Annotated in this window: 53 protein-coding genes and 1 tRNA gene (1 of these 54 running past the window's edge); 22 read left to right on the top strand and 32 right to left on the bottom strand. The window is 61.5% G+C overall.

Going from position 1 to position 56,423, the window contains the following annotated elements; translation table 11 throughout:
- The 7 genes from ABXR19_RS16320 to ABXR19_RS16290 form a co-directional block, all read right to left on the bottom strand.
- Positions 1 to 298 carry the 5' portion of a MotA/TolQ/ExbB proton channel family protein gene (locus ABXR19_RS16320; RefSeq protein ID WP_354602210.1) on the bottom strand. It extends 197 nt beyond the left edge of the window, so the window shows 298 of its 495 coding nt (coding positions 1-298); it begins with the start codon at positions 296 to 298; its stop codon lies beyond the left edge, outside the window.
- Entirely contained in the window at positions 295 to 4,278 is a 3,984-nt protein-coding gene (gene cobN / locus ABXR19_RS16315; RefSeq protein WP_354602209.1) for a cobaltochelatase subunit CobN, read from the bottom strand. Before cobN ends, ABXR19_RS16320 begins: the two co-directional genes overlap by 4 nt.
- Position 4,279: 1 nt before the next feature.
- On the bottom strand, positions 4,280 to 6,601 hold the full coding sequence (locus ABXR19_RS16310) for a TonB-dependent hemoglobin/transferrin/lactoferrin family receptor (RefSeq protein WP_354602208.1): 2,322 nt from the start codon (positions 6,599 to 6,601) through the stop codon (positions 4,280 to 4,282).
- Between the two features lie 490 nt (positions 6,602 to 7,091).
- On the bottom strand, positions 7,092 to 7,517 hold the full coding sequence (locus ABXR19_RS16305) for an energy transducer TonB family protein (protein WP_354602207.1): 426 nt from the start codon (positions 7,515 to 7,517) through the stop codon (positions 7,092 to 7,094).
- A gap of 2 nt (positions 7,518 to 7,519) precedes the next feature.
- The gene (locus tag ABXR19_RS16300) at positions 7,520 to 8,653 is read right to left on the bottom strand and encodes a DUF1513 domain-containing protein (RefSeq protein ID WP_354602206.1); all 1,134 of its coding nucleotides are present in this window, start codon (positions 8,651 to 8,653) and stop codon (positions 7,520 to 7,522) included.
- A 54-nt stretch (positions 8,654 to 8,707) separates the two neighbouring features.
- On the bottom strand, positions 8,708 to 10,975 hold the full coding sequence (locus ABXR19_RS16295; protein ID WP_354602205.1) for a TonB-dependent receptor: 2,268 nt from the start codon (positions 10,973 to 10,975) through the stop codon (positions 8,708 to 8,710).
- 590 nt (positions 10,976 to 11,565) lie between these two features.
- Entirely contained in the window at positions 11,566 to 12,621 is a 1,056-nt protein-coding gene (locus ABXR19_RS16290; RefSeq protein WP_354602204.1) for an ABC transporter ATP-binding protein, read from the bottom strand.
- A gap of 219 nt (positions 12,622 to 12,840) precedes the next feature.
- Here ABXR19_RS16290 and ABXR19_RS16285 point away from each other — a divergent pair, with 219 nt between their 5' ends.
- On the top strand, positions 12,841 to 14,502 hold the full coding sequence (locus tag ABXR19_RS16285) for an ABC transporter permease (protein ID WP_354602203.1): 1,662 nt from the start codon (positions 12,841 to 12,843) through the stop codon (positions 14,500 to 14,502).
- A 482-nt stretch (positions 14,503 to 14,984) separates the two neighbouring features.
- Positions 14,985 to 15,395: a GFA family protein gene (locus tag ABXR19_RS16280; RefSeq protein ID WP_354602202.1), complete on the top strand. Its 411-nt coding sequence runs from the start codon at positions 14,985 to 14,987 to the stop codon at positions 15,393 to 15,395.
- A gap of 93 nt (positions 15,396 to 15,488) precedes the next feature.
- On the opposite strand, the gene ABXR19_RS16275 is transcribed toward ABXR19_RS16280, so the two are convergent.
- Positions 15,489 to 16,514 (bottom strand): extracellular solute-binding protein, encoded by a 1,026-nt coding sequence (locus tag ABXR19_RS16275; RefSeq protein WP_354602201.1) that lies wholly within the window; start codon positions 16,512 to 16,514, stop codon positions 15,489 to 15,491.
- Between the two features lie 234 nt (positions 16,515 to 16,748).
- Between ABXR19_RS16275 and ABXR19_RS16270 the strand changes: the two genes are divergently transcribed.
- Positions 16,749 to 17,633: a DMT family transporter gene (locus ABXR19_RS16270; RefSeq protein ID WP_354602200.1), complete on the top strand. Its 885-nt coding sequence runs from the start codon at positions 16,749 to 16,751 to the stop codon at positions 17,631 to 17,633.
- On the opposite strand, the gene ugpQ is transcribed toward ABXR19_RS16270, so the two are convergent.
- Complete coding sequence (gene ugpQ, locus ABXR19_RS16265; RefSeq protein WP_354602199.1) at positions 17,602 to 18,333, bottom strand: glycerophosphodiester phosphodiesterase; 732 nt, start codon at positions 18,331 to 18,333, stop codon at positions 17,602 to 17,604. The two genes, ABXR19_RS16270 and ugpQ, sit on opposite strands and share 32 nt — an antisense overlap.
- Complete coding sequence (locus ABXR19_RS16260; protein WP_354602198.1) at positions 18,330 to 19,628, bottom strand: extracellular solute-binding protein; 1,299 nt, start codon at positions 19,626 to 19,628, stop codon at positions 18,330 to 18,332. Before ABXR19_RS16260 ends, ugpQ begins: the two co-directional genes overlap by 4 nt.
- A gap of 172 nt (positions 19,629 to 19,800) precedes the next feature.
- Here ABXR19_RS16260 and ABXR19_RS16255 point away from each other — a divergent pair, with 172 nt between their 5' ends.
- Complete coding sequence (locus tag ABXR19_RS16255; protein ID WP_354602197.1) at positions 19,801 to 20,184, top strand: hypothetical protein; 384 nt, start codon at positions 19,801 to 19,803, stop codon at positions 20,182 to 20,184.
- On the opposite strand, the gene ABXR19_RS16250 is transcribed toward ABXR19_RS16255, so the two are convergent.
- Both ABXR19_RS16250 and ABXR19_RS16245 read right to left on the bottom strand, forming a co-directional pair.
- Entirely contained in the window at positions 20,170 to 21,663 is a 1,494-nt protein-coding gene (locus ABXR19_RS16250) for an EAL domain-containing protein (RefSeq protein WP_354602196.1), read from the bottom strand. The genes ABXR19_RS16255 and ABXR19_RS16250 overlap by 15 nt on opposite strands.
- 143 nt (positions 21,664 to 21,806) lie before the next feature.
- Positions 21,807 to 23,144: an HD-GYP domain-containing protein gene (locus ABXR19_RS16245; protein WP_354602195.1), complete on the bottom strand. Its 1,338-nt coding sequence runs from the start codon at positions 23,142 to 23,144 to the stop codon at positions 21,807 to 21,809.
- 253 nt (positions 23,145 to 23,397) lie between these two features.
- On the opposite strand from ABXR19_RS16245, the gene ABXR19_RS16240 reads away from it, so the two are divergent.
- The 3 genes from ABXR19_RS16240 (at position 23,398) to ABXR19_RS16230 (ending at position 26,868) form a co-directional block, all read left to right on the top strand.
- The gene (locus tag ABXR19_RS16240) at positions 23,398 to 24,099 is read left to right on the top strand and encodes a ParA family partition ATPase (protein WP_354602194.1); all 702 of its coding nucleotides are present in this window, start codon (positions 23,398 to 23,400) and stop codon (positions 24,097 to 24,099) included.
- Between the two features lie 95 nt (positions 24,100 to 24,194).
- Positions 24,195 to 25,307, top strand: coding sequence for a 23S rRNA (cytidine(2498)-2'-O)-methyltransferase RlmM (gene rlmM, locus ABXR19_RS16235; protein ID WP_354602193.1), 1,113 nt, complete (start codon positions 24,195 to 24,197; stop codon positions 25,305 to 25,307).
- 79 nt (positions 25,308 to 25,386) lie between these two features.
- Positions 25,387 to 26,868, top strand: coding sequence for a DEAD/DEAH box helicase (locus ABXR19_RS16230; protein WP_354602192.1), 1,482 nt, complete (start codon positions 25,387 to 25,389; stop codon positions 26,866 to 26,868).
- 69 nt (positions 26,869 to 26,937) lie between these two features.
- Here the strand turns inward: ABXR19_RS16230 and ABXR19_RS16225 are convergent, their stop codons facing one another.
- The 3 genes from ABXR19_RS16225 to ABXR19_RS16215 form a co-directional block, all read right to left on the bottom strand.
- A complete protein-coding gene (locus ABXR19_RS16225; protein WP_354602191.1) occupies positions 26,938 to 27,372 on the bottom strand; it encodes a DUF192 domain-containing protein in 435 nt (144 codons plus the stop codon).
- 79 nt (positions 27,373 to 27,451) lie between these two features.
- Positions 27,452 to 27,988: a pseudouridine synthase gene (locus ABXR19_RS16220; protein ID WP_354602190.1), complete on the bottom strand. Its 537-nt coding sequence runs from the start codon at positions 27,986 to 27,988 to the stop codon at positions 27,452 to 27,454.
- Positions 27,989 to 28,064: 76 nt separating this feature from the next.
- Positions 28,065 to 28,268: a cold-shock protein gene (locus tag ABXR19_RS16215; protein ID WP_354602228.1), complete on the bottom strand. Its 204-nt coding sequence runs from the start codon at positions 28,266 to 28,268 to the stop codon at positions 28,065 to 28,067.
- Between the two features lie 376 nt (positions 28,269 to 28,644).
- Here ABXR19_RS16215 and clpS point away from each other — a divergent pair, with 376 nt between their 5' ends.
- Together clpS and clpA are read left to right on the top strand one after the other, a co-directional pair.
- Positions 28,645 to 28,953, top strand: coding sequence for an ATP-dependent Clp protease adapter ClpS (gene clpS, locus ABXR19_RS16210; RefSeq protein ID WP_354602227.1), 309 nt, complete (start codon positions 28,645 to 28,647; stop codon positions 28,951 to 28,953).
- Positions 28,953 to 31,232, top strand: coding sequence for an ATP-dependent Clp protease ATP-binding subunit ClpA (gene clpA / locus ABXR19_RS16205; protein ID WP_354602189.1), 2,280 nt, complete (start codon positions 28,953 to 28,955; stop codon positions 31,230 to 31,232). The genes clpS and clpA overlap by 1 nt, the downstream gene beginning before the upstream one ends.
- 142 nt (positions 31,233 to 31,374) lie before the next feature.
- Here the strand turns inward: clpA and ABXR19_RS16200 are convergent, their stop codons facing one another.
- Positions 31,375 to 31,776 carry a dihydroneopterin aldolase gene (locus tag ABXR19_RS16200; protein WP_354602188.1) on the bottom strand — a complete coding sequence of 134 codons (402 nt, stop codon included), beginning with the start codon at positions 31,774 to 31,776 and terminating at the stop codon, positions 31,375 to 31,377.
- Positions 31,777 to 31,809: 33 nt separating this feature from the next.
- Here ABXR19_RS16200 and plsY point away from each other — a divergent pair, with 33 nt between their 5' ends.
- A complete protein-coding gene (plsY, locus tag ABXR19_RS16195; RefSeq protein WP_354602187.1) occupies positions 31,810 to 32,442 on the top strand; it encodes a glycerol-3-phosphate 1-O-acyltransferase PlsY in 633 nt (210 codons plus the stop codon).
- Positions 32,443 to 32,673: 231 nt separating this feature from the next.
- Here plsY and tsaD read toward each other — a convergent pair whose 3' ends face one another.
- Entirely contained in the window at positions 32,674 to 33,705 is a 1,032-nt protein-coding gene (tsaD, locus tag ABXR19_RS16190) for a tRNA (adenosine(37)-N6)-threonylcarbamoyltransferase complex transferase subunit TsaD (protein ID WP_354602186.1), read from the bottom strand.
- 114 nt (positions 33,706 to 33,819) lie between these two features.
- Between tsaD and rpsU the strand changes: the two genes are divergently transcribed.
- The 5 genes from rpsU (at position 33,820) to ABXR19_RS16165 (ending at position 38,616) form a co-directional block, all read left to right on the top strand.
- Complete coding sequence (rpsU, locus tag ABXR19_RS16185) at positions 33,820 to 34,032, top strand: 30S ribosomal protein S21 (protein ID WP_354602185.1); 213 nt, start codon at positions 33,820 to 33,822, stop codon at positions 34,030 to 34,032.
- 104 nt (positions 34,033 to 34,136) lie between these two features.
- Positions 34,137 to 34,583, top strand: a complete 447-nt coding sequence (locus ABXR19_RS16180) for a GatB/YqeY domain-containing protein (protein WP_354602184.1) — start codon at positions 34,137 to 34,139, stop codon at positions 34,581 to 34,583.
- 67 nt (positions 34,584 to 34,650) lie between these two features.
- Positions 34,651 to 36,459: a DNA primase gene (gene dnaG, locus ABXR19_RS16175; RefSeq protein ID WP_354602183.1), complete on the top strand. Its 1,809-nt coding sequence runs from the start codon at positions 34,651 to 34,653 to the stop codon at positions 36,457 to 36,459.
- A 55-nt stretch (positions 36,460 to 36,514) separates the two neighbouring features.
- The gene (gene rpoD, locus ABXR19_RS16170; protein ID WP_354602182.1) at positions 36,515 to 38,488 is read left to right on the top strand and encodes an RNA polymerase sigma factor RpoD; all 1,974 of its coding nucleotides are present in this window, start codon (positions 36,515 to 36,517) and stop codon (positions 38,486 to 38,488) included.
- Between the two features lie 49 nt (positions 38,489 to 38,537).
- A tRNA-Ile gene (locus ABXR19_RS16165) sits at positions 38,538 to 38,616 on the top strand.
- Between the two features lie 61 nt (positions 38,617 to 38,677).
- Here the strand turns inward: ABXR19_RS16165 and rsmI are convergent.
- Positions 38,678 to 39,544 carry a 16S rRNA (cytidine(1402)-2'-O)-methyltransferase gene (gene rsmI / locus ABXR19_RS16160; protein WP_354602181.1) on the bottom strand — a complete coding sequence of 289 codons (867 nt, stop codon included), beginning with the start codon at positions 39,542 to 39,544 and terminating at the stop codon, positions 38,678 to 38,680.
- 28 nt (positions 39,545 to 39,572) lie between these two features.
- Here rsmI and ABXR19_RS16155 point away from each other — a divergent pair, with 28 nt between their 5' ends.
- From ABXR19_RS16155 to ABXR19_RS16130, 6 genes are all read left to right on the top strand, one after another.
- Entirely contained in the window at positions 39,573 to 39,983 is a 411-nt protein-coding gene (locus ABXR19_RS16155; RefSeq protein WP_354602180.1) for a YraN family protein, read from the top strand.
- A gap of 1 nt (position 39,984) precedes the next feature.
- Positions 39,985 to 40,371 carry an HIRAN domain-containing protein gene (locus ABXR19_RS16150; RefSeq protein WP_354602179.1) on the top strand — a complete coding sequence of 129 codons (387 nt, stop codon included), beginning with the start codon at positions 39,985 to 39,987 and terminating at the stop codon, positions 40,369 to 40,371.
- A 220-nt stretch (positions 40,372 to 40,591) separates the two neighbouring features.
- Entirely contained in the window at positions 40,592 to 41,365 is a 774-nt protein-coding gene (locus ABXR19_RS16145; RefSeq protein ID WP_354602178.1) for an SDR family oxidoreductase, read from the top strand.
- 140 nt (positions 41,366 to 41,505) lie between these two features.
- Entirely contained in the window at positions 41,506 to 42,459 is a 954-nt protein-coding gene (gene argC, locus ABXR19_RS16140) for an N-acetyl-gamma-glutamyl-phosphate reductase (RefSeq protein WP_354602177.1), read from the top strand.
- Between the two features lie 4 nt (positions 42,460 to 42,463).
- Complete coding sequence (locus tag ABXR19_RS16135; protein WP_354602176.1) at positions 42,464 to 43,057, top strand: phosphoheptose isomerase; 594 nt, start codon at positions 42,464 to 42,466, stop codon at positions 43,055 to 43,057.
- Entirely contained in the window at positions 43,054 to 43,701 is a 648-nt protein-coding gene (locus ABXR19_RS16130) for a BON domain-containing protein (RefSeq protein ID WP_354602175.1), read from the top strand. The genes ABXR19_RS16135 and ABXR19_RS16130 overlap by 4 nt, the downstream gene beginning before the upstream one ends.
- On the opposite strand, the gene ABXR19_RS16125 is transcribed toward ABXR19_RS16130, so the two are convergent.
- The 10 genes from ABXR19_RS16125 to ABXR19_RS16080 all read right to left on the bottom strand — a co-directional run bounded on the left by ABXR19_RS16125 (position 43,702) and on the right by ABXR19_RS16080 (position 52,389).
- Positions 43,702 to 44,613, bottom strand: coding sequence for a sensor histidine kinase (locus ABXR19_RS16125; RefSeq protein ID WP_354602174.1), 912 nt, complete (start codon positions 44,611 to 44,613; stop codon positions 43,702 to 43,704).
- A complete protein-coding gene (locus tag ABXR19_RS16120; RefSeq protein WP_354602173.1) occupies positions 44,606 to 45,259 on the bottom strand; it encodes a response regulator in 654 nt (217 codons plus the stop codon). Before ABXR19_RS16120 ends, ABXR19_RS16125 begins: the two co-directional genes overlap by 8 nt.
- Before the next feature lie 96 nt (positions 45,260 to 45,355).
- Positions 45,356 to 45,778 carry a nuclear transport factor 2 family protein gene (locus ABXR19_RS16115; protein ID WP_354602172.1) on the bottom strand — a complete coding sequence of 141 codons (423 nt, stop codon included), beginning with the start codon at positions 45,776 to 45,778 and terminating at the stop codon, positions 45,356 to 45,358.
- A complete protein-coding gene (locus ABXR19_RS16110; RefSeq protein ID WP_354602171.1) occupies positions 45,775 to 46,548 on the bottom strand; it encodes an SDR family NAD(P)-dependent oxidoreductase in 774 nt (257 codons plus the stop codon). Before ABXR19_RS16110 ends, ABXR19_RS16115 begins: the two co-directional genes overlap by 4 nt.
- Positions 46,549 to 46,606: 58 nt before the next feature.
- Positions 46,607 to 47,137 carry a DUF3833 domain-containing protein gene (locus tag ABXR19_RS16105; protein ID WP_354602170.1) on the bottom strand — a complete coding sequence of 177 codons (531 nt, stop codon included), beginning with the start codon at positions 47,135 to 47,137 and terminating at the stop codon, positions 46,607 to 46,609.
- A complete protein-coding gene (locus ABXR19_RS16100; protein ID WP_354602169.1) occupies positions 47,134 to 48,411 on the bottom strand; it encodes an MFS transporter in 1,278 nt (425 codons plus the stop codon). The genes ABXR19_RS16105 and ABXR19_RS16100 overlap by 4 nt, the downstream gene beginning before the upstream one ends.
- Before the next feature lie 138 nt (positions 48,412 to 48,549).
- Positions 48,550 to 49,074, bottom strand: coding sequence for a chalcone isomerase family protein (locus tag ABXR19_RS16095; RefSeq protein WP_354602168.1), 525 nt, complete (start codon positions 49,072 to 49,074; stop codon positions 48,550 to 48,552).
- Positions 49,071 to 50,291 (bottom strand): class I SAM-dependent methyltransferase, encoded by a 1,221-nt coding sequence (locus ABXR19_RS16090; RefSeq protein ID WP_354602167.1) that lies wholly within the window; start codon positions 50,289 to 50,291, stop codon positions 49,071 to 49,073. Before ABXR19_RS16090 ends, ABXR19_RS16095 begins: the two co-directional genes overlap by 4 nt.
- The gene (locus ABXR19_RS16085; protein WP_354602166.1) at positions 50,288 to 51,046 is read right to left on the bottom strand and encodes a DUF1365 domain-containing protein; all 759 of its coding nucleotides are present in this window, start codon (positions 51,044 to 51,046) and stop codon (positions 50,288 to 50,290) included. Before ABXR19_RS16085 ends, ABXR19_RS16090 begins: the two co-directional genes overlap by 4 nt.
- Entirely contained in the window at positions 51,043 to 52,389 is a 1,347-nt protein-coding gene (locus ABXR19_RS16080) for an NAD(P)/FAD-dependent oxidoreductase (RefSeq protein ID WP_354602165.1), read from the bottom strand. Before ABXR19_RS16080 ends, ABXR19_RS16085 begins: the two co-directional genes overlap by 4 nt.
- Before the next feature lie 105 nt (positions 52,390 to 52,494).
- Between ABXR19_RS16080 and ABXR19_RS16075 the strand changes: the two genes are divergently transcribed.
- Positions 52,495 to 53,403, top strand: a complete 909-nt coding sequence (locus ABXR19_RS16075; RefSeq protein ID WP_354602164.1) for a MerR family transcriptional regulator — start codon at positions 52,495 to 52,497, stop codon at positions 53,401 to 53,403.
- 129 nt (positions 53,404 to 53,532) lie between these two features.
- On the opposite strand, the gene rfbD is transcribed toward ABXR19_RS16075, so the two are convergent.
- The 4 genes from rfbD to ABXR19_RS16055 all read right to left on the bottom strand — a co-directional run bounded on the left by rfbD (position 53,533) and on the right by ABXR19_RS16055 (position 56,255).
- Positions 53,533 to 54,438 carry a dTDP-4-dehydrorhamnose reductase gene (gene rfbD, locus ABXR19_RS16070; RefSeq protein ID WP_435594337.1) on the bottom strand — a complete coding sequence of 302 codons (906 nt, stop codon included), beginning with the start codon at positions 54,436 to 54,438 and terminating at the stop codon, positions 53,533 to 53,535.
- 83 nt (positions 54,439 to 54,521) lie between these two features.
- A complete protein-coding gene (locus ABXR19_RS16065) occupies positions 54,522 to 54,884 on the bottom strand; it encodes a four helix bundle protein (RefSeq protein ID WP_354602163.1) in 363 nt (120 codons plus the stop codon).
- Positions 54,885 to 54,972: 88 nt separating this feature from the next.
- Positions 54,973 to 55,887 carry a glucose-1-phosphate thymidylyltransferase RfbA gene (gene rfbA, locus ABXR19_RS16060; RefSeq protein ID WP_354602162.1) on the bottom strand — a complete coding sequence of 305 codons (915 nt, stop codon included), beginning with the start codon at positions 55,885 to 55,887 and terminating at the stop codon, positions 54,973 to 54,975.
- Entirely contained in the window at positions 55,884 to 56,255 is a 372-nt protein-coding gene (locus tag ABXR19_RS16055) for a four helix bundle protein (protein WP_354602225.1), read from the bottom strand. Before ABXR19_RS16055 ends, rfbA begins: the two co-directional genes overlap by 4 nt.
- Positions 56,256 to 56,423: the final 168 nt, after the last annotated feature.

Below are 56,423 nucleotides of genomic sequence, written 5' to 3'. Positions count from 1 at the left end.
TGGCGACCAGCCCCAGCATCGGCGCCACGCGGGTGGCAATGCGCGCTTTTTCGAGCAGTTTGTGAGCGGCCACGTCGAGCGCTTCCGGATCATGCAGGTGATGCTTGCGAGCGTGAGCGATCAGCGCATAGCCACGCCCGCTGGCAGGCTGATGGCGCGTGCGCAGATACGCCTGGATGCAGAATTCACCCAGTGCCCAGAAAGCGTAGAGAAAAAGAATGGCGATCAGGGCCAGCACCGGCAGCAGGAAGAGCTGGCCGATGTCATACATCATGGTTTCAAGCGGATTCGGGGTCATGCGGTTTCCTTGCGAAGATCTGTGTTGAAAGAGAGAGATAAAAAGCTGCGCAGCACACCGCCGCCAAAAGACAAGAGCATCAGCGCGCCACCCAGCAGCCATGCCAGCGAGGGCGGCGGCACCGGCGGCTCGACTTTTTCGAGCTTCATGCCCTGCACCGGCGGCGGGCTGGATAGCAGCTCCGGGCGGACTTCTTCAGGCTGCTTGCTCGAAGACGAAGGCGCAGTGCGGCCCGCCAGCACAGCTGCCTGCAGACCGAAGCCGAGAGCGGATGTCAGGGCATTGGCTTTTACGAATTCGCGAAAGGCCGCGTTGCTGCTTTGAATGTCGAAGCGTTTGGCGAGGTTCTCGTAGCGCTGGGCGAGCTGCTTGAGCGTGGCCGCATCGGTCTGCCAGTAGTCCTTGCGCGCGGCCTCCAGCATGCGTTCGATCATCTGCGCCTGGGCCTGTGGCGCGTGCTGCTCGAACCATCTGTCCATGCCGAGTTTGTACTTGTCGCGCACATAGACCTCGGCAAACTCCTGCCACTGATCATTGCGCACGATCTCCGGCGCCACCGCCGTCCAGCCCCAGAAGTTGTTCATCGAATCCAGCATGTTCAGCGCACCGGAGTAACCCTCAGCCTGCATGCCCTTGATCCAGCCCGGGTGGAAGTTGCGCGTGCGTAGTTCGCTCGCCAGAAAGCCCGCCGCCGTCTCGGTGCGCGCCGCGCGCGGATCACGCAGATTGGAAATCAGCAGCTCGGGCGCCTTGCCGGTGAGGTGGCGCACCGCCAGACCAATGCCACCCAGATACTGGAAGGGATCGTCCGTGGTGAGCATGCCGTAGAGGTTGGACGAGCGCGCCAGCAGCGCGGCCTCCACACCTTTCAGATTCTCGGCGTAGAGATTCACGCCATCGAGCTTCTGGCCCCAGTCCTTCTCGTCCGGTCCGTAGGCATATTGCATGCGCGCCAGATACAGCTTGGCGAGCTTGGCGTCGGCCTCCTTGCCTTTGCTGGCAAAGCTGTCGGAAGCGAGCGTGGCGTCGTTCAGCCCGGTGCCGTAGCCGCCGGATTCGCCACTGAAGATGCGCGTATCCGCCCAGGCGGCGAGCTTGGCCTCAGGCAGACCACGCCCGGCGAGTGCTGCGCGGATCTTGTCGGAGGCGGCGCGCACAGCGTTGTCCGGCTCCTGCTGCGCAGCGGCCAGTTTCACCGCCTCGGCCAGCCACTTCATGGTGTTCGGAAAATGGTCGCGATACAGCCCCGTCGCCGAGAGCACCACATCGACGCGCGGGCGCTTGAGTTCCTTCACCGGGATCAGCTCCACGCCAGAGAAGCGGCCGCCCTCGTCCCATTTCGGGCGCACGCCGAGCGCCGCCATGGCCTGCGCTTCGAGCACGCCGGCATGGCGCATGGTTTCCACGCTCCACAGCGAGTACGCCAGCTTCTGCGGATACTTGCCGTGGCGTTTGAAGTGCTCCGCCAGCATGGCCTCCGTCGCCAGCTGCCCCGCTTCCCAAGCCGCACGGGTCGGGATCTTGGACGGGTCGAAGCCGTACAGATTGCGCCCGGTGGGCAGCGAATCCGGGTTGCGCACCGGGTCGCCACCGGTGCTGGTCGGCAGGAATTCGCCATTCAGCCCAGCCAGCAGGCCGGTGATTTCCGGGCTGGCATCAAGGCTGGTCCACAGTACTTTGGCGCGGTCCACGTTCTCGCGCAAAACGGCGTCGCGAATCTCGCTGGTTGGTACACCGTCGAGCAGATAGCGCCGCAGCAGGGCGAAGGGTTTGCTCTGCGCAAGCAGCTGGTAATCAAGCGCGAACAGCTCTTCCGGCTCATCGGGCTCCAGACGCTTGTAGAAATCATTGCCTAGCATGGTCATCACGGTGTACAAACGCAGCTCGTCGGACTTGTTCACGCCGAAACTGTGCAGGCCATACGGCTGCAAGCTCGCCGCCAGCGCGTGCAGGTGATCATGCAGGGCCGTGATCCAGTTGGCGAAGTCGCCCTCGGCGCGCGCCGGCGTCCAGGCCATGTCCTCGAACAGATGCAGCTTGGCGCCACTGCGCAGCAGATCGCGCTTGAGCGCTTCCTTCACGCCGCCTTCATCCTGACCAATCCAGGTGTGGAGCTGATCGTGCATGGCGTTCAGTTCGGTATGCAGACCGGCCGGGCGAAAACTGGGCGTCTGGTGGCTGACGATGCTGGCGCGGCCACGGCGCTTGGCCTGTAGCGCCTCACCCACGTCGTCGACGATGTAGGGATACACGACAGGAATGTCGCCGAGAACAACGAAAGCCTGATCGTCCATCGACAGGCCGCGCTCCTTGCCCGGTGTCCACTCCTGCGTGCCGTGGGTGCCGAAATGCACCAGCGCGTCGCGATTGCTGCGCGCCCACAGATAAGCGGCGAGGTAAAAGTGGTTGGTCGATTCCTTGGTGGAGTGATACAGCGCCGTCTCGGCATCGTCCTTGCGCTCGCCACGCGGTGGCACCGGCATGAAACTGACATTGCCGAGCTGCAGACGCGGAATCACGAAACCCATCTCGCCCTTGTGCTTGTAGGCCATGCCGCTTTTCTCCGGCTCGCCCCAGCGCGCCAGAACTTGCTCACGCAATGCCGGCGACTGTGCTGCAAACCAGCGCCGGTACTCGCTCATCGGCAACCATGCCGCAAGATGCGCGTCCAGCAAGGGTTGCAGCGGCCCATCCCTGTAGAAGGCCGCCAGAAGCCGCCCCAGAGACTGCGTCAGTTGCGCCTCGTCCATGCTCTCGGTGCGGTAACCGGCCGCCTGCAGGGCAGTCAGGGTGTGCGCGAGGCTCTTGGGCAGATTCAGGAAAGAGGCCGAGAGATTCTTCTCGCCCGGCGGGTAGTTGTAGAAAAGAATCGCCACGCGCTTGTCGGCGTTCGGCGTGCGGCGCAGCTGGGCCAGATTCATGGCCTTGGCGGCAATCGCCCGCACCTGCGGGGCGATGGCTTCGACCTTGCCGCTCTTCTTCTCGATGGCCGAGGCAATCATCGGATCCATCGCGCCGGCGATCTCGCTCTGCACGAGGTAGAACGGCAGATCGATCAGGCGCATGCCCTGCGGATCGGCCTGCCAGTCAGCCGTGTCGCCACGCCGATAAGGAATGGCCTGGATCACCGGCACCCCGAGGCGCTCGAACTCGGCCTTGCGCCCGCCCGCGTCATACATGATCTGACTGGACACCAGCACGTCGATCAGGCGCTTGCCGCCCGGCGCGGCCATTTTCAGGAAGGCATCCTCGGCCATCACCGGCGTGTAGAACACCAGCGCACGACCGCCGAGGCGTTCGACATCAGCCACCAGTGCATCGACATACGCGGCGTCCACCGCCGAGATGTAGGACTGATGAATCGCGATACCCACTACCGGCTGACCCGGCTTGCCTGACACGGCCAAGGCCACGTCGGCCTGCGTGGTGACGATCTCAGCCAGCTTCGGGTGATAGTAGGCCGCCGCCGGCAGGGTCTGCAGCGGGGCAATGCCTTCGGCGCTGCGCAGTTTGAAAACGCGTGCGGCGATCAGTTGGGCGGCAGCATGCAGATTACGTCGCCCGCCATTGCTGACATAACCCTGAATCTCCTGCGCCAACGCGCGATCCAGCCCGCGCGCCTCGACGCGCTCGCCATCGAGCAAGAGACGCGGCGTGCTGCGCTCACTCCAGGCCGGCCCCAGCTTGCCGAGCAGGAATTCCAGCAGGCCGGGGCGCGGCGTGTCGACGATCAGCAGATCGGCATCCCTGGCGAAGCGGGCCAGACCCGCTTCATCCAGCCTTTCCACATAGCGCGCATCCAGTTCGAAGCCCTGCTCGCGTGCTGCTTGCGACAGCACCTCGAACTTGCCGGCCGGCGCCGGCGCGGCGGTGAGCCAGGCCACGCGCGGCTGTGCCGCGAAAGCCGGATTGGCACCGATGAGCAGCAGGAAGCCGAACAGGACCAGCGCCGCGCCAAAAATCTTTTGCCACGGATGCATATCAGTAATCGAACTTCATGCTGAGGGCGATATTGCGACCCGGCTGGCTGTAAAACTCGGGTGCCGGATCGGAGCCACTCATGCCGGAACGGCGCACGTCACTCCACAGGTAATAGGTCTTGTCGAAGACGTTGTTGAGCGCCAGATTAATGCGCAGCTTCGGCTGCACCTGCCACCAGGCCGCCAGATCGTTCACCCCGTAGCCGGGGGTGCGGAAGTAGCTGGTGCTGGAGTCGTCAATGTGATCCTTACCCGCGGCGGCACGCAGGCGCCACTCGCCCCCCCACTGCTCGGATGGCGTCCAGTGCGCGGCGAGGTTCATGCGCTTGGGCTCGATACTGTTGAGCGGCTTGCCACTCGATTGATCATAACCATGCGTGATGGCGAAACCGGCCGACAAGCGCAAGGCCGGCGTGGCCTGCCAGTAACCGCGCCAGTCACCGCCACGGATCACCACGCGCGAGAGGTTCTGATACTGATAGGTGCTGAAGCTGACGCCGCCGCTGACCACGACGTTCGGGTCGCCCGCCGGCAGGATCACCGAGTCGATGAAGTTCTGATAGCGGTTCTCGTACAGGGCAAACTGGCTGCCCCAGCCCTTGCCGGCATACTTCGAGCCGATCTCGAAGCTGCGGCTGGTTTCCGGCTTCAGATCCGGATTGCCGGTCAGCGCATAACGCTGCGAGTTGTTGTAGAAGTAGCGATTCACCTCCTCGTAATTCGGGCCACGGAAACCTTCCAGATACTGGGCGTACAGGTTCCAGTCGGCGCTCATGCCATACAGGGCCGCGAGTTTGGGCGAGAGGTGATGACCCTGCTTGCTTACGGCAGCGCGGCCATCGGTGCGCTTGTAGAGCGGATCATCCTCAGGCGTGAGTTTGAATCGGTCATAACGCAGGCCGGGCGTCAGCTTGAAAGCCCCAAGACTCAATTCATCCTGCACGAACAGACCGAGCTGATCGGTATGGCCGCGCGGGTAATCGGCCTTGGGGAAAGTCTCGCCGATGAACACGTTGGAGCTCACCCCGGTGGCGAGATTGGTCCAGGTCGTGGTCTTGGACTCCTCGGTTTCGGAGCGCAGGAAATCTGCCCCCCAGATCGCCTGCTGCGGCAACCCCAGCGTAAAGGCCTTTTCCTGCAGCAGATTCAGGCCAGAGTGCCGTTGCTCATACTTGAAGCGCTGATCCACGCTGCAGTTGGCGGTGCCGATGGTACTGGCCGAGCACGTCGCGGAGGTATTGGTTCGCAGCTGAAAGTTCTGATTGTCGGTACTCTGTTTCTGCGTGTACAGCTTGGTGCCAAGACGATCAAACCAGTTGGCGTCGGGGGTGTAGTCGTGATCGAGCACAATGCGGTCACGCGTCAGTGCATCGATGCCGGTGTTGGTAGTGATCCGCGTCAGGGTGTTGGGCGAGCCCGGGCTGGTGTTGCCGACGCGCAGCGCATCGACTTCGGTTTCGCCTTCCTTGTGTTCAAGGGTCAGCTTGAAGCGATGCGCCGTGTTCGGCGTGAACACCAGCTTGCCCAACACGTTGCTCTGTTCGTACTTGAGCGGATTGGGCGTGCTGCGCTTGAGTCCCTGCACATCGTTCGAGCCCTGATTGTCGCTCTCCTCGCCTTTGGCATGGCCCAGCATCAGCAGGGTCTGGAATTTATCGCCCCCCGTGGCGACATACGCCATCGCCCGTTTGCTGTTATCCACCGAGTGGTAGCCCAACTGACCCCCGGTGGCGAAGCTGCGCCCCTTGAGCAGATCAGCCGGATCAAGCGTCAGAAAGCCGAGCACGCCGCCGATGGCATCGGAGCCATACAGGCTGGAGGCCGGACCACGCAAAACCTCGACCTGCTTGAGGAATTCGACGAAGGGAATGTCGCGATTGCTGGCGTCGTAATTGGTCGTGCCGGGGCTGCGGAAATCCGCTACGCGCACACCATCGGTGAGCATCAGCACGCGGTTTTCCTCGATGCCGCGAATGTTGACATGACTGGAGCCGAAGCGACGCGGATCGGACGGCAGGCTGACGTCCGGCTCATCGGCCAAGGTATCGGCCAGATTGCGTGAGCCGCGCTGCTCGATCTGCTTCTGCGTCACCGCACTCACCGAACCAGCCACATCGTTGGCATGCACTTGCGAACGCGTGGCGGTCACCACCACAGACTTCAATTCAGCTGCGTCCACCGCAGGAGCACTCTGTTGCGCCATGCCAGCCAAGGGCCAGACACACAGAACCGCCAAAGCCAGGCGGGACGGGCCGACACCGTGTCCGGATTTCAGCCCGAACGCCATTGGCGCGCTCATGGCGCCAGTCATCATCTTTTTCATTACGCGTATCCTGAAACGAAAAGACGCTGGCTGGCTGATTCAAGATCGCTGGCTTGCGCAAAAAACAGGCTGCCGACCTATCGGCCGGCAGCCCGGAGATATGAGCCTGCACCCCCACAGGAACAGCTCGCTCACACCACACCCGTCTCCCTGTGCATCCCTACGATGCCATGGCGACGGAGTGATTATAACCTACAAATGAGAATCATTCGCAACAAAAGACCGGCTTTATCGACTCGTTGCGACTTGCGACTTGCGACTTGCGACTTGCGACTTGCGACTTGCGACTTGCGACTTGCGACTGAGGAAGTGTGGCCGGAGAGGCTCGCCAGGCAAGCCTCTTCGACGGCCATGCCTGAAGAGCATTGCTGGGAGCGGCTCTACGAGCATCTCATTTTTTGTGAGGCAAACAGACGCAGCGAACTCCGCCAGCGATCCAGTGAGTCGCCTCACTCCACGACGCAAAGCCCCACTTGGCAGGGCCGAATGCTCACGGCACGGCAGGTGGAGGTGTACGGATCCCGTGCACGATGTCAGGTATGCCTTTGAGTGGAATCTCCACACGTTTGCTGAAGTTTACGGGCATCACCACACTGACGGCCTTGGGCTCACCTCTGGCTGACCAGGGCTCAAAACGCATGCCGCGGGCACCGCGCAGGACGGCCCCATCCAGCTCTCGCGAGCCACTTTCCTCAATCAGGCGAACCTGCTGGACACGCCCCTGATCATCAACCCACAAAAGGCATACGACCCGCCCTGACGGCAAACCAAACGTCCGGCTCGACATTGCGCTCACATTGAGCGGCTTGCGAAGCCCCATCCTGTCGAAGCTGACCACCTCACTGGGCCATACCTCTGGCCCAAGGCTGGCGCACGCAGCCAGAAACAGACTAAACATCAGGAGCGGTTTCCGCATGTTCAGCCCTCCAACAGCGCCCAATGATTGTCCGGCGACATCGGGATCGGCCAGGCGAGCATTTGCGCCTCTTCGCGCAGATGCCAGCGTGCCGGGCCCTTTTCGCCCGCAATGAAGAAACCGCCGTCATCGTCCGGGCCGGACAGCGCACCGGCGCGGTGCAGGTCGGCAATCAGCAACATGCGTGCTGCATCACCCGGATGCCACAGCAGCGCCTTGCCGGAGAGCTGGGCGCTGAGGATGAAGCCGCCACCGGGGCCGGCCATGATGTCACCGGTGTACCCCTCGCCCAGCGGCGACTGGCTGGGAATCGAGAGCTCCTTACCATTCCACACCGCCAGGGTCGGCGCATTCTTGCGGGCTTCGGGGCTTTCGTGCTCGCCCTGCATGGCGATGCCAAGCAGGGTTTCGCCGGCAGGCGTCTCGTTCCAGGCCAGATGCCGCAAGGACAGGCGTGCATCGCGCAGGCGCCACTGGCCGAGCACTTCACCCGTTGCCGGATTCAGACGCACCAAGGACGAGGACATCTGCTCCAGATCGCGCTTGGCACCCTTGTCGGTGTAGCGAATGCCGCCGTTGGCGATCAGCAGCATGCCCTGCGCATCTTGTAGAACCTGGTGCGGATCCATGCCGTGCGTGGGCCACTGGGCGACGCGCGTCAGCGTGACAGCATCGCGCACACTGATCCAGCCCTCACCGCTCACCGGATCTATTTCGGTGCAGAAGACTTGCTTGCCGTCTGCGGACAACGTGATGTGCCCGCCCGAAACCCGACCGGATTCGGCCTTGATATCGATCTGACGAACAGCCTTGCCCGCCGCATCGGCACGCAAAACCCACAGGCCGTGACGATAAGCCTGGGCGATATAGCCGCCCTGCCCGTCGCTGATCAGGCCATGCCCGCGTGAGGCGACCGGCAGCGCGGAGAGCAGGCGGATGTCGCGCTGCGCCCAGTCAATCTGCACGATCCCCACATAATCACCGGGCCCGCCAATCAGCGGCGCCGGCAGCGCCACGCCACTGCGCCAACCGGCCAGCAGACGGACAGGTTTGCCCGCTGCGGCAAGCGCCGGCAAAGGAAGGGCCGAGGTGGCCAGCATGGCTGCTACGGAACGAAGAAAACTACGCTTGTCCATCAGAGACTCCAAAGCAAAAAAGGCCCGCTCGTGCGGGCCCTTGAACGATAAAACTCAGAACTTGTAGCTGGCCGTCAGCTCGACCGTACGACCCTTGCCCGGCACGTAGTGGCCGCGGTACAGATTGTCGCCGTACAGCTTGTTGGTCAGATTGCTGCCGTTGAGCTTAAGGCTCAGATCTTTCAACACCTGATACTCGACCATGGCGTCATAGGTCAGGTAGCCATCCACCTTGAAATCAGTGACCAGCAGCGGACTCATCTTGGTACGGCCATTCACGCCGGCGCCCAAGCGCCAGTCCGAGGCGATCTTGTAAGTGCTCCACAGCGAAGCCTGATGCTTCGGAATCAAGCCGGGGCGCTGACCCACGGTTTCATTCTGCCCGGCGGCTCCCTTGGCGATCTTGGCGACCGGAATCCAGGTGTAAGAGAAGAACATTTCCCAGTCAGCGTTGATCCGACCTGCAATATCGGTCTCGAAACCCTTGGTGTAACGCTCGGCAGAGAGCACGAAGTTGGTGTCGTTCACCGACTCGGTGTCCGTATTGCGCTCGTTGTACTTGGTCGAGTGGAAGAGTGCGAAGCGGGTCGACAGATTCCCTCCCAGCAGATCAAGTTTGCTGCCCAACTCCACATTCCGGCTCTTCTCCGGTGGCGTCTTGGAGGTCTTGGCGTCGTACTGATAGGTATCGCCCGAAGTATTGAACGAGGTGCCATACGAGAAGTGGAAAGAAGCCTCCGGCGTCGGCTGATACAGCACACCGCCACGCTTGCTCCACAACTTGTCGTGACGCCCCATGTCGCCGGTGATGGCACCTGTATTGGCATTCGCCGTGGAGTAGCTGCGATAGTTGCCATCCAGATAGTCGAAACGCAAGCCACCCAGCAGCTTCCAGTGCTCGGCCACCTGCACCAGATCCTGGAAGTAGGCGCCCGCCGAGGTAACATCGAATTCACCCGAGCGGCGCACCTGACGCTTGCTCTCATCCACGCCGCCCGTGCCATCTTCGTCGCCAACCGTGGTGTTGGTTTTGTTCAAGGAGGTATCCGTAACGACACCGTAGGTCGTACGAAATTCATGGTTGAAATCCACGCCGGTAGTCACGGCATGATTCAGTCCTAACCACTTGAACTTGTCGGTGTAATCGCTCTGCAGCACCTGATTATCGAGGTCCTGAATCTTGTTGTTGACCCCACGATTCAGCACCGTCGCATCGCTGATCGACTGCTCGGTCGCCGCCACACCACCGGGCTGCGAAGCAGCATTGCCCCAGCGCACCGTGCTGGCGCGCTGATCGCGCTTGTACGTGCCAGTGCGGAAGGAGGTCTTGAGCTGACTATCCCCGCCAAAACGGTGGGTGTGGCTCAGCGTGCCACTCACCACATCGCTGTTGGCATAGTCGCTATCAACGCCGTAATAGGATGCGGGGTCCTTGTCGATCATCGTCCGGTCCGACGTCGCACTGTTTGGCGCCAGCCAGGGCAGACCGTAGTTGATGCCATTGCGATTTTTCAGGTAATACAGACCGACTTCAAATTCATCACGCTGACCGATGCCATAGCGGAAATTGCCGGCCACACCTTCCTTGTCGATGGAGGCGCCAGAGCCGTTATTGTCGGCCAGGGTTTTCATGCCGGTCAGGCGCAGCGCGGAATCCTGGCCTGTCACGAAATTCAGGTCGGTTTCCATGCGCTTGTAGTTGCCGGTACCGTAGGTCAGATCAACTTCGTTCTGATCCAGCAGGAAAGCCTGCTTGCTGACCTGATTCACCACACCGCCGGTGGAGCCACGACCGAAGAGCATCGAGGCCGAACCACGCAACACTTCGAGGCGATCGTAGTTGAAGGTATCGCGCTCATAGATGGCCGGGTCGCGCAGGCCGTCGACGAAAATGTCGCCCGTGCCCTGCAGTGAGAATCCACGCAGACGGATGTCTTCCTCGCCACCCTCGGCGGCCAGGAAGGTCACGCCAGAAGTCATGTGCAGCGTGTCTTTCAGCGTATCCAGATTGCGATCGTCGATAAGCTTCTCGGTCACCACCGTTACCGACTGCGGAATGTCGCGTAGCGCCTGCTTGCCCTTGCCGATGGTGCTGGTCACGGCCTGATAGCTGCCCTTGGCTTCCACTTCCTGCGGCACGCCGTCGGCACTGACGCGCACCGTCGCGAGGGTTTTTTCATCTTTTTTCTCGTCTTTGGCGGCGGTCTGGGCTTGTGCGGGCTGCATCAGCAGCAGTGAGGCAAGCGCAAGGTGAACGGCCACACTCAGCCGCGAGAGACCAAGAACAGGCGGGACGGTGCGGGCAGAAAAGTTTGCGGGCATCAGAAAAACTCCGGGGTTGGTGCCGGGCGGTCACTGCGCACGCCATTAGGGCGGCAGCTAGCCAAGCTTATTGTCAGGCGAACAAGAACCATTCGCAAATACGAACAGTTCTCATTAAACATTGATTTGCAAAAACTGACAATGCTTTACAGGAAAATTTTTCACGACCCCGCCCGCTACTCCGCCGCGGCTCTTCCTTGAAACGGCCATTGCCGCTCCAACAACGACCTCTCGCGAATTTTGGTCAAACCAAAAAAGACCAAAAAGCAGAACGCCGCCCGCCGCCCGCCGCCACACCACACCACACCACACTGTCGGAGCGAGGATCACATCGCGATAGTCGGCAATCGCGATGTGAACCTCGCTCCGACAATGAGCCCCGCTATGTGCGGCTGGCAGCATTTTGCAGGAATTGCCTCTGGCCGCGAGCGCTCGCGGCCAGAGGCAATTCCTACAACGACTCCTACCCCAAGAGCCGCTCTGGCATTGTCTTTACAGGCAGATGTGCCGAACAGCCAATCAGGGCGCGGCTAATCAGGCAGGCAGACTGAAGACGTCCGCTCGGAGCGGATCTTCAGGCAGGACTGCTCTCAGGCGTGGGGAAAGGTTACGACGTGATCAACATCCAGGCGGATGCCGATGCGCTGGCCGATGGCGTGATCGTGGTGGCTGGGCACCAACGAGAGCACCTCGACGCCACTGGGCAGGCGCAGGGTGTACAGGATTTCGGCGCCCTTGAAAGCCTTGCGCGCCACCTGGGCCTGCAGCGGACTGGCATCGTCGTGCACGATATCGTCCGGGCGCAGCAGCACATCCACCTCGCACTCGGTCGAGCCGTGACAGCACTCCACCGGCACGTTCGAATTCAGCCGGCCGAGCTCGATTTCCACCGTCGCCGGATCGCGCACCACCCCGCGCACGATGACGCCCTGGCCGACAAAATCCGCCACGAAACGATTCACCGGGCGGTGATACAGCTGCCAGCCGCTGCCCCACTGCTGAATGCGGCCCGCATGCATCACGCCGATTTCGTCCGCCATGGCGAAGGCTTCGTGCTGATCATGGGTAACCAGAATGGCGGCGGTGCCGGCGGCCTTGAGGATGTCGCGCACCTCCAGCGACAGGCGCTCGCGCATCTCGGTGTCGAGATTGGAGAAGGGCTCGTCCAGCAAGACCAGCGCCGGGTGCGGCGCCAGCGCGCGGGCCAGAGCCACGCGCTGCTGCTGCCCACCGGAGAGTTCATGCGGATACTTCTGCGCCTCGCCCGCCAGCCCGACCAGCGCCAGCATCTCCGCAACGCGGGCGGGGCGGGCGGCTTTGGCCAGGGCAAAGCCCACATTCGCCGCTACCGTCAGATGCGGAAACAGCGCGTAGTCCTGAAACACCATGCCGATGCCGCGTGCCTCGGGCACTACATGCTGCGTGGCGCTGCCGATCAGGCGGCCTTCGAAGCGGATCTGGCCGGCCAGCAAGTGCTCGAAACCGGCAATCGCCCGCAGCACCGTGGTCTTGCCGCAGCCCGATGGGCCGAGCAGACAGGCGATATTCCCGGGCACCAGCTCGAAACTCAGGCCGTGCACGACCTCCTGCGTGCCATAGGCCAAGCGCAAGTCCTGAGCGGATAGAACGGGAGCGGGATGAGTCATGCCGGCAGCTTTGACGAAACTTGTAGATGAGAATGATTATAATCTGGCGAGCACGCCAAAGTCCGAAACCATCTTGATCGCTTCCAGGCTCTGCACGGGTGCACAAGACCGGACACTTCAGCGCCCGCCGTTTCACCCGCTACGCACACAACCCGGCGCAAAGCGCTACAAACCGCCATAAACCACATTCCCACGCAGAGCGGGGGAACGATCAAAACCATGCCGCCCTCCACCGCCTTAAGTCCCATCTCCCAGCTGCGCCAAGCCTTCAGCCCACTCACCCTGGCCGGTTGCGTGTTCGCCTTGCTGCTGGCTGTGCCGGTGCTGGTGGTCGCCGGCAGCCTCCTCGTCGGCGGCACGGGCGAGACCTGGGCGCATCTGGCTGACACCGTACTGGCGGAATTCATCCTCAATACCCTGATCATGGTGCTGGGTGTGGGCCTGGGCGTGGCGCTGCTGGGCGTGGCCTGCGCCTGGCTCACCACCATGACCGAGTTCCCCGGCCGGCGCTTTTTCGAGTGGGCGCTGGTACTGCCGATGGCCATGCCGGCCTATGTGCTGGCCTACGTCTACACGGACTTCCTGCAGTTCGTCGGCCCGCTGCAAACCGGCCTGCGCGAATTCTTCGGCTGGAGCCGCGCCGATTACTGGTTTCCCGATGTGCGCAGCGTGGGCGGCGCCTGCGTGATGTTCAGTCTGGTGCTATATCCTTACGTTTACATGCTGGCCCGCGCCGCCTTTCTGGAACGCGCTGGCAGCCTCACCGAAGCCGGGCGCGCCGCCGGCCTCGACCCCTGGGCCTGCTTCTGGCGCATCTCGCTGCCACTGGCGCGCCCCGCGATCATCGCCGGCGTGAGTCTGGCGCTGATGGAAACCCTGGCCGATTTCGGCACCGTGTCCTACTTCGCGGTGCAGACCTTCACCACCGGCATCTTCCGTGCCTGGTTCTCGCTCGGCGATCGCCTGGCCGCCGCGCAGCTGGCAGCGGCCCTCTTGGGCTGTGTGGCCCTGATCTTGTTGCTGGAGAAAGCTTCGCGCGGACGTGCCCGCCACAGCGCCGGCCCGCGCGCCCGTCCGGGCAAGCGTGCTGTACTGCGAGGCTGGGCAGCCCTCGGCGCGATTGCCGCCTGCACAGGCCCGCTGCTGGCGGGTTTCGGGCTGCCGGCTGGGCTGCTGCTGCGCATGGCCTTCAAGGACGGCGACAGCCAGCTCGGCAGCCGCTATCTGGAACTGGTGCATAACAGCGTGCTGCTGGCGGCCGTTACCGCCCTCTGCGCGGTGCTGCTGGCGGTATTGCTGGGCTATGCCGCGCGGCTCGCGCGCTCGCGCATTCCGGCCGTGCTCAATCGTCTGGTCGGACTGGGCTACGCCCTGCCCGGCTCGGTGATTGCCGTCGGCGTGCTGATCCCGATGACGCGCCTCGACCAATGGCTGGCCAGCGCCATTCAGCAAGTCACCGGCCACAGCCCCGGCCTGCTCCTCACCGGCGGCATTGCCGCGCTGGTCTACGCCTATCTGGTGCGCTATCTCACCGTCGCGCTCGGCACCGTCGAATCCGGCCTCGCGCGCATCACGCCGTCGATGGACGAAGCCGCGCGCAGCCTCGGCCAAGGCCGCAGCGCCACCCTGCGCCGGGTGCACTGGCCGCTGTTGCGCGGCAGCCTGCTCACCGCCGGCCTGCTGGTGTTTGTGGACGTGATGAAGGAACTGCCCGCCACCCTGGTGATGCGCCCCTTCAACTTCGATACGCTGGCCACGCAGGCCTACACATTGGCCAGTGACGAGCGCCTGAGTGAGGCCGCCACCGCCTCGCTGGCCATCGTCCTGGCCGGGCTGCTGCCGGTGATTTTGCTGTCCAGAAGGATCAGCAGGGCAAGGTAAGCATCAAACGTAGGGGGCAATAACCGAAGGGCATTTCACCGGATGCCATGCGGTGGCACGCTTGGCCCATGCCTGACTATCTGCGCGCCTGGAGCCCTGGTGGTACTTTTTTCTTCACCGTGAATTTGCTGCGACGGAAATCATCCGGTGCAATGCCCTTCGGTTATTGCACCCTACAGGCTACGTGCGTATCAACCCGGTGAAGCATGACGTGGTACGGCGTGTAGCAGATTGGCCACATTCCACGTTTCATCCCCTGGTGCAGGCAGGTGTTTATCCGGCGGATTGGGCGGGGGATGGCGAAGGACATGCGCAACACCCGGCGGTTGAGAACATCCGGTGATCCGGTGCAATGCCCTTCGGTTATTGCACCCTACGGACCTGCCATCGGCCATGTACTGCCGTTGCAAGGCCGGCTGAGTGTTTACTCGGAATGCTGAGCGCAGGTATAAATGGCGACGCATCCGAAAGGTGAAAATCAAATGGCACTGAATCTCAAAGAAGTTGATGGCGTGGCAATCAAAGCCAAACACAAAGCCAGCTGCCATTGTGGCGGGGTTGAGTTTGAGCTCGACTTACCTGATGGCCTCATTGATGTGCGGCGCTGTGATTGCTCCCTGTGTCGCCGTCGAGGTGCGATTGCAGCCTCGATTCCGCTATCAGGCATAAGCATAGTCAAAGGGGCTGAGCTTCTTAGCCTTTATCAATTCAACACAAAGACCGCGAAACACTATTTTTGCAAAGTGTGCGGCATCTATACGCACCACCAGCGAAGATCAAACCCAAGTCAATACGGCTTTAACGTCGCTTGTCTCGAGGGGATCAACCCACTCAAAATATCTGGCATCACGACATACGATGGGGTGAATCACCCTGCTGATAAAAAGTCGTAATTCAACAGGCCGAGTGGTGCGCATTGCGCACTACTAACAACCAACCAACAAAAAGCCCCGCACGCAGCGGGGCTTTTTGTTGGGCGACATAGCTCAGCGCCAGCCAGCCCGGTCGAAGATCTTCTGCGCGGCAATCGCGCCCTTGGAGGTCTTGCCGATCTCCAGGGTGTCGGCCTTGAAGGGGCCGAGGCGTTCCAGCGCGGGGTTCTTGATCTTCAGGCCTGTCACCACCGGCCATTCGTTGTTGCCATCGGCGAAGTAAATCTGGGCTTCGTCGGAGGCCAGGTATTCGAGGAACTTGACCGCAGCTTCCTTGTGCGGGGCGGTCTTGAGCATGCCGCCGCCGGAAATGTTGATGTGCGTGCCCCAGCTTTGCTGGTTGGGCCACACGACGTTGATGGCTTCGATGGCCTTGCGGTCATCCGCGGCGGTGCTGCGCATCATGCGCGCCACGTAATAGGAATTGACCAGCGCCACGCCGCATTCGCCAGCGGCCACGGCCTTGATCTGGTCGGTGTCGCCGCCCTTGGGTGCGCGGGCGAAGTTGGCGACCAGGCCCTTGGCCCAGGCTTCGGTTTTGGCCTCGCCCTCATGCGCGATGATGGCGGCGCCGAGCGACAGGTTGTAGGGGTGCATGCCGCCGCGCACGCAGATCTGGCCCTTGAGTTTGGGGTCGGCGAGCTGTTCGTAGCTCTGCACGTCGGCGGCCTTGATCGCCAGCTTGTTGTGCACGATCACGCGGGCACGGGTCGAAAACGCAAACCACTCGCCGGTGCGCAGGTGGGCGGGGATGCGGCTGTCCAGCACTTTGGATTTGACCTCGGCGAACAGGCCCAGCTCGTCAGCCTTGGCCAGACGCGTGGCGTCCACGGTGATGAAGACGTCAGCCGGGCTGTTGGCGCCTTCGTTCTTGATGCGTTCGAGCAGCGCGTCTTCCTGGGCTTCGATGCGGTTGATCTTGATACCGGTGGCCTTCTCGAAATTCTTGTAGAGGGCTTCGTCGGTCTGGTAGTGGCGGGCCGAGTAAAGATTCAGCTCGGTGTCGGCGGCGCTGGCCAGGGTGCTGGTCAGGATGCAGACAGACAGGCTCAGGGCGGCGGCAAGATGGCGATGTTGCATGAGGACTCCACGGTTCAGGTCGGAACGAAAAGGGCTGTCAGGATTATTGCTGCAATCAAAGTCAATTGCAAATGATTCCTGTTTGCGTAAATACGTCTTTATACCAAGCCCTGCCTGAAGAGCCGCTCCCGGCTTGCCTGTGCAGGCATGCAGGCTGCACAGGCAATGTGGGGGCGGATCTCCGGGCAGGCTTCACGCAGCCATTCGCCTCGGTATTGCGCGACAATACGGCCCATGTCCGCCGCCAATCTAGCCCGCCTGATCCTCCTCGCCGCCATCTGGGGCGCCTCTTTCCTGTTTCTGCGCCTAGGCGTGCCGGTGTTCGGCCCCGGCAAGCTGATCGTGCTGCGCGTCGGGCTGGCGGCGCTGTTTCTGAGCGGCGTGGCGCTGACCTTGCAGCGCTCGCTGGATTGGCGCAAGAACTGGCGGCATTTCCTGTTCATGGGCGCCTTCAATTCCGGCTTGCCCTTCCTGCTCTACGCCTTTGCTGCGCAGACGCTGAACGCCTCCCTGCTGTCGATTACCAATGCCGCCACGCCGATCTTCGGGGCGGTGGTGGCGGCAATCTGGTTGCGTACGCCGCTGACGCGCAGCGCGCTGATCGGGCTGGCGCTGGGCTTTGGCGGAGTGATGCTGATCGTCGGCACGAATGTGGGCACCGCTGGCGATGGCGCCTGGCTGGCCGCGCTGGCGGCTCTGTGTGCGCCGTTGTGCTACGCGCTGGCCACCAGTTATACGAAAAAATACGCCAGTCAGATCGCCTCGTTTGATCAGGCGCACGGCAGCCTGTGGGCGGCGAGCCTGGTGGTCTTGCCGCTGGCGCTGCTGACGCCGGCACGGCAGGTGCCACAACTGTCGGACTGGCTGGCGGTGGGCGCGCTGGCGCTGTTGTGTACGGGCTGGGCCTATCTGATTTTCTTCCGCTTGATCCGCGAAATCGGCCCGGCGCGCACGCTGACGGTGACCTTCCTGATTCCGGTTTTCGGCGTACTGTGGGGCGCGGTTTTCCTGCACGAGACGATCACGCCGAGCATGCTCATCGGCGGCGCCATCGTGCTGCTGGGCACGGCATTGGCCAATGGCCTGATCAAGCCCGGACGCGATCGGGCCGGTCGGTGATCACGCTGTCGACGCCCCAGCCGAATAATTCGGCAGCGCGCAGCGGATCGTCCTCGGTATACACGGCCAGCGCGTAGCCGGCAGCCTTGATGGCGCGGGCATCCTCGGCGCTCAGGAATGTGCTGTTGGTGTGCACGGCGATCACGCCCAGTTGCGCGCAGCGGTCCTGCCAGTCCGGAGGAATCTCATCGACCAGCAGGGCGAGTGGCTGGAGAGGCGCTTCCAGCCTGGCTGCGCGCAAGGCATCCTCGGAGAATGAGGACAGGAGCGGATATTCAGGCATATCCACGTAGAAATCCCGTACGAAGCGGCTGACCACGCGACCGGTTTCGGCCTCAAATGCCGCTGCGGGTTTGATCTCGATATTGGCGGCCAGCCCCAAGGCCTGGCAAGTCGCCAGTGCCTGAAGCAGCGTTGGCAGGCGCTCACCCGCAAACGCGGGGTGATGCCAGGCGCCGGCATCCAGCGCGGCCAAGGTGGCATCCGGGCTGTCACACACGCGCCCCGTACCATTGCTGGTGCGTTCCAGGGTTTCATCGTGAATCAGCCAAGGGCTGCCCTCGGCCGAGAGCATCACGTCAAACTCGACACCCCGGCAGCCGAGCTGTGCCGCAATGGTCAGCCCGGCGAGGGTATTTTCCGGCGCCAGCGCACCACCGCAGCGGTGCGCGATGACGCGTGGATAAGGCCAGATTTTCAATTCATGCGGCCGCTGCGGATACGCGCGACAGCATCATCGAGACCTTGCTTGGACGGTTTCTTGTCAGCAAAGATGGCTTCGATTTCCTCCGCCAGCACCCGGCGCACACCGGCGCGATGGCCATAGCTACTCGCCGCCGAGAATGCGCTGGTTGGCTTGAAAGTCAGCTGATCGATGGCCACGCGCTGGGCCAGCAATTCATCCTTGAGCAGTTTGCTCGACTGGGTCGCAACCAGGCCGGCCGAGCTGAGCGGCAGATAGCCAGCGTTCACTTGCCAATCAACCTGGTTCTGCGGGGTCAGCCAGAAACGCACGAAGGAAGCGGCAAGCTTGTATTCCAGCGCACTGCGGCCACTCGCCACCCACAGCGCCGGGCCATCCGCCCAGGTGTGTTGCGGCGCACCGTAGGCATCGTCGTGGTAGGGATAGCTGCTCACACCGATCGGGAAAGCGGAGCTGCGCACGAGGCTCGGAAAAGCGGCCGACGGCCCTACCAGCACGGCACACTCACCACTGGTGAAATGATCTTCACCCTCGCCGGCACGACCGAAATAATGCAGATAACGCGACTTGTACCAGGTGCTCATCTTGGCTATGTGTTTCACCTGAACCAGGCCATTGACGGCGATCTGCTCGTTTTTACCAGCCCCCACCACAAAGGCCTGATTGTTCCAGGCGCTGGCGTTTTCGAGCAGGGTAGACACCGGCTGCGACACCGTCATCGGGCAGGCCACGCCACTTTGATTGAGCTTGCCGAGCACGTCCTGCCACTCGTTCCAGTTCTTCGGCAGGGTGCTCATGTCGGCACCGGCCTTACGCAGAGCATCCTTGTTGAAAAACACCACCGGACTGGACAAGCCCACCGGCAGTGCCTGCACCTTGCCAGCGGAATCAAGCATGGAAGGAACCAGGTAACGCGGCACTGGCAGCGTCTGCATCGGCTCGCCAGCGTCCTTCATGACTTGCCACAGCGGCTTGAAGCGCCGGGAGGCAAGCAGAGCGGCCTCGTCATCGGCATCCGCGATGATCGTCAATTGCGCCTGCGCACCCTGGCCCACCGAGCGATCGGTCAGGGTAATACGGCCGAATTTGCTCTGCGCATTGAAACGCTCAACCAGTGCAGCCAGTTCGATGCCCTTGTCGGCACCGAGTTGCGAGCTGAGTTCGATACTCAGATTGGAGGTGATTGGCGCTGTGGCAGCGGCTTTTTTAGCCGGGGCTGCCAAGGCCGGGATGGCGATAAAAATCAGGGAAAGCAGCAAGCCCTGGCCTGCACGGGAAACTTTTTTAGACATCAAGAACTCCTGAAACAACGCGAGCGGAACCGGGATTATAGGCACTCAAGGCGCATGCGCTGCGCGTACCCGCCGGGCCCTGCGCCCGGAGTGACCAACGGTTTCATTGCCGAATTCAAGCTGCTGCGGCAAGTGTCGTTAAAAACTGTATCTCGCTACCGCGCCCACGATCATGAAAGCTCCTGCCCTGCTCCTTCTGCCCTTGCTGCTGTGCGCGCTCAGCGCCTGCGAACAACTGGGCATTGAAGATCCCGCCAAACTGGCAGAAGCCAAAGATGCCGAGGGCAAAGCCATCGGCAGTGCCTGCCGCCACTCGGGCCGCGCCCTGGAGGACTGCTATGAACTGAACAAAGGGGCGCTCAAAGCCTCGGTCTTCGCGGGCTGGAAAGACATGAACGACTACATGGCGGAAAACAAGATCGACAGCGTCAAACCCGAAGTCCCTGCAAGCAAACCGAGCAAACCAGCCGAAGACGAAGCTGATGCAGAAGAGGCCCCGGCGGCCAAAACCACGGCCCGCAAGCGCGCCGTCAAGGCCGACTCAGGTGCCCACTGAATTCGCAAGCGGGGCATTCAGCCAGCGAAGCAAATCCTCGAAAGCCATCGGCCGAGCAAACCCGTAGCCTTGCACCACGGAGCAGCCCTCATGACTCAGCCAATCGATCACTTCCCGGGTTTCGGCGCCCTCGGCCACGACATTGAGCCCCAAGCCGCCGCCCAGAGCGACGATGCTGCGCACGATGGCGGCGTCGCGTGGATTACCGATTACATCAGTAATGAAGCAGCGGTCGATCTTGACCTCATCTACTGGCAGCTCGCGCAGATACGCGAGTGATGAATAGCCGGTGCCGAAATCGTCCAGAGAAATCCGGCAGCCCAAGACGCGCAGCGCATCAAACACGGCACGGGCACGTTGCGGCCGGACGATCAGGATCGTTTCCGTCACCTCGATCACCAACTGGGCTGGACTGACGCCCCAGGTGTGAGTCAGCTGCACTACGCGCTCGGGCAGATCCACGTCGTAAAAATCAGTCGCGGTCAGATTGATCGCCACGCGCAGAGAATGCCCGGCCTGCGTCAGCGCCGCCAGCACGCGGCAAGCCTCGGCAATCAGCCAGTCGCACAATCGCGGCAGCAGGCCCAGACGCTCAGCCATGGCAATCAGACGCGGCGGCGCAATCCACTCGCCGGCCGCGCTGCGCCAACGCAACAAGGCCTCGACGGCGATACAGGCTTCATCGTGCAAACGCACCTGCGGCTGGTAATGCAGCAAGAGCGCATTAGTCTGCAAAGCCCGCGCGAATTCCAGCCCCAGCGCCTGATCGTCACACGCCTCGCCCGAAGCCGCTTCAGACAAGAGAAAAGCCTCGCCCTGCGCACGCGCCTGCGCCAGCGCCGTGCGCGCCGCGGCCAGCAACGCCGGGGCTGACTGAGCGCGCTCGGGCGCCAGCGCCGCGCCCACGCAGATCGCGCTCTGCTGCGCGCCAAAGTGCTGCGCCAGCACGCCCGCACAAGCGCTTGACAGCGCCTGCGCGGCCAGCGGCAATTGCGCGGCCGAATGCACGCCGGGCATCAGCAACAGCCAGTCGCGCGTGGAGACTTGCAACAACCAGTCCGCCGGGCGCAAGCGCGCCGCCACGGCTTGCGCCAGTTCGACTTGCCACTGGCGGTGCGCCGAACAGGGCAATTCCAGGAATTCCGGCAGGCCGAGCATGAGCACGCCGGTTTGCGCACCCGGCTCGGCTGCGCGCAGGATTTCTTCCAGCGCAGCCAAGGAATCGCTGCCTAGATTGCTTTGACGCAGCAATTCGCAGGCTCGCCCCGCGGCATGCAGCGCCCATTGCTGTGCGACGGCCAGGCTTTGAGGCGCCACCGCAGCACGCGCGAGTTCCGCCAACCAGGCTTGCAAACCCTGCGCAGCAAGCGCGGCCGGTGCGCCACCGAGCAGGGCCACCCGCCAGGCACGCTCGAAATCCGTCAGCCCACGCGCGCCAGCTCCGCTCAAGCCGGCAATGGCGTCAGACAGGGGCTGCAAGTCAAGCTCGCCTGCCTCACCAAGCTCCACCTGCATGGACCGAAGAACCGCACCGGACATGGCCTGCAGGGCAGCACCCTCCGAGATAGACTCCAGCAAAGGGTCTTCAGCACTATCTGGACAAGAGGCAAGCCCAGAGCGGCTCATACGAGATAGAACTCCTGCGGATCAATCCCGTACGCATCGGGCGGCAAACCGCGCAGGATACTGTAGGGGCTGCCATCTGCAGCCAACGGTTCATACAACAGATCCAGCATTTGCGGATAAGCCAGCGCAGCCTTGTCGGCCTGCAGCAAAACCATGACGCGCGGTTTGAGCCGGCGCACACGGTTCTGCGCCACCACCACGCCGACCTCGCCGGTATGCAGTTCGACCAGCGCACCAATCGGATAAAGCCCGACACACTGCACGAACTGGTCCAGTACATGCGCGCTGAAATGCAGCTCGCGCGTTTTGAGCAGGATTTCCAGCGCCTTCTGGCTGGACAAGGTCGGCGCATACTGGCGCTGGCGGATCATGGCGCAATAACAATCCACAATGCCGGCCATCTCGCCATACAGACCAATCGCATCGCCACTCAAACCATTCGGATAGCCGCTGCCATCGCGCCGTTCGTGATGCCGGCTAACCACCGCGAGCAATTGCGGATCGGGCTGACTGCATTCGTGCAGGATGGCGATGGAGTGATCAACGTGGCGCCGATACTCCTCAAACTCGCGCTCGCTGAGCTCACCCTCCTTGTTCTGCAGGTCTTCCGGCAAATGCAGACGCCCGACGTCCAGCACCAGCCCCGCCATGCCGAGCAACTGCAACTCGGCTTCACGCATGCCCAAGCTGTTGCCGAACACCATCAGGTGCACGCTGGCGTCCAGTGCACGCTGATAAGCGTGTTCGCTGCCCACCCGCAAGCGCGCCATCCACATCAGCGCATCCGGATTACGCATCACGCTGCGCACCATGTCGTGCACGGCGACTTCCGCCTGATGCAGATCGACGGCAGAACCTGCCTTGATGTCGCGCAAAACCTGCTCCACCGCGCGTTCGGCCGCATCAAAAGCAGGCGCGCTGGCCAGCAGCTCCAGCTCCAGCGGCACATCGCCGCCATCGGCCGCCAAGGCCCGCGCCTCGCGCCCGGCGCCCAGCAACTCCATCTGGATATCGTCGGCATCACCGCTCCCACGACGGCGCAGGCGACGCAAAAAAGCCATGAAATCGAGGCGGGCGCGCTGCACTTCCTCTTGCACGAAGGCCGGCAAATACTTATGCACGCGCCGCGATGCCGGCTTGCGCACGGCAAACTCAACGCCGACCGAACGCAAGGGATCAACCCGCACGAAGCTGCACAGCTCTCGCAACAGGACGATTTGCCGGCGCTCCTCAATCAGAAAACCTTGCAACAGAAAAGGTGTGCCCAGCCAGGGGCGATCCAGATCGGCGACAAACATGCCACAGCACAAATCGTCAGTAGCAACGATCTGCATGGCTGAAACACCTGGATTTTCTGGATTCATTCGTTGGTTATCGGCAATTGCAGCTAGTTCTCAATCCTACACAAAAGAACGCCCCGCAAACCATGGCCCTGAGGGCAAACACAAACGATAACGGCCTTGCGGGGCAATTTGCCCCAAAGCGGCGGAATTGGGGCAATTCTTCAGCCCTGTTTCCAGCCTGCCCTTGCCAGCCATCGGGCATGCTTCTAACTTGAAGAAATCACGGCGGCACGAGGGCAAAAACATGTCGGCAATCATCAGCATCATCGGCGCCAAGGGCGGCACCGGAAAAACCACCCTCTCGCACCTGCTGTGCCACGGGCTGGGTTTGCTCGGCAAACGTGCCGTCTGCGTGATGACCGATGACTGCCGCGAAATGCCGCCACACGGCAGCCAGCCTTACGTTTTCGCGGATGGGCGCAATGCTCAGGCGCGCACCCAGATCATCGCCACCCTGCGTGAACGCACTGGCTGGATCGGCGTAATTGATGGTGGCGCCAATCGTATCGAAACGGATTCAGAGCTGTATCAGGCAGCAGATCTGGTGTTGCTGCCATTTCGGGACTCACAGGAAGACCTGCGCGTGATGTACCGGGATCTGGAGCGCCTGCCGCGCGCCCTCGCCCTGCCCTCGCAATGGCCCAGCAACCCCTGGCAATACCAGGCCGCGCTGCGCCTCCTCGAGTCGGTGCCGGCAGAGCTGCAGAGCCGGATACTGGCGCCGGTCTTCGCGGTTTCCTCATCCAAACTGCTGCTGCAAACCCCGCAACCGGAGAGTTTGCCCACGCCGGTCAATAAACTCAGCCGCGCCTTCGCCCGCTACACATTGCAACTGCTCGAGCACGGAGTGGCCAGCGTTAGCGCTCCACAAACCGCGCTCGGCGCATCCCGCCGCATGCAAAACCTGATTGATACGCGCGCAGCGCAGGCTTGCCACACAACGTAATTACATGGCGCCGCGAGCGATCAAGCGAAGGATTCATGGGGCAGTGGGCAAGGCTGGTAACATGCGCCTCTGCCATATTGCTGTGAACCACCACGATGTCTGCTACCGCCAAGGGCTTGATCCTCCTGTGCCGCCCCGGTTTTGAACCTGAATGCTCCGCTGAAGCTGATGTGTTGGCCAAACGCGCCGGCATCAGCGGCAAGCCGCGCACCGAAACCAACTCGGGCTGCGTCCATTACGTTTTTGACGAGATTTTTGACTGGAAGCTGGCGCAAGACGCCACCCCCTTCCACGCCCTGGTGTTCGCGCGTCAGCGCAGCGTGTGGGTCGAACGCCTCTCCGACCTGCCCACCGAAGACCGCGCCACGCCGCTGATCGAGGCTATTGAAGCGCTGGGTGTACAGATCGGACGCATCGAAGCGGAAACAGCCGACACCAACGAAGCCAAGACCTTGGGTGGCTTCCTCAAACGCTTCATCCCGCACATCGAACGGGCGCTCAGCGCGCGCCGCATCCTGCGCAACAAAGCCGACCTGCCGACGCTGCACCTGTACTTCAAGGACTCCAGCCAGATTGATCTGGGCCTTTCCGATCCCGGCAACGCCTCACCTTGGCCAATGGGCATCGCCCGCCTGCGCATGCCGCGCAACGCACCGAGCCGCTCGACCCTGAAGCTGGCCGAAGCCTTCGACGCTCTGATGACCGAGGATGAGCGCGTGCAAAGCCTGCGCGCCGGTCTCTATGCCGTCGATCTGGGCGCTGCGCCAGGCGGCTGGAGCTTCCAGTTTGCCGAGCGCGGCCTGCATGTCTTCGCCGTCGATAACGGTCCGCTGGCCGATGCTCTGATCCAGACCGGCATGGTCGAACATGTGAAAGCCGACGGTTTCAACTGGCGCGCACCGCGCAAACAAGTTGAATGGCTGGTCTGCGATATGGTCGAGCAACCAGGTCGCATCGCTCAGCTGGTCGCCGACTGGGTCGCCACCGGACGCTGCAAGCGAGCCATCTTCAATCTCAAATTGCCCATGAAAAAGCGCTTCGACGAACTCAAGCGCTGCCGCCAGCTCATCGATTCGCGCTTCAAGGTGCACGGTGACAGTTACGTGCTGCGCATCCGCCAGCTCTATCACGACCGCGAAGAAGTCACGGCCTATCTGGCCAAGATCCACCCGCACACCCTGCCGTCGGACAAGCAATCCGGCCGATAAATCCCAGAGACGGTTATACTGTCTTGTTTTCCTTCAATAAATTCCGCGCAGCCCAAAGCTCGCGGCACACGCCAAACACATGAGTTTTGCTGAACTGGGGCTAAGCCCCGAACTGTTGCGCGCCGTCACCGAAGCCGGCTACACCGAGCCCACGCCCATTCAGGCGCAGGCCATTCCGGTCATTCTGGCCGGCAAGGACATCATGGGCGGCGCCCAGACCGGCACCGGCAAGACGGCAGGCTTCACGCTGCCGCTGCTGCAGCGCCTGCTGCCCTACGCCAGCGCCAGCACCTCGCCCGCCAAACATCCGGTCCGCGCCCTGATCATCGCACCAACCCGCGAACTGGCCGTGCAGGTACACCAGTCGGTCGTAACCTACAGCAAATACGTTCCGCTGCGCTCCACCTGCATCTACGGTGGTGTGGACATGAAGGCGCAGGTTGCCGAACTCAAGCGTGGCATCGAGATCGTCGTCGCCACGCCGGGTCGCCTGCTGGATCACGTCGAACAAAAAACCATCCTGCTGCAGAACGTCGAATTCCTGATCCTCGACGAAGCCGACCGCATGCTGGACATGGGCTTCATTCCGGACATCCGCCGCATCCTCAATCTGCTGCCGGCTCAACGCCAGAGCCTGCTGTTCTCGGCGACCTTCTCGGACGAAATCAAGAAACTCGCCGACAGCATGCTGCGCGCACCGCAACTGATAGAAGTCGCCCGCCGCAATGCCGTATCGGAAAACATCCGCCATTTGGTTCACCCGGTTTCCAGTCATGTGAAGCGCGACCTGCTCGCCGACCTGCTGAATGCCGGCGCCGATGGTCTGGGCCAGACTCTGGTTTTCGTGAACACCAAATTTGGCTGTGCCCGCCTGGCCCTGCACCTGAAAAAAGAAGGTATCTCGGCTGACGCCATCCACGGCGACAAGAGCCAACTGGAGCGCTCTGCCGCACTGGAAGCTTTCAAATCCGGCGCCATCCGCGTACTGGTCGCGACCGACGTGGCCGCGCGCGGTCTGGACGTGGATGACCTGCCCTATGTCGTGAATTTCGAAATCCCCGGTACGCCGGAAGATTACGTGCACCGCATCGGCCGTACCGGTCGCGCCGGCAAGCTGGGCGCTGCGGTTTCGCTGGTTGCACCGGAAGAGAACTACAAGCTGGCGGCCATCGAAAAACTCATCAAATTCAAGATCCCGCAAGAGCTGGTCACCGGCTATGGCCCGGAAACATCGGTCGATGACCTGCGCCGCTTCCGCAACACCCATAACCGGCCCAAGCGCCAGGTTGATGCCGACGGTTTCGATTTCAACCGTCCCTACGCCAGCGCAGACGAACTCAAGCCGGCAGCTCGCCCCCAGTCGAGGCCATCGCAATCCAGTCGCCCCCCAGCACGGCCAGCGGCCAAGCGCCAGATCGCGGCTGACGGTTTCGACTTCAGCGCACCTTACGCCAGCAACAAAGCGCCAGAGGCGCCCAAGGCAGCTGGCGAAACGCCAACCGAGAGCAAGCGGCCGCGCACCACCGCCTTCCTGCTTGGCGGTGCGCGTAAAGCGGACTGAATTTGCTGAGGCTGAACGTAAAAGAGCGCCGGAATCGGCGCTCTTTTACGTTCAGTGACCTGCATAAGCTTACTTTGCGGCAGGCACCACACCCTTGACCGTAGCCCCCGCCTTGATGCCCTTGGCCTTGAACCAACCCTGATTCATTTCCAGCGCATAGCGAATCGGCTTGGCTGCGCAATGGCTGGTCTCATTCATGGGCTGCATGTCAGCCAGATTGACGATCTGGCCAGCTTCGTCGATGAAGGCAATCGACAAGGGCAGCAAAGTGTTTTTCATCCAGAAACAATAGGTCTGAGGCTGCTCGAAGACGAAGAGCATGCCGGCCTGCTGCGGCATGCTCTTGCGGTTCATCAGCCCGAGCTCACGTGCCGGTTGGGTCGCGGCCACCTCGGCCTGGATCCGGTACATGCCAATCGACAGATCGACCGTCTTGGGCGTCTGTGCAATTACGGAGAACGAAAAGGCGGTCAGCACGACAGCCTGCACACTGCGGAATTTCATGAAAAGCTTTCTGCTTGGAGTTGCCCGGATTCTACCGGGCAATCCTGTCCGGCATCTGAAGCGGCTGAGGAAGTGTTGCTCAGGCGAGACGCCACTGCCCAGGCAATAAACCGTTCAGCCGATAGTCACCAATCGACACCCGGATCAAGCGCAGCGTTGGCAAACCCACTTTGGCGGTCATCCTCCGCACCTGCCTGTTTTTTCCCTCGCGCAATTCAATCCGCAACCAGCTGGTGGGAATGCTCTTGCGCTCGCGAATAGGGGGATCGCGCGGCCACAGCCAGTCAGGTTCGCCTACCTGTTCGGCACGACACGGCTGCGTGACGAAATCGCCCAGATCAAGCCGCCCGCAGAGGCGCGCCAGTGCTTGCTCTTCAGGCATGCCTTCAACCTGCGCCAGATACACCTTGGCTTGCTTGTGACGCGGATCGGCGAGCCGGTGCTGCAGCGCGCCATCATCGGTTAGCAGCAGCAAACCTTCACTATCCGCATCCAGACGACCAGCGGCATATACGCCTTTTTCACTCACGCAATCCGCGAGCGTGCGCTGACCCGGCTCGCCAGTGAACTGGCTGAGCACACCAAAAGGTTTGTTGAGAAGAAGGATGCGGCTCATAAAAGGAAAACCAAAACAAAAGGCCCGCCAGGTTCTGACGGGCCTTCGTGCTGCTCGAAAAAATCGAACAGCCGGATCAGGCGCGCTGAATGTTCGAAGCCTGCTTGCCCTTGGGGCCTTGCGTCGGCTCGAACGAAACTTTATCGCCTTCTTTGAGCGACTTGAAGCCGTTCATGTTGATGGCGGAAAAATGCGCAAACAAATCCTCGCTACCGTCGTCCGGCGTAATGAAGCCGAAACCCTTAGCGTCGTTGAACCACTTTACTGTACCCGTTGCCATACCTTCTACCTCTTCCTCTGGTTTATCTGTCTCGTCTCCCGCTTGCGCAGGTTTACTTCTTGGCATGCCCGACGTTGCCGCCAATGCCATGTTGCCTATTGCACCATGACAGAGCACTCTCGGCTTTTACGCCTTAGCACCCCAACCGTCAATAGACCTTACCTGCGGCGTTGGCATGAATACGACAAGCGCACTTCAGACTGCAACCAAGCCTCTTTCAGGCACGTCGATTGCTTCGAAAAACGGCATACACCCCGGCGTTTTCGCCCCAGACCGGGGCGCATCCGATCAGCACTTGAGAACGCCGGAACAGACACCATTTTCAAGCTCAAGAATGGAACTTGATGTATGGGGCGGAGTCATTAGAATGGGGTTCATGGCTATTCGAAAACAACATGAAACAACGCTTGAAGCAGAGCGCACTAAACTTCAAGCACCACCGATGTTCAAGGTTCTGCTGTTGAATGACGATTACACCCCCATGGACTTCGTAATCAATGTGCTGCAGAACTTTTTCAGCATGGATCGCGAGCAGGCAACGCGTGTAATGCTGGCCGTGCATCGTGAAGGCAAAGGCGTTTGCGGGATTTTCCCGCGTGATGTAGCAGCAACCAAAGTCGAGCAGGTCGGCAATTTTGCACGTCAGAACCAGCATCCGCTGGCGTGCGTGATGGAGGAAGCGTAATGATTGCCCAGGAACTGGAAGTAAGCCTGCACATGGCCTTTGTCGAAGCCCGGCAAAAACGCCACGAGTTCATTACCGTGGAACACCTGCTGCTCGCGCTGCTGGACAACCCGTCTGCCGCCGAGGTGCTGCGCGCCTGCGCGGCCAACGTGGATGAACTGCGCCGCGAACTGACGAAATTCATCAACGAGCACACCCCTACGGTTTCCGGCGAAGAAGAAATCGACACCCAACCGACGCTGGGCTTTCAGCGCGTGATCCAGCGCGCAATCCTGCACGTTCAATCTTCTGGCAAAAAAGAAGTGAATGGCGCGAATGTGCTGGTCGCCATCTTCGGCGAGAAAGATTCGCACGCCGTCTTCTTCCTGCAGCGTCAGGGTATCTCGCGTCTGGATGTGGTTAATTTCATCTCGCACGGCGTCGCCAAGGCAGCGCCTGTGCCGGGCACTCCAGCGGAAAAAAAAGCCGGCGAAGGTGAAGGCGGCGAACAAGGCGAAGGTGAGGCTGCCGGCGCTGGTGGTGCGCTGGAGGCTTACACTCAGAACCTCAACCAGCAAGCCTTGATGGGCAAGATCGACCCCCTGATCGGCCGCGACAAGGAGCTGGAGCGCGTGATCCAGACCCTGTGCCGTCGGCGCAAGAACAATCCGCTGCTGGTCGGCGAGGCTGGCGTAGGCAAGACCGCGATTGCGGAAGGTCTGGCGCGCCACATCGTTGAAGGCCGCGTGCCCGAAATTCTGGCAGAAGCCCAGGTCTATGCACTGGATATGGGCGCCCTGCTGGCTGGCACGAAATACCGTGGCGACTTTGAGCAACGCCTCAAGGCGGTGCTCAAACAATTGCTCGACAATCAGAATGCGATCCTCTTCATCGACGAGATCCACACCCTGATCGGCGCGGGCGCCGCCTCGGGCGGCACGCTGGATGCCTCCAATTTGCTCAAGCCGGCGCTGTCTTCCGGTCAGCTCAAATGCATCGGCGCGACCACCTACACAGAATTCCGCAGCATTTTCGAGAAGGATCACGCCCTGTCACGGCGCTTCCAGAAAGTCGACGTGAGCGAGCCCTCGATCCCCGAAACCATCGAGATCCTCAAGGGACTCAAGAGCCGTTTCGAGGAGCATCACGGCATCAAGTATTCGGCCGCCGCCATCATCAGCGCAGCCGAACTATCGGCCCGCTACATCAACGACCGTCATCTGCCCGATAAAGCCATCGACGTGATCGACGAGGCCGGTGCAGCCCAACGCATCCTGCCCAAGAGCAAGCAGAAGAAGACCATCGGCAAGGGCGACATTGAGGACATCGTCGCCCGCATCGCACGCATCCCACCGCGCTCGGTATCCAACGACGACCGCGCGGCGCTAGCTACGCTGGATCGCGATCTGAAGAACCTGGTGTTCGGTCAGGAAGCTGCCATCGATGCGCTAGCCAAGGCCATCAAGATGAGCCGCTCCGGTCTGGGCAACCCGGCCAAGCCGATCGGCAGCTTCCTGTTCTCCGGCCCCACCGGCGTCGGCAAGACCGAAGTCGCCCGCCAGCTTGCCTACACGCTGGGCATCGAACTGGTGCGCTTCGACATGTCCGAGTACATGGAACGTCACGCCGTCAGTCGCCTGATCGGCGCGCCACCGGGCTATGTCGGCTTTGATCAGGGCGGACTGCTCACCGAGGCGGTCACCAAGAAGCCGCATTGCGTGCTGCTGCTTGATGAAATCGAAAAAGCTCATCCGGACATCTACAACATCCTGTTGCAGGTGATGGACCACGGCAAGCTGACCGACAACAACGGCCGCGAAGCCGACCTGCGCAACGTGATCATCATCATGACCACCAACGCCGGTCAGGACGCCCTGCAAAAAGGTACGATGGGCTTCACCAACAGCCGCGAAGCCGGCGACGAGATGGTCGAAATCAAGCGCCTGTTCACGCCGGAATTCCGCAACCGTCTGGATGCCGTCGTGTCCTTCAAGCCGCTGGATCGCGAAGTCATCATGCGTGTAGTGGAAAAATTCCTGATGCAACTGGAAGGCCAACTCCAGGAGAAGAAGGTCGAGGTGAATTTCACCGACGCCCTCAAGGCCTGGCTGGCCGAAAAAGGCTTCGATCCACTGATGGGCGCACGCCCGATGGCACGCCTGATTCAGGACACCATCCGCTCCGCCCTGGCCGACGAACTGCTGTTCGGGCGTCTTGCCCACGGCGGCAAGGTGACGATCGATATCAATGTCGAGGGCAAAGTCGCCCTGCATTTCGACGAGGAAGAAGTCCACGCCTGATCACCGGCACATCAGACAAAGGCCGCGCAATGCGGCCTTTGTTATTTCTGCAACACCTGCCTGAAGAGCCGCGCCCAGCGGGCTTCTTCAGCACGCCTGTCTGCACAGTGCCGCGGGGAGCGGGTAACTGCAGCTTCCGGGCTCAACTGCGCGGCATTCCCATTTGCACCGCACCCGCAGCGGGCGGGCCTTCGCCATTCCGTCCCCGCTCGATATAGACACCGACACGGCGCACGTTGCGCAACACGCCAGGTTTGGCAATCGACACGCGCACCCAGGGCGCATTGAATTCCTCAAACATCAAAGCCACGACAAACTCACCAAGTGTTTCAAGCAAATTGAATTGGCGCTGGGCCAGCACTTCGCGAATTCTGTCGACAACCAGGTCATAACTGATCGTGTCCGCGATATCATCGCGCTCGGCCGCTGCATCGGGCACGCCGAAGGTCATGTTGATTTCCAGCGGCTGGGACGCGATGCGCTCGCGCGGATAAATCCCGACGTGTGCATCGACCAGCATGCCTTCGATAAATATGAAATCCATGAATAACCAACCCGGCCCTGGGCCCTTGAAGAAATGTCGCTGATTCTACCCTTGCTGCTTGCCGCCTACCTGATTGGTAGCATCCCGTTTGCCGTGGTCGTAAGCCGCGCCATGGGCCTGTCCGACCCGCGCAGCTTCGGCTCCGGCAATCCCGGCGCCACCAACGTGCTGCGCAGCGGCAACAAAACCGCTGCGCTGCTGACCCTGCTGGGAGACGCTGCCAAGGGCGGACTGGTGGTGTGGGCGGCGCGCGCCTTTGCACCGGAATTGAAGCTGGATGGCACAGCGCTGGCACTGATTGCCGTTGCGGTATTCCTCGGTCACGTTTTTTCAGTCTTCCTGCGCGGCAAGGGCGGCAAAGGGGTCGCCACCGCCGCTGGCGTGCTGCTGGGGATCAATCCTTTGCTGGGGGGCGCGGTGCTGCTGGTGTGGCTGGCAACGGCGCTGATCAGCCGTTACTCATCGGCCGCAGCAGTCACCGCCGCCATTGCCGCACCGGCCCTGACCCGCTGGATCACCGGCTCGGAGTACTGGACCGTGGGCGTGATGGCCATGGTGACCGTGCTGATCTGGCGCCACAAGGACAACATCCGCCGGCTGCTGAAGGGCGAGGAGAGCAAGATCGGCAGCAAGAAGGTGGCTGCGCCGAGCGAACCGGGCAACTGAACCTGGCCCGAACAGCTCCTTCCCCTTTCAAGGGGGAGGGCGCCGTTCAGCAAGCCTTGAAAAGGCGCGCGCAGTCTGGGTCTCCAGACTGCCTGTCGCAAGACCCAATCCTGACGCAGCTCTTCAGGCATCCAGCCCCAAAACCACGTTTTCATAGGGCCGACTTCTGTCGGCCAACCACGCGTGGCGTGCGACTGAAGTCGGCCCTACAAAAGCACGCCGCCAGCCCCCTCAAGCCCCGATCTCGGCCAGCGGCCAGCGCGGGCGGATCGCAAACGCGCCCTCGACGCTCGGCACCGCCTTGCCCGCCTGCACGCGCATGGCACAGGCAAAGGCGATCATCGCGCCGTTGTCCGAGCAGTATTCCAACTCCGGGAAGAACACATTGCCGCCGCGCTTGCTGATCTCTTTGGTCAGCCGCTCGCGCAGGCGCGTGTTCGCCCCGACGCCACCCGCCACGACCAGCTGCGACAAGCCTGTCTGCAGCAGCGCAGCGCGGGCCTTGGCGCACAGCACATCGACCACCGCCTCCTGAAACTCGGCAGCCAGGTCGGGAATCTGCTCGGCCGAGAAATCCGGCTTTTTCGTGGCAGTCAGCACGGCCGTCTTCAGGCCGCTGAAACTGAACATCAAATCCCCGGAGTGCAGCATCGGCCGCGGCAGCTTGAACTTGCCGGCCACGCCCTGCCCAGCCAGCTTCGACAAGATCGGCCCGCCGGGATAAGGCAGGCCGAGCAGCTTGGCGGTCTTGTCAAAAGCCTCGCCGGCGGCATCATCCACGCTCTCGCCCAGCAATTCGTAATCCCCCACCGCACCGACGCGCATCAACTGGGTATGCCCGCCCGACACCAGCAAGGCCACAAAGGGAAAGGCCGGCGGCGTGACCGAGAGCATCGGCGAGAGCAAATGCCCTTCCAGATGGTGAATCGGAATCGCCGGAATATTCAGGGCCAGCGCCAGCGACTCGCCGACAGCGGCCCCCACCAGCAACGCACCGGCGAGACCGGGGCCAGTCGTGTAACCAATCGCATCCAGCTCCTGCAGGGTGCATCCGCCTGCCTGCATCGTTTCGCGGATCAGGGGCACGATGCGCCGGACATGATCGCGTGAAGCCAGCTCCGGCACCACGCCGCCGTAAGCCGCATGCAGATCAATCTGTGAAAACAGGCGGTGCGCCAGCAGGCCACGCTGCGTGCACACCAGGCCAATACCGGTTTCGTCACACGAGCTTTCAATGCCAAGAACGAGTTGGGGCTTCATCATCTGACCAATTTTATCGCATCGCGTCACCTTGCCTCGAACAAGATGCTTGGAATTTTTCAAACTTGCGGATAGACTGGCGAGCTCTTCTCACCGTTTTCCCGCAAGGATCAAAGAATGTCTGGTGTACGCTTAAAAGAAAATGAACCGTTTGAAGTTGCCATCCGCCGCTTCAAGCGCACCATCGAAAAGGCTGGCACGCTGACCGAACTGCGCGCTCGTGAGTCTTACGAAAAGCCCACAACGGAACGCAAGCGCAAGAAGGCTGCGGCCGTGAAGCGTCTGCACAAGCGTCTGCGCAGCCAGACCCTGCCGCCGAAGATGTATTGATCGGCTGGGTGCCGCACGCGGCACTCTCGCAAAAGCATTAGAAGCAAAACCCGGAGCCCTCGAGGGCGGCCGGGTTTTTGTGTTGACGCCACAGGAGATTCAACATGAGCTTGAAAGAACGCATTGCCGAGGACATGAAGGCCGCCATGCGCGCCAAAGAAACCGCCAAGCTTGGCGCAATCCGTCTGCTGATGGCCGCCATGAAGCAACGCGAAGTCGATGAGCGCATCACGCTCGACGACGCTGCCATCATTGCCATTACGGACAAGCAGCTCAAGCAGCGTCGCGACTCGCTGAGCCAATATGAAGCGGCTGGCCGCGCGGACCTGGCGGACGTCGAACGCTACGAAATCGAAGTGCTATCCGCCTATATGCCCGCCGGTCTGTCGGAAGCCGAGATCGATGCCGCAATTCAAGCCTCGATCACCGAAACCGGCGCCACTGGCCCGGCCGACATGGGCAAGCTGATGGCCGCACTCAAGCCCAAACTGGCTGGTCGTGCCGACATGGGCGCCGTCTCGGCCAAGCTCAAGATCGCACTAGCCAAGTGAGCATGACACGCGGGCGCGGCGCGCCCGCGCTGCGCCTCACCCCTCACTCCTCACTCCTTACGAATCGATGATCCCCGAGTCATTCATTCAGGATGTACTGGCACGCACCGATATCGTCGGCCTGATCGAACGCTATGTGCCGCTCAAAAAGGGCGGCGCCAACTACATGGCGTGCTGCCCGTTTCATAACGAGAAAAGCCCCTCCTTCAGCGTCAGCCCGACCAAGCAGTTCTATCACTGCTTCGGCTGCGGCGCGCACGGCACCGCCATCGGCTTCCTGATGGAATACAGCGGCATGTCCTTTCCGGAGGCGATCAAGGACCTGGCCCAGCAGGCCGGTCTGAAAATCCCGGAAGATGATGCGCCACAAGTGGATCGCGCCCAGCTCAGCACCTTGCTTGAGGCCATGACGCGCGCCACACGCTTTTACCGCGACCAGCTCAAGCAGGCACCTGCAGCCATCGAATACCTGAAAAAACGCGGCCTGACCGGCGAAATCGCCTCGCGCTTCGGCATCGGCTACGCGCCTGACGACTGGCAAGGCCTGCATCAGGTTTTTACGAACGATTACGACAACGCGCCCTTGCTCGAAGCCGGCCTGGTGATCCAGAACGACGCCGGGCGCCGCTACGATCGTTTCCGTGACCGGGTGATGTTCCCCATCCTCGATCAACGCGGCAACATCATCGGTTTTGGCGGACGCGTCATCGGTCAGGGCGAACCCAAATACCTGAACTCGCCGGAAACGCCGCTCTTCGAAAAAGGCCGCGAACTCTACGGCCTGTTTCAGGCGCGTCAGGCGATCCGCGAAAGCGGTGTCGTAGTCGTGGTTGAGGGCTATATGGACGTCGTGGCACTGGCGCAATACGGTTTCAACAGCGCCGTCGCCACGCTGGGCACGGCCACTACCGCTACGCACATCCAGAAACTGTTCCGCCAGTCCGAAAAAGTCGTCTTCTGCTTCGATGGCGACAAGGCCGGCCGCAAAGCCGCACGACGCGCACTGGAAACCTGTCTGGATCAACTCGCCGATGATCGCGAAGTCCGCTTCCTGTTCCTGCCCACCGAACACGATCCGGACAGCTTCGTGCGCGAACAGGGCCTGGAAGCCTTTCACCGCGCCATCCACGACGCCCTGCCACTGTCTGAATTCCTGCTGCGCGAACTGCGCGGCGAGCTGAATCTGGCAACCGCAGAGGATCGCGCCAAGCTCGTCCATGAAGCCAAGGCACTGATTCCGAAGATCTCGGCACCCGTGCTGCAACTGCAAACGATCCGCATGCTGGCGCAAGACGTCGACATGAGCCCGGACGAAGTCTCACACGCACTGGGGATTCGCATCGTTACGCGCAGCAAGGCCGCCCCGCGCCCCACCAGCCGCCGCACCGCGCCAGCCGGCCCCATGCGCCAACTCCTGCGCCTGCTGAGCAGCCGCCCCGAGCTGATCGAAAGACTGCCTGCCGACATGCTGGAGCTTGCTGGCGACAGCCCCGAAACCGGCCTTTTGCAAAGCTTCATGGACGCTCACGCCACCAAGGGCTTCAACTCCTCCACCGTCACCGCGCTTTTCCAGATGACGCAGGATGAAACGCAAAAGAACATCCTTGCTGAACTGCTGAAAGCCTCAGAAGAAGAGGATCGCGCAAAAGACAAGGCCGACAAGGACGAGCAGGCCAAAGAAGATCAGGCCCAAGCGGCTCGCGAGGAACTCGACGGCCACATCGCCAATCTACGCATCGCAGTAATCGACCATGACGTTGCCGCCTTGCAGCAACGACTGGCACAAGGCGAGGCTTTGAGCACTGAAGAAAAGAGCCGTTTCGTGACGCTTCCTGCGCAGAAACAGGCGCTTAGAGCTGGACAAAAGACCCGTTAATCGTCTAAAATTTGCGGTTACCCAGAATTAATCTGCCCTTGAACCGAGGACCCTGATGGCCAAGGAAACAGCAAAAGAAGTGCGCAAAGATCTCCCTAAAGCAAAGGCTGGGCGGGCCAAAGACAAGAAAGAATTGCCCATCGAGATCGCGCCATCGGATAACAGCAACGATGCTGAAGTCCGCCGCACGCGCCTGAAAAACCTGATCGCCCTGGGCAAGGAGCGCGGCTACCTCACGTACGCCGAGATCAACGACCACCTGCCGGACGACCTCGTCGACGCCGAGCAGATCGAATCGATCATCTCCACCTTCAACGACATGGGTATCCGTGTCTTTGACGTGGCGCCAGCCGCTGAAGATCTGCTGCTCTCGGACAACGTCGCCACCGCTTCGGTCGATGAAGCCGCTGAAGAAGAGGCCGAACAGGCCCTGTCTGCAGTGGACTCCGACTTTGGCCGCACCACTGACCCGGTGCGCATGTATATGCGCGAAATGGGTACGGTCGAGCTGCTGACCCGCGAAGGGGAAATCGAGATTGCCAAGCGTATTGAGGAAGGCCTCAAGCACATGGTGATCGCCATCTCCGCCTGCCCTGCCACCATGGGCGAGATCCTGGGCATGGCCGACAAGGTCGCCCGCGACGAGATGCGCATCGAAGAACTGGTCGATGGTTTGATCGACCCCAATGCCGTCGTCGCCGCAGCCGCTGAGCCCGCCGAACTCGAAGAAGAGGACGACGAAGCGGAAGCCGAGGAACTGGACGAAGAAGAGGCTGCTGCAGCCACTTCAGCCGCTGCCACGGCCACCTTGCTCAAGCTCAAGATGGACGCACTGGAGCGCTTTGAAACCATTCGCGCGCTCTTCGACAAGATGATGCCGGTGCTGATCAAAAAAGGTCCGCACGACAAGGCTTGCGAAAAGCTGCATGAGCAAATCAGCTCCGAGCTGATGAACTTCCGCTTCACCGCACGCCAGATTGAAAACCTGTGCGACGGCGTACGCCACATGGTTGAAAACGTGCGCAAGCACGAGCGCAAGGTCCTGGAGCTTTGCGTCGAACGCGCTGGCATGACTCGCCCGCACTTCATCAAGGTATTTCCTGGCAACGAAACCAATCTCGATTGGCTGAAAACGGAAATCGGCAGCGGCGCTGCCTATGCCACCACTCTGATGCGCCTGCAGCCGGCCATTCTGGAAGAGCAGCAAAAACTCATCGACCTGCAGAATCACATCCAGATCTCGCTCCGCGATCTTAAAGAGATCAACAAGCAGATGAGCACCGGCGAGGCCAAGATGCGCCGTGCCAAGCGCGAGATGACCGAAGCCAATCTGCGTCTCGTGATCTCGATCGCCAAGAAATACACCAACCGTGGCCTGCAGTTCCTCGATCTGATCCAGGAAGGCAACATCGGCTTGATGAAGGCGGTGGACAAGTTTGAATACCGTCGCGGCTATAAATTCTCGACCTACGCCACTTGGTGGATTCGTCAGGCCATCACGCGTTCGATCGCCGATCAGGCACGCACCATCCGTATCCCGGTGCACATGATCGAGACGATCAACAAGATGAACCGCATCTCGCGCCAGATCCTGCAGGAAACTGGCGCCGAGCCGGATCCCGCAACCCTGGCGATCAAGATGGAGATGCCGGAAGAGAAGATTCGCAAGATCATGAAGATTTCCAAGGAGCCCATCTCCATGGAAACCCCGATCGGCGACGACGACGATTCCCATCTGGGCGATTTCATCGAGGACACCTCCACTCTGGCTCCGGCCGAGGCAGCGTTGTACTCCTCGCTGAAGGACACCACCAAGGAAATCCTCGACTCGCTCACACCGCGCGAAGCGAAGGTATTGCGCATGCGTTTCGGCATCGAAATGAATACCGACCACACGCTGGAAGAAGTCGGCAAGCAGTTCGACGTCACCCGCGAGCGCATCCGTCAGATCGAAGCCAAGGCGCTGCGCAAGCTGCGCCATCCGAGCCGCTCCGAGAAGCTGCGCAGCTTCCTCGACGGCGAGGGCTGATAACGGCTTACCCGCTCACCTGCCAGGCCTGTTCACAGGCCTGTGCAGCGGGCCGCTAGCTCATGCTTGGTTAGAGCAGTAGACTCATAATCTATTGGTGCCGTGTTCGACTCACGGGCGGCCCACCAAAACAAAAAAGCCCGACTCGCAAGGTCGGGCTTTTTTTACGTCTGCTCGCAAACTATCTCGCTATTTTTTCAACGTCAGCGCGTAATCATAGAGCGCGTTTTTCGCCACGCCCGTGATCTCGGCGGCCAGCTTGGCGGCGCTTTTCAGCGGCAATTCGGCAAGCAGCAGCTTCAGGACACGCTCGGCGTCGGGCGGAATGCCTTCGGCTTGCGGTGCGGGGCCGAGAAGGATGACGAATTCGCCGCGCTGGCGGTTCGGGTCGGCCTTGATCCATTCCAGAGCCTCGCTCAGCGGCATGCGAGCAATCTGTTCGAAGAGCTTGGTCAGTTCGCGGCCGAAGACGATTTCTCGCACCGGCTCCAGCACGGCAGCCAGATCCTCGACGGTTTCGAGCACGCGATGCGGGGCCTCGTAGAACACCAGCGCCGCATTCAGCCCGCGCAGGCTTTCCAGCACGGCTTTACGGGCAGTCGTCTTGTTGGGCAGGAAACCGACGAAGTGAAAGTGTGGCGTACTCAGACCCGAAGCGGACAATGCGGCAATCGCGGCACACGGGCCGGGCACCGGCAGCACCGCATAGCCGGCATCCTGCACGCGGGCGACCAGACGTGCGCCGGGATCGGAGACCGCCGGAGTCCCGGCATCGGTGATCAGGGCGACGTGCTGGCCGGCTTCGAGCAGGGCGATGATGCGCGTAGCGCCTTCCTGCTCGTTATGTTCGTGCAGCGCAAGCAGGCGCGGCTTGATGCCGTGCGCATCGAGCAGGCGCATGCTGTGACGCGTGTCCTCCGCAGCAACGGTGCCGACGGCCTTGAGCACGGCCAGCGCGCGCAGAGTGATGTCTTGCCGGTTACCCAGCGGAGTGGCGACCACATACAATGCAGGCGAGGCGTGTAACGGATTTTCTTCGGACAACAGGATAGCCATGGGCAAGTGGGGCGCGAGGTTCAGAAAGATGCTCGATTGTGTGCTGCAGAGCCGCGCCCCGCAAGCCTCTGCAAGCACCCAAGCTGAAGGTGCCCGTGCAGAGCGGCTCGCCGAGCAGCATCTGGTCAAGCACGGAGCCCGCATCCTGAGCCGCAATGCGCGCTACAAAGGAGGCGAGATCGATCTGATTGGCCTGCATCAGGGCAGCGTGATTTTCGTGGAGGTGCGTCTGCGCAAGGATCAGAGCTTTGGCGGCGCAGCAGCCAGCATTACACCCACAAAACAGCGCCGCATCATCCTCGCTGCCCGGCTCTGGCTGCAAGGCGAAGGCCGTGCCTACCGCCAACACCCCTGCCGCTTCGACGCGGTGCTGCTCGATGCGCTGGACGAGCAGCGCGTAGAGTGGCTGCAGGCGGCCTTTCCCGAGCAGGTACGCTGAAGTGGCCCGCCAGTGGCTGATCTTCAGCCTGCTCCTGTTCGCAACTCAAGCCTGGGCGGACGGCCCGCGCCTGATCATCCAGCGGGCGCCGCTAGCCGGATTTACTTACCACGCGGCCGGCGCATTGTGGTCGCAGCTGCGCGAAGGCGATGCGCTCACACTGGTACGTGAAGCGGCCAATCCGCACGACAATCTGGCTGTGCGCGTGGATTGGCAGGGGCAGGCGCTTGGCTATCTGGCGCGCACCGACAACGGCGCGGTGGCCCGTGCGCTGGATCGCGGCACGGTCCTGCAGGCGCGGATCAGCCGCCTGCGCGAACATGCCAACCCGCGCCAGCGCATCGAGGTGGAGGTCTCGGCCCAGCTCACCCAGACACCAAGGCCTTGATCCTGCGCAAAAATCCCGGTGCTCACGTTGCTGAGGCGGCCTATCAGAAGTGCCAGCCACCATAGATTCGGGTAAACTCGAAGCACACATTGCGCGGCCTGCTACACTGCCGGATTCGGTTTTTGCTGCTGAAACCGGAATGTGCCTCAGGCGCCACTGGTCACCAGACAGCCCCTTCCCCTCGGCGAACGGGCTTTTTCAATCTCGGGAGAATTACAGAATGAGCAATCCTTTTGATCTGACGGGCAAGGTTGCCCTCGTCACCGGCGGCGCCCAGGGTATCGGCGCTGCAATCTCGGCCAAGCTGGCTGAAGCCGGCGCCAACGTTATCTGTGCTGACTTTGCACCGATGACGGCCGAATCCACCGCTGCCATGGAAGCTGCTGTCGCCAAGACCGGCGGCAAGTTCTGGTATCTGAAAGCCAACCTGACCGAAAAAGGCGCTCCGCAGCGCGTGATCGACGAAGCCGTCGCAATGGCCGGTCAAGTCGACATCCTCGCCAACGTGGCCGGCACGATCCGCCGCGCTCCGTTCCTCGAGCACACCGAAGAAGACTTCGACTTCGTCATGCAGATCAATCTGTATGCGCCGATGTATCTGTCGCAAGCTTTCTGCCGCCACGTTGTGGGCCGCGAAGGCAAGGGTCGCATCATCAACATCTGCTCGATGCTGTCCTATCAAGGCGGCATCCTGGTTCCGGGCTACACCGCTTCCAAGCATGGCATCGCCGGTATCACCAAGCTGATCGCCAACGAAATGGGCACCCGCGGCATCAACTGTAACGGCATCGCTCCGGGCTACATCGCAACGGCCAACACCGCTCCGATCCGCGCTGACGAAGCCCGCAACAAGGCTATCCTGGACCGCATCCCGCTGGGCTACTGGGGTCAACCGGAAGACCTGGCCGGCACCGCCGTGTTCCTGGCTTCCGAAGCTTCCAGCTACCTGAACGGCACCATCATCAACGTTGATGGCGGCTGGCAGGCTCGCTGATCATTGCTCACGCTGATCCGGTCACGAATCAGCAGCATTGATGGCGTACAAAACCCCCTCCGAGTGATCGGCGGGGGTTTTCTTTTGAACCTCTCGTTTACAATCCGCTCTCAAGAAGCAGACATCCCCCAGAGGCACCCATGACTTTCAAGGTATTCATCGACGGCCGCCACGGCACCACCGGTCTCAAGATCGACGAGCGGCTCGCAGCACGCAATGATGTCGAGATCCTCACGATCCCGGAAGACAAGCGCAAAGACCCGACCGTCAAGGCCGAATACATCAATGCGGCGGATGTCGTATTCCTGTGCCTGCCGGATGCGGCGTCCAAGGAGTCCGTCGCCCTGCTCGCCCCCGGCAATACCCGCACGCATTTTCTGGATGCCAGCACCGCGCACCGCACCAATCCAGACTGGGTCTATGGCCTGCCGGAACTGCATGGCCAGCGCGAGCGCATCCGCACGTCCCAACGTATCGCCGTGCCTGGCTGTCACGCCAGCGGCTTCATCCTGAGCGTCGCTCCGCTGGTCGCGGCAGGTCTGGTGCCGACTGACTATCCGCTCACCTGCAGCTCGCTCACCGGCTACACAGGTGGCGGCAAGGAGATGATTGCGGACTACGAAACCCCGGCAGCACTGCCACAGAACATGCTCTCGCCACGCATCTACGCGCTGGGTCTGGCCCACAAACACCTGCCGGAAATGAAGGCGCTAACGGGTATTGCTCATGCGCCGGTATTCAGCCCGGTGGTCGGCCCGTTTGCGCAAGGCATGCTGGTTTCGGTGCCGCTGCTGACACGTCTGCTGCCAGGCGTCACGCCTGAATCAATCCACGCTTACTTGAGCGAGTACTACGCGGGTGAAGCCTGCGTGAAAGTCATGCCCTTGGGCGGTGGCGATGCGCCGGAAGCCGGCTTCCTGCCCGCAACCACGTGTAACGACACCAATCGCGCCGAACTCTTCGTCTTCGGCAATGCCGAACAGATCCTGCTTGTGGCGCGTTTCGACAACCTCGGCAAGGGCGCTTCGGGTGCGGCCATCCAGTGCATGAATATCGTCTTGGGCTGCGACGAACTCGCCGGCTTGCGGGCATAAGCATATGGATCTGATTTCCCGCATCGTCCTGCACTTCGAAGACAGTGCCCAGACCAAGCTGGCGGCTGCAGAAGTGCTCGCCATGCCGATTCTGGAAGCCACCGAATCGATGGTGCGCGCCCTGCTCTCCAACGGCAAAATCCTCGCCTGCGGCAATGGAGGTTCGGCCGCTGACGCGCAGCACTTCACCGCCGAGTTGCTGGGCCGCTTCGAGCGCGAACGCCCCGAACTGGCGGCTATTTCGCTGACCACCGACACCTCGGCGATTTCGGCCATTGCCAATGATTACGCCTGGGAACACGTCTTCGCCAAGCAGATTCGCGCACTCGGCCAGCCGGGTGATGTGCTACTGGCGATTTCCACCAGTGGCAACTCGCCCAATGTGCTGGCCGCCATCGAGGCTGCCCATGAACGCGATCTGCGCGTCGTGGCACTCACCGGCAAAGGCGGCGGAAAACTTGCAAGCCTGCTCAAGGATGGCGACGTGCACATTTGCGTACCGCATGACCGCACCGCTCGAATTCAGGAAGTTCATATACTCGCCATTCACTGCATCTGTGATGGCATTGATTGTTTGCTGATGGGAGAAGAAATATGACACATCGTTTTTCGCTGCGCGCACTGTTTGTCGCGCTGGCCGCCGCCTCACTGCTGCAGGCCTGCGTACCGCTGGCCGTTGTCGGCGTAGGCACCGGCGTGGCCTCCACCCTGGATCGCCGCACCTATGGTGAACAGATCATGGATCGCGAAATCGAGACCAAATTCAACCGCAGCTTCCCGGCCACGCTGGAGGCAAAAACGGCCGTCTCGGCAACCTCATTCAACCGCTGGGTACTACTGACCGGCCACGCCATCGATGAACCGAGCCGCGGCGAAGTCGAGGCTCTGGCACGCCAGACTTCCAATGTGCGTGAGGTCTTCAATGAGATCGCCCTCGGCTACCCCAGCTCCTTTGGCACGCGCAACAACGACTCTTTTCTGACCACCAAGGTCAAGACGCGTCTGTTTGATTCGCCCTATATCTCGGGCCATCACGTCAAGGTCGTCACCGAGTCCGGGATTGTTTACCTGCTGGGTGTCGTAACCGAGGGTGAATCCTTGGCCGCTATCGAAGTAGCCCGCAACACTTCGGGTGTGCAGAAGGTAGTCAGCCTGTTCGAGATCATCACGCCGGAGCGTGCCAAGCAGCTCAACGCACTGCCGGATCAGTCGTCCAGCAAGAGCGCACCCAAGGCGGATTGATCAGGCGGAAGTCGGGGCGGAGACAAGGGGCAGCGTCAGGCGCAGGATGCAGCCCCGCCCCAGCACGGAACTGATGCTCACATGCCCGCCCATCAAAGTGGCGAGGCGACGCGCCAACACCAAGCCAAGTCCGCGATCGGCCAGTTGCTGACCATACACCGAGCCCGGTACGAACACGGCAGGCAGGATTTCTGCAGCGATCCCTTCACTGCTGTCCCATACTTCGATCACCACTACGGCTCCGCGCTGACGACAGCCCAGCACCACGCCGCCCTCTTTGGTGATGCTCAGGGCGTGCGCAAGCATGCGGTCAATCGTACGCAGCAGCAGGGCTTCATCGGCGATCACATGGCGCGCCGTCGTAACCCGCCGCAAATGCAGCTGGCGTTCATGTGCCTCATCGAGCTGATTCGCCACCGCCAGTGCAAACACATCCTCCAGGCCGACCGGCGTCAGATGACATTCGAACTGGCCCGCTTCCACCTTGGCAATGTTGAACACGGCTTCGAGCTGCTCGGAGAGTTGCTGCACAGCGGCTTCAATCCCCGTAACCAGCTTGCGTGAAGACTCCGGCAAAGGATGCGCCGACAAGGTCGCGGCAAACAGGGAAATGGCTTGCGCAGGCTGGCGCAGATCGTGGCCCAGCGAGGACAGGAATTCACCTTCACGCTGCAAGGGGCTGACGGCCTGTGCGTCCTCGGCCAGATTTTCCGCCTCCAGGCTGCTGCGATAGCGGTCCAGCAACACGCCGATCACGATCAAACCAGCGCAACTGACGGCACACCACAGCACGCCCTGCACGCTCACGCCCCTGCTCACCAGCAAGGCGAGGCTGCTGATGAAAACTGCGGCAAGTGCTGCGCGAATGGCCGACAAAAATGTTGCGGAAGACACCGCGCTACGTTCAGGCATCGGCCGGCGGCATGGAAAGGTTCAGGGTCTGCCCAACCAGAATGGCCTGCGAACGCGTATTGACGCCGAGTACGTGATACACCGAAGTCAGGTGCATCTTCACGGTGCGCTCGGACAGATCCAGGCGCTGGGCGATTTCCTTGTTCGACAGGCCTTCCATCAGGCAGCACAGCACGCGCTCCTGCTTGGGGCTGAGTTTGGGGCGCGGGCGCGTTTCGCCGGCCTGCAGGGCACGCCCACGCTCAAGCTGATCGTCATAGAAACGACGACCAGAAAGCAGCGTACGCACGCCATCAATCACCGCATTCGGATCCAGCGATTTGGAGAGGAAGCCATCGGCATCCGCCTCACGCGCCAGCTGGCGATAGATCGGCGCATCCTGGCCGGAGAAGATCGCCACCGGCACGCCGGGCACTTCACGGCGCAGCAAACTCATCAGGCGCAGCCCGTCGCTATCGGGCAGCTTCAGATCAAGCAGAACGAGATGAAAAGTTTTACCGGTACGCAGTGCGGCAACCGCATCCTGAGCAGAAGCAGCACAGACGATTTCACCGCCGGCCATCAAGGGCTCCAGCATGGACTTGAGCGCATGCTGCAGCAGCGCATGATCATCGACGAGCAGAATGTTGCGAGCAAAGACATTCATGGTGAACGTGGCCTGTCGTGATGGCCGCTTGCGACGGCCGTGGAAGGATTTGTGGCAAAAGAGTACCGCAAATCCACCCACCACATCACTTTCAAGTCATTGCGCGCGCAGCCGCTGATAGATCGCCCGCAAGACCCAGCCAATCAGCGGAAGGCCCATGAACAGTGCGCTTGCGGGGTCCCAGTAGTCACGGTGCATGCAAACCTGCCCTTTCGGGTCGAAACGCAGAAATGTTGCGCCCGGCACCACATATAGCCTGCCGCCCGTACTGAAATTGAAATCCCAGGTCAGCGAAGCCTGATCTACCCCTGTGCACACGTCTTTCACAACGAAACGCGGCTGCTCTACCTGCGTAAACATGTGACGGAAGATTTTCTCGATGGCCGGCACGCCATGCACATCGTTGAAGGGGTCCACGAAGTGCGCATCGGGCGCGTAGAACTCGCCCGCGCGGCCGATGCTCTCGGGGCAGATGCTCTGATACCAGTCGATCAGGCCTTGCAGGGTTTTATCCATCATTGCACCGTCCGTGAAACAAGTGCGAAATACAAACGCGCGGGCAGGATCTGCAGCAACTTGAGAAAGCGCGAGAAGCGTTTCGGGAAGTGGATCTCGAATTGTCCCTTCGCCAGTCCCTTGAGGATTTCCGCAGCAGCCTCTTCCGCCGTGATCAGCGCGGGCATCTTGAAATCATTCTGCGCCGTCAGCGGCGTGGCGACAAAGCCGGGGCTGACCAGACTCACGGCAATCCCGCGTGGCGCCAGATCCATGTAAATCGACTCGGCAAAATTGATCAGTGCGGCTTTCGACGCGCCATACACCGATGCCTTGGGCAAGCCACGATACCCGGCCACGCTGCCGACGATCACCACGTGTCCCTGCCCGGCCGTCAGCATGCCCGGCAGCACCGCCGTCACGCCATCCATCACGCCGAGCAGATTCACATTCAGCGTCGTTCGGATGTTTTCCGGCGTCAGCTCCCAGGCACGCAGCGCCTGATAAGTGCCTGCGTTGAAAATCACCATATCCAGCCCGCCCAAGAGCCGCACTGCGTCTTGCGCTGCAGCCTGCATGGCTGAAGAGTCGCTCGCATCAAAGGGAAGCGCGATGGCATGCTGCAGATCGGCCACCAGCGAGGTCAGGCGATCGATGCCACGTGCCGACAAGACCAGTTGCGCACCACGCGCAGCCAGCTCACGCGCCAACGCCGCACCGATGCCGGTCGAGGCGCCGACAATCCACACGCGCTTGCCACGCCAGTCAGTAACTTTCGGGTTCAGACTTTTCATCGATTTCCCCTGCTGGTAAAGCCAGCACAAATTTCACTCAGCACTCAGTCCTCATTGCTCAGTCCTGCTTTGTAAAAGTCAGAGTGACCTGCCCCAGATCGATCCCGAACTTGCTCATGAAGGAGCGATTCAGCATCACCTTGTCATCAATCAGGAACATCCAGTCATCGAAGTCCACGTTGTACACCTTGCCATCCACCGGCAGGGCCATCACGTAGCGCCAGCGCAGCGCATTGCCCGACAGCTCGCCACGCGCCTCGCCCACGACATCATCGGCACGCCCGATGTAGTTACCGTCGGGCTGACGCGTCAGGGTCCAGATGCGTGTCTGGGTCGTGCCATCCGAATAGGTGAAGCGCTCATCCAGCGTGCCGACATCGCCCTGCCAGGTGGCAATCATCGCCACGTGAAAGCGCTTGATCACCTTGCCACTGCGATCCTGAAACATCCCCCAGGCATCCAGCTTGCCATTGAAATACTTGCGCAGATCCAGCGCGGGCTGTTCTGCCTTGTAATCGGTCACCTCGACACTGGCACAGCCGCTCAACAAGACCAAGGCCGCACACCAGGCCAACAGATATTTTTTCATGCTCGAACTCCTTCGGTTTCAATCGACTCAATCGCCGCACGCTGGCGCCACAGCAGCGCCAGCGCCAGGCATTTCAACAAGGCCGGCACGCCGGCATACACCCAAGCTAAAGCCATGTGGCCCTGCTCGTCCGTGCTGCCGGGCACATAGCCCAGCCAGGCCAGTAGCGGCAGACTCAGGCCAGCGGCCAGCGCCAGATTCAGCTTGGCGACGAAGTTCCACCAGCCGAAATAGCTGCCGGCCCCCGCCCCCGCGTCGCGCTCGATCAGATCCGCCAGCACCGAAGGCGGCAAGGCCAGATCGGCTCCCAGCGCCAGGCCGGACAGCGCGCAAATCACGGCAAACGGAATCAGATCGCCCGCCCCGAGGGTGCCGGCCCACACGAACACGACAATCGACAAGGCCATGCCGATACCCCAGGCGAACAGCTTGCCCAGACGCCGCGCCAGCCACACCCACAGCGGCAGACCGGCGGCACCTGCGACGAAATACAAAGCCAGATAGGCGCCCGAATGCTGCTCGGCCTGCAGCACATCGGCCACGAAGAACAGCACCAGCGAAGCCGGAATCGCCGCCGCGATACCACTGAGCGCGAACACCGCGAGCAGACGCTGGAAACGCCGGCTGAACAGGGCACGATACAGCGCACCGGGCAAGGCGCGCGCCGTCGACACGGGCGCCTGCGGCACGATCCACAAAGCCGCCGCCGCGACCAGCAGCAAGCCCACAAACAACCATGACATCTGCGCCAACCCGTCCGCCAGACTCGCCCCGAGCACGCCCGGCAAGGCCGCCGCCAGCACCACACCGAACAAGGCAAAAGCTTCGCGCGTGGCGGTGATGCGCGTGCGCAAATGGGTGTGACTGGAAAGCTCCGCCCCCCAGGCATGATGATTCACCGTGGCCAGCGAATAGCCCAGATACACGATCAGCAGCATGCCCAGGAGCCGCGCTGCGCTGGCGTCTCCGGCCGGGGGATGGAGCAGGCCGAGCAGGCCCAGCGACAGCAGCGGAACGGCCGCGAAAATCGCCGCCCGACGCCGACCCCAGCGATCGCCCCACAAACCAATCAGCGGATCAATCAGCGCATCCCAGATCCGCGCCAGCAGCAGCACCGCGCCGATGGCGCTCAGCGACAAACCGAAGTCGGCGTAGAGCTTGGGAACATGCACGTAAATCGGCAGCGCCACGAAGGCCAGCGGCATACCGAGCAGGCCGTAGGCGCCCAGCACCGGCAGCGGAACATCGCCCAGCGCGGCGCGCGTCTCAGACATGAAATTTCGCTGCCGAATGCAGAAAACAGCAAGCTGAAGACCCGCTACTGGCGGGCCTGTACAGACACCCTGCCTGAAGATACAAGCTGGTAGCGGCTCTTCGGGCAGTCTGCCTGAAAAACTCGAATTCGCCCTGTTTCATGACCTCTGCCCGATCAGCTGCCGCCGCAGCGCCGGCTCGCTGGTGCGCGCATCCAGCCAGATACCGAAGAAGGCCGCCGCAAAGGCCGGGTCATTCACCTCGCCCACCAGCTTGCTGCCCAGATAAAACACCGCGCCCTTGCCCGGCAGAAACACGCCGGTCAGCGCGTCGCCCTCCTTCACGTCCGGGAAGACCTTGTCCATGTATTGCTGCCAGCGCGCCAGCACAGCTTCATCGCGCATCCCGATACGCCGCATCTCGTCGACACTCGCGCTACTCAGGCGCACCCCGGCAAAGGATCGGTCATAGGTCAATTTCAACGCATAGGTGCTGGCCGGATCGAAAGCCGCCTGGCTGCTCCACAGCTCGGCGGTATAGAGGCGCAGACCAAACCAACTCATCTGCCCCTTACCCAGCACATTCCAGCTCTCGGCGTGCGCCCGCGCCACGTCAGGGATCGCCTGCGAGGCATTCGCCAAGCACGCCATGAACAGACACAACCCCAGCAACAGCCGCCTCATGCCGTCTCTCCTTGATGGCTCAGCACGAACTGATACACATCGGTGCTGCGCGCGCGAAAGCCCGCCTCGCAGTAGGCCAGATAGAACTGCCACATGCGCACGAAACGCTCGTCAAAACCCTGCGCCTGCACCTTGTCCAGTTTGGCATTGAAGCGCTGCAGCCATTCATTCAGGGTGCGCGCGTAATCGAGACCGAAAGCATGCGCGCGGGTCACCACCAGACGGGCCTTGTCGGCCTGCTGATGGAAGATCTGCGGCGAGGGCAACATGCCGCCGGGGAAGATGTAGCGCTGGATGAAATCGACATCCTTGCGGTAATGCGCGAACAGCTCGTCGGCAATCGTGATCGCCTGCACCACGACACGGCCACGCGGCTTGAGCAAGGAGCGCAGCTGCGCGAAATACGAGGGCCAGTAGGATTCGCCAACCGCCTCGATCATCTCGATGGAAACGATATGATCATACCGGCCGCGCTCGTCGCGATAGTCGCGCAATACGAATTCGGCCTTGTCGGCGAAGCCATTCTTCTGCGCGCGCTCGCGCGCCCAGGCCAGTTGCTCGTTTGACAAAGTCAGGCCTGTCACGCGACAGCCAAACTCCAGCGCCGCGATCTCGGCAAAGCCGCCCCAGCCGCAGCCGACCTCCAGAATATGCTGGCCGGGTCGCGCATCCAGCGTGCGCAGGGCGTGGCGATATTTCTCCAGCTGCGCCTCTTCGAAGCTCTGTTCCGGCGTGGCATACAGCGCGCTGGAATAGCTCATCGATTCATCCAGCCATTCGCGGTAGAAGTCGTTGCCCAGATCGTAATGGGCCTCGATATTCTTCTTCGAGCCGCGCTTGCTGTTCGGGCGCAGACGATGCCAGACCCAGTGCATCGCCAGGCGCAAGGCGTTGCCGTGGATGGCCTTCTCCAGCGCAGGACGGTTCTGCGCCAGCAGGGTCAGCAGCGCCGGTAGATGATCCGTGCTCCACGCGCCAGCCATGAAGTCTTCGGCAAAACCAATCGATCCGTGACTGATGATGCGTTCGAAAACCTGCCAGTCCTGCACTAGCATCGTTGCCTGCAGCGGCCCCGTGCCGACGGTGCGCTGAGCACCATCGGGAAAGCGCAGCACGACGCTGCCGCCTTGCACGCCATCCAGCATGCGCAGCACAAGTTGAGCAGAACGCGGCAGAACACCAATGTCATTCAGTGTGAGGGAGCTGGAGTTACTCATGTTGTTTCCTCTCGGGGGGCTTGAGGTTTTGTGAAAAACTGGACGCGCTTGATCACCAGCCGCAGCGCCTGCCAGTTGATGCGATACACGACACCTAAAGTCAGCAGCGGGCAACGCAGCCAGGCGCGCAGCAAGTTGCCCGCAGTCAGCGGCTGTTCGTGACTGATCAGGCGGGTGGTGAGCTGCTTCTGTCCGCCATCGAAATAATCCAGCGCCACGGTCAGACGCTCACCGCGCCGGATGAAGCTGAAGTGATATTCGCCGCGCACAGGAAAGAAGGGCGAAACATGAAAAACCTTCTGCGCTACCAGTACATCCTCCGGCCCGATCACGCGCCGATCCGCATGCGCGACGAGGTAGTTGTGACGCTCGCCGAAGGTATTGCTCACCTCGGCCAGCACCACGCGCAAACCGCCCTCTTTGTCGTGGCAATACCAGAAGCTGACGGGGTTGAAGACGAAGCCGAACAGGCGTGGCATGGTCTGCAACACCACCTCGCCGTCGGTGACCTCACTCAGGCCATGTTGCTGCAGAATGTCGCGAATCCAGGGCAAAAGCGCTGAACCATCGCGCGCGCCGTGATCGCGGTTGAAGAAGGAAAACAGACGGAATTTCTCGATCCCCAGCAGCGGAGATGCGGCTTCGGCCAGTTGCGACAGCGGCAGCCACAGCGTAAACATGGCATAGCTGAAAGCGTTGCTGGCCGTGGCATGGCGCGCATGCACGACGGAGCCGTAGAGCAGGCGCGGCGTCACAGGGACACCTTCTGCAGATCAAGGCTGCGTGCGCGCCACGGGGCAACGGCGCCCAGCATTGCCGCCACCTCCACTCCGGATTTCAGCCCGTCCTCGTGGAAGCCATAGCCCGTCCACGCCCCGGCGAACCAGGTCTGCTGCTGACCCTGCAAGGCCGGCAGATACGCCTGCGCGTCAATCGCCGCCTGATCAAACACCGGGTGGTCGTATTCAAACTCGGCCAGCACCTTGGCCGGATCGGCGTCACGGAAAGGATTCAGCGACAGCACCACCGGCGTCTTGAAGGGCAGCGGCTGCAACTGGTTCAGCAGGTAGGACACGCTGACCGGTCTCTGATCCGGGCTACCCTCGCCGGCCAGATAATTCCACGCCGCCCAGGCCTTCTCGCGACGCGGCAGCAAGGCCGCGTCGGTGTGCAGCACGGCGCGGTTCGGCTGGTATTTCACCGCCCCCAGCACCGCGCGCTCGGCCTGCGTGGCGCCATCACCCAAAATGCGCAGGGTCTGGTCACTGTGACAGGCGAACACGATCGCGTCGAAGTCTTCGAAGCCATTCCGGCTCTCCACCTGAACGCCTTTTTCATCGCGGCGCACCGACAGCACAGGTGAAGCCAGACGCAGATCGGCAATCCCCGGCAACATGCGCTTGACGTATTCGCGCGAACCGCCGCGCACCGTCATCCACTGCGGCTGGTCGATGATCTGCAGCAGGCCGTGGTTGTGACAGAAACGCAGGAAAGTCGTCAGCGGATAGGCCAGCATCTGTTCCGTCGGGCAAGACCAGATCGCCGCCGCCATTGGCAGCAGATACCAGTCGCGGAAGGCAGCACCATAGTTGTTCGCATCCAGATAGGCGCCCAGCGACAGATCCGGCGCCGAATGCTCGCGCGCCAGCCGGGTCGTGTCGCGGTTGAAGCGCAGCAGATCGCGCAACATGCCCCAGAAGGCTGGCCGCAGCAGATTCGATTTTTGCGCGAACAAGGCCCCCAGACCCGAGCCGGCCCACTCGATATCCCGCGAACTCAGGCTCGCCGAGAAGGACATATTGCTCTCGGCCACCGGCACGTCCAGCTCGCGGAACAGCCCGCACAGATTCGGATAAGTGCGCCGGTTGAAGACCAGAAAGCCCGTGTCCACCGGATGGGTGATGCCATCCACGGTGATCTTCACCGTGTTGGCGTGGCCACCGGCGTAGCTGCCCGCCTCGAACAAGGTCACGCTGTGCTCACGCCCCAACAGCCATGCCGCCCCCAAACCGGCAATCCCACCACCCACCACCGCAATGCGGCGCGGTTTGGCAAAACCACTGGATTCGGACTGACGGGAAGGAATGGGTGCATTCATTGGAATTCTCCTGTAAGCACTGACATATTTGTCCTAGACAAATTTGATCTCTGCCTCTAGCATAGAAAGTGATTTGACCCATGTCAATGTTTTGTCCAGGACAAAATGAAAAATACCCAAACAGACATCCAAGGCCTGCCGATCGCCGCCGTCGAGCGCGACACCGGTCTGCTCAAAGACACCCTGCGTGTCTGGGAGCGCCGTTACGGCTTCCCACAGCCCCTGCGCGATGTGAACGGCGAGCGCCTGTATCCGGCAAACCAGGTGGATCGGCTTCGTCAGATCAAGCGTCTGATTGACCAGGGCATGCGCCCCGGCAAGATTTTCGCGGCCGACGAATCCACGCTGGCCGAGTGGCTGGCGGGCAGCGGCGTCAGCGAAGCGGCACCCGGACACTTCCGCGAACTGATTGAACTACTGCACCAGCAACGCAGCGAAGACCTGCGCCAGATGCTGCAGCAAAACCTGCTCAAGCTAGGCCTGCAGCGCTTCGTAACGGACTTGCTGGTCCCGCTGAATGTAGAAGTCGGGCTCGCCTGGATGCGTGGCGACATCAGCGTCAGCGACGAACACTTGTACACCGAGCAAGTCCAGAACACCCTGCGCAGCGCCATCCATGCCCTGCACAGTCCCGGCGGCAGCCCGCGCATCCTGCTCACCACCTTCCCGGATGAGCTGCACAGCCTCGGCCTGCTGATGGCCGAAGCCATGCTCGCACCCGAGGGCGCGCACTGCACCTCGCTCGGCACCCAGACCCCGTTGGCCGATCTGGCCAAGGCCGCGAAAGCCGGCAACTACGACATCGTGGCCCTGTCTTTCAGCCAGAACTACGCCGCGCGCCAGGCCTGGGCCGGGCTGGCCGAGTTGCGTCGCCAGCTACCCGCACACATCACCCTGTGGGCCGGCGGCCGCCATCTATGCGAGCGGGCGCCCGCCATCGACGGCCTGCGCACGCTCGCCGAGATCAGCGACGTGCTCGTCGCGCTGGAAGAATGGCAGGCGACACAGGCCTGAACGTCATCCAAAGAAAAGCCCCCGGCAAAGCCGGGGGCCAAAATGATCTTTCCCGCCGCGGCCTCAGTATCGGAACCGGGGAGAAATCGAGCGTAAACAGATGGCGAGCAAGGGCTTTTCTGGCCCTGATCAGCCCTTCAGATGCTCCGTCAGCATTCGCGCCACGCCCGCTTTCCAGTCCGGCAGGCGCAGGCCGAAAGTCACCTGCAGCTTGCGCGTATCCAGTCGGGAATTGAGCGGGCGCTGTGCCGGCGTGGGGTAATCGCTGGTCGGGATTGCGCTCACTTCGCGTAGTTTCAATTCGATCCCAGCGGCCCGCGCCTGCGCAAATACAAACTGCGCGTAGTCATGCCAATTGGTTTCGCCACCGGCGACGCAGTGATACAAACCCGAAGGAAAATCTCGCAAGTCGCAAGTCGCAAGTCGCAAGTCAAGAAAACGCTTCACCGCATGCGCCGTCACGTCGGCCAGCAGATCTGCACCGGTTGGTGCTCCGATCTGGTCGGCGATGATCTTCAGTTGCTCGCGCTCACCGGCGAGCTTGAGCATGGTCTTGGCAAAATTGGCGCCGCGCGCCGCATACACCCAGCTGGTGCGCAGGATCAGATGCGGGCAACCAGCGGCCTGTACCAACTGCTCGCCTTCCAGCTTGGTCTGGCCGTAAACGCTCAAAGGCGCCGTCGCAGCCATCTCGTCACGCGGCGCATCGCCACTGCCGTCGAAAACATAATCGGTCGAGTAATGCACCAGCAGCGCGCCCAGCTCAGCCGCCACCTGCGCCACCAAACCCGGCGTCGTCGCATTCAGTTTGCGCGCGAATTCCGGCTCGCTCTCGGCCTTGTCCACCGCCGTATGCGCCGCCGAATTCACGATCACGTCGGGGCGCAGCGCGCGCACTGTCGCAGCTACAGCCTCGGGCTGACTGAAATCGCCGCAGTGATCCTTGCTATCAAAATCCAGCGCGATCACCTCGCCCAAAGGCGCCAGTGCGCGCTGCAATTCCCAGCCGACCTGGCCACCGCAGCCCAGGATCAAGATCCTTTTCGCAAGTCGCGAGTCGCAAGTCGCAAGTCGCACCCCAGCCAGCCCCTCTTGCGAATCGTTCGGTGTAGCACTGTTCATTTCACCATCCCAGAAGAAATTTTCTTTGAAAACCCGCTCAACAACTGCCCTACGCGATCCGCCTGTTCAAGCGACTCGTGTCCCTCCGACAGATAGCCCAACATGACCGCGATCTGCAACTGGGTATCAAGCTCGCTCAAAGAGCCTCGTGCAATGCTCAGAAAATGCAAATACTCGCGATCACCATTTCGCGCAGCCCCCTCAGCAATATTTGAAGGAATAGACACAGCCGCCCGTCGCATCTGACTCGTCAGCCCGAACATCTCTTCACGGGGAAATGCAGCGGTCCCCGCATAGATCATTCTCACCAAGACCATCGCTTGCTGCCAGGCATCGAGCTTCTGATGCGGTTTTGTCATAAAACCCCTTTAGCTGCGTCACACTGCACGACTTGCGACTTGCGACTTGCGACTTGCGACTTGCGACTTGCGACTTGCGACTTGCGGATCAGTAAATCTTCTCACTCATGATCTGCAGCAGATACTGGCCATAACCACTCTTGGCCAGCGGCTTGGCGATGGCTTCGAGCTGCGCGTTGTCGATCCAGCCATTACGCCAGCAAACCTCTTCAGGGCAGCACACCTTCAGGCCCTGGCGCTTTTCCAGGGTCTGGATGAACTGGCTGGCTTCGAGCAGACTTTCGTGCGTGCCGGTATCCAGCCAGGCATCGCCACGGCCCATCAACTGCACGTCCAGCTCGTTGCGTTCCAGATAGATGCGATTCAGGTCGGTAATTTCCAGCTCGCCGCGCGCGGAAGGCTTCAGGTTGCGGGCGAAATCAACAACCTGATTGTCATAGAAATACAGGCCGGTCACAGCGTAGCGGCTGCGTGGCTGCTTGGGCTTTTCTTCCAGACTGATCGCGCGGCCTTCGGCATCGAATTCGACCACGCCGTAACGTTCCGGATCAGTCACCGGATACGCGAACACGGAAGCACCACTCGTGCGCGCATCGGCAGCCTTCAGGCGCTCGGCCAGCGCATGACCATAGAAAATGTTATCGCCCAGCACCAAAGCCGACGGGCCATCACCGACAAAATCCGCGCCGATGATGAAAGCCTGCGCCAGCCCGTCCGGGCTGGGCTGCACGGCGTATTCCAGCTTGATCCCCCAGGCCGAGCCATCGCCCAGGAGCTGCTCGAAGCGCGGTGTATCCTGCGGTGTCGAGATGATCAGGATCTCGCGAATCCCGGCCAGCAGCAGTGCACACAAAGGGTAGTAAATCATCGGCTTGTCATACACCGGAATCAGCTGCTTGCTGATCGCCAGGGTGACAGGATGCAGGCGGGTGCCTGATCCGCCCGCAAGGATGATTCCCTTGCGGGCGGTGTGCTGAGTGCTGAGTACTGAGTGCTGAGTCATGCCTGTTCGCTCCGGTTGTCATTCAGCGAAGCCCTGAGACCACCCAGAATCCGGGAGACCTCATGCGCCTGCGCCTGATGTTGTTTCAATTGTTCTTCATTGATGTAGCCGATATCACCCGCGACGTAGAGCTGACTGCGCAGTTCGGCGCACGAGGCCTTGGCAATCACTATGTAGCGATGAAATTCTGGTCGGGTTCCGCGTTCAAAACCTTCTGCAATATTTGACATGACTGAAACGGCAGCCCGCTGGATCTGATCACGCAAACCGAAGTCTTTAGCAAAGGCTCCTTCACGCGTCAAAGCGTAAATTGCAACAACCAGCTCGCGCGCCCTCTGCCAGGCAATCAGATCCTCAAACCGCTGCACGCCCAAGCTTTTCTCCTCAGTACTCAGCACTCAGAACACAGCACTCCGCCGCAGGCGGCCTCACTCAGTCCTCAGAACTCATTGCTCAGCACTGACTAGCTACGCGAAGCGTAGTTAGTCTCAAGCCACTCGCGGTAAGCCCCGCTCAACACATTCGCCACCCAATCC

Source organism: Uliginosibacterium flavum (assembly GCF_040566545.1).
Lineage (GTDB): Bacteria > Pseudomonadota > Gammaproteobacteria > Burkholderiales > Rhodocyclaceae > Uliginosibacterium > Uliginosibacterium flavum.
This window is presented reverse-complemented; position numbering and strand designations above follow the sequence as displayed.

Bases quoted from the DNA above. Each gene is read 5' to 3' on its own strand.
- rpoD (WP_354602182.1), top strand. From the start codon at position 36,515: ATGGCCAAGGAAACAGCAAAAGAAGTGCGCAAAGATCTCCCTAAAGCA.
- ABXR19_RS16155 (WP_354602180.1), top strand. From the start codon at position 39,573: ATGCTCGATTGTGTGCTGCAGAGCCGCGCCCCGCAAGCCTCTGCAAGC.
- rpsU (WP_354602185.1), top strand. From the start codon at position 33,820: ATGTCTGGTGTACGCTTAAAAGAAAATGAACCGTTTGAAGTTGCCATC.
- ABXR19_RS16130 (WP_354602175.1), top strand. From the start codon at position 43,054: ATGACACATCGTTTTTCGCTGCGCGCACTGTTTGTCGCGCTGGCCGCC.
- dnaG (WP_354602183.1), top strand. From the start codon at position 34,651: ATGATCCCCGAGTCATTCATTCAGGATGTACTGGCACGCACCGATATC.
- ABXR19_RS16305 (WP_354602207.1), bottom strand. From the start codon at position 7,517: ATGCGGAAACCGCTCCTGATGTTTAGTCTGTTTCTGGCTGCGTGCGCC.
- tsaD (WP_354602186.1), bottom strand. From the start codon at position 33,705: ATGATGAAGCCCCAACTCGTTCTTGGCATTGAAAGCTCGTGTGACGAA.
- ABXR19_RS16215 (WP_354602228.1), bottom strand. From the start codon at position 28,268: ATGGCAACGGGTACAGTAAAGTGGTTCAACGACGCTAAGGGTTTCGGC.
- clpS (WP_354602227.1), top strand. From the start codon at position 28,645: ATGGCTATTCGAAAACAACATGAAACAACGCTTGAAGCAGAGCGCACT.
- clpA (WP_354602189.1), top strand. From the start codon at position 28,953: ATGATTGCCCAGGAACTGGAAGTAAGCCTGCACATGGCCTTTGTCGAA.
- ABXR19_RS16280 (WP_354602202.1), top strand. From the start codon at position 14,985: ATGGCACTGAATCTCAAAGAAGTTGATGGCGTGGCAATCAAAGCCAAA.
- plsY (WP_354602187.1), top strand. From the start codon at position 31,810: ATGTCGCTGATTCTACCCTTGCTGCTTGCCGCCTACCTGATTGGTAGC.
- ABXR19_RS16295 (WP_354602205.1), bottom strand. From the start codon at position 10,975: ATGCCCGCAAACTTTTCTGCCCGCACCGTCCCGCCTGTTCTTGGTCTC.
- ABXR19_RS16230 (WP_354602192.1), top strand. From the start codon at position 25,387: ATGAGTTTTGCTGAACTGGGGCTAAGCCCCGAACTGTTGCGCGCCGTC.
- ABXR19_RS16240 (WP_354602194.1), top strand. From the start codon at position 23,398: ATGTCGGCAATCATCAGCATCATCGGCGCCAAGGGCGGCACCGGAAAA.
- ABXR19_RS16290 (WP_354602204.1), bottom strand. From the start codon at position 12,621: ATGACTCATCCCGCTCCCGTTCTATCCGCTCAGGACTTGCGCTTGGCC.
- ABXR19_RS16225 (WP_354602191.1), bottom strand. From the start codon at position 27,372: ATGAAATTCCGCAGTGTGCAGGCTGTCGTGCTGACCGCCTTTTCGTTC.
- ABXR19_RS16310 (WP_354602208.1), bottom strand. From the start codon at position 6,601: ATGAAAAAGATGATGACTGGCGCCATGAGCGCGCCAATGGCGTTCGGG.
- ABXR19_RS16080 (WP_354602165.1), bottom strand. From the start codon at position 52,389: ATGAATGCACCCATTCCTTCCCGTCAGTCCGAATCCAGTGGTTTTGCC.
- ABXR19_RS16105 (WP_354602170.1), bottom strand. From the start codon at position 47,137: ATGAAAAAATATCTGTTGGCCTGGTGTGCGGCCTTGGTCTTGTTGAGC.
- ABXR19_RS16255 (WP_354602197.1), top strand. From the start codon at position 19,801: ATGAAAGCTCCTGCCCTGCTCCTTCTGCCCTTGCTGCTGTGCGCGCTC.
- ABXR19_RS16300 (WP_354602206.1), bottom strand. From the start codon at position 8,653: ATGGACAAGCGTAGTTTTCTTCGTTCCGTAGCAGCCATGCTGGCCACC.
- rfbA (WP_354602162.1), bottom strand. From the start codon at position 55,887: ATGACTCAGCACTCAGTACTCAGCACTCAGCACACCGCCCGCAAGGGA.
- ABXR19_RS16220 (WP_354602190.1), bottom strand. From the start codon at position 27,988: ATGAGCCGCATCCTTCTTCTCAACAAACCTTTTGGTGTGCTCAGCCAG.
- ABXR19_RS16075 (WP_354602164.1), top strand. From the start codon at position 52,495: ATGAAAAATACCCAAACAGACATCCAAGGCCTGCCGATCGCCGCCGTC.
- ABXR19_RS16245 (WP_354602195.1), bottom strand. From the start codon at position 23,144: ATGCAGATCGTTGCTACTGACGATTTGTGCTGTGGCATGTTTGTCGCC.
- ABXR19_RS16275 (WP_354602201.1), bottom strand. From the start codon at position 16,514: ATGCAACATCGCCATCTTGCCGCCGCCCTGAGCCTGTCTGTCTGCATC.
- ABXR19_RS16135 (WP_354602176.1), top strand. From the start codon at position 42,464: ATGGATCTGATTTCCCGCATCGTCCTGCACTTCGAAGACAGTGCCCAG.
- ABXR19_RS16125 (WP_354602174.1), bottom strand. From the start codon at position 44,613: ATGCCTGAACGTAGCGCGGTGTCTTCCGCAACATTTTTGTCGGCCATT.
- ABXR19_RS16115 (WP_354602172.1), bottom strand. From the start codon at position 45,778: ATGATGGATAAAACCCTGCAAGGCCTGATCGACTGGTATCAGAGCATC.
- ABXR19_RS16090 (WP_354602167.1), bottom strand. From the start codon at position 50,291: ATGAGTAACTCCAGCTCCCTCACACTGAATGACATTGGTGTTCTGCCG.
- ABXR19_RS16145 (WP_354602178.1), top strand. From the start codon at position 40,592: ATGAGCAATCCTTTTGATCTGACGGGCAAGGTTGCCCTCGTCACCGGC.
- ABXR19_RS16270 (WP_354602200.1), top strand. From the start codon at position 16,749: ATGTCCGCCGCCAATCTAGCCCGCCTGATCCTCCTCGCCGCCATCTGG.
- ABXR19_RS16100 (WP_354602169.1), bottom strand. From the start codon at position 48,411: ATGTCTGAGACGCGCGCCGCGCTGGGCGATGTTCCGCTGCCGGTGCTG.
- ABXR19_RS16260 (WP_354602198.1), bottom strand. From the start codon at position 19,628: ATGTCTAAAAAAGTTTCCCGTGCAGGCCAGGGCTTGCTGCTTTCCCTG.
- argC (WP_354602177.1), top strand. From the start codon at position 41,506: ATGACTTTCAAGGTATTCATCGACGGCCGCCACGGCACCACCGGTCTC.
- rlmM (WP_354602193.1), top strand. From the start codon at position 24,195: ATGTCTGCTACCGCCAAGGGCTTGATCCTCCTGTGCCGCCCCGGTTTT.
- ABXR19_RS16110 (WP_354602171.1), bottom strand. From the start codon at position 46,548: ATGAAAAGTCTGAACCCGAAAGTTACTGACTGGCGTGGCAAGCGCGTG.
- ABXR19_RS16065 (WP_354602163.1), bottom strand. From the start codon at position 54,884: ATGACAAAACCGCATCAGAAGCTCGATGCCTGGCAGCAAGCGATGGTC.
- cobN (WP_354602209.1), bottom strand. From the start codon at position 4,278: ATGCATCCGTGGCAAAAGATTTTTGGCGCGGCGCTGGTCCTGTTCGGC.
- ABXR19_RS16095 (WP_354602168.1), bottom strand. From the start codon at position 49,074: ATGAGGCGGCTGTTGCTGGGGTTGTGTCTGTTCATGGCGTGCTTGGCG.
- rsmI (WP_354602181.1), bottom strand. From the start codon at position 39,544: ATGGCTATCCTGTTGTCCGAAGAAAATCCGTTACACGCCTCGCCTGCA.
- ABXR19_RS16200 (WP_354602188.1), bottom strand. From the start codon at position 31,776: ATGGATTTCATATTTATCGAAGGCATGCTGGTCGATGCACACGTCGGG.
- ABXR19_RS16120 (WP_354602173.1), bottom strand. From the start codon at position 45,259: ATGAATGTCTTTGCTCGCAACATTCTGCTCGTCGATGATCATGCGCTG.
- ABXR19_RS16180 (WP_354602184.1), top strand. From the start codon at position 34,137: ATGAGCTTGAAAGAACGCATTGCCGAGGACATGAAGGCCGCCATGCGC.
- ABXR19_RS16285 (WP_354602203.1), top strand. From the start codon at position 12,841: ATGCCGCCCTCCACCGCCTTAAGTCCCATCTCCCAGCTGCGCCAAGCC.